Source organism: Azoarcus sp. L1K30, assembly GCF_018122735.1.
GTDB lineage: Bacteria > Pseudomonadota > Gammaproteobacteria > Burkholderiales > Rhodocyclaceae > Parazoarcus.
Window position 1 is genome coordinate 4,585,486 of the sequence record NZ_JAGRRD010000001.1, and the last position, 56,535, is coordinate 4,642,020.

The 56,535-nt window shown below is 63.1% G+C and carries 54 protein-coding genes, 2 tRNA genes and 1 other RNA gene (1 of these 57 only partly in view); 36 read left to right on the forward strand and 21 right to left on the reverse strand.

Annotated elements, in window-relative coordinates; all coding sequences use genetic code 11:
* From J5J83_RS21095 to J5J83_RS21155, 13 genes are all read left to right on the forward strand, one after another.
* Positions 1-349, forward strand: a 349-nt coding sequence (locus J5J83_RS21095) for a DUF4115 domain-containing protein (protein ID WP_212352010.1), incomplete at its 5' end; no start/stop codon positions are given.
* A gap of 1 nt (position 350) precedes the next feature.
* Positions 351-1,598 (forward strand): flavodoxin-dependent (E)-4-hydroxy-3-methylbut-2-enyl-diphosphate synthase, encoded by a 1,248-nt coding sequence (gene ispG, locus J5J83_RS21100; RefSeq protein WP_212352011.1) that lies wholly within the window; start codon positions 351-353, stop codon positions 1,596-1,598.
* Positions 1,599-1,643: 45 nt separating this feature from the next.
* On the forward strand, positions 1,644-2,954 hold the full coding sequence (hisS, locus tag J5J83_RS21105; protein WP_212352012.1) for a histidine--tRNA ligase: 1,311 nt from the start codon (positions 1,644-1,646) through the stop codon (positions 2,952-2,954).
* The gene (locus J5J83_RS21110; protein WP_212352014.1) at positions 2,941-3,585 is read left to right on the forward strand and encodes a tetratricopeptide repeat protein; all 645 of its coding nucleotides are present in this window, start codon (positions 2,941-2,943) and stop codon (positions 3,583-3,585) included. The genes hisS and J5J83_RS21110 overlap by 14 nt, the downstream gene beginning before the upstream one ends.
* Before the next feature lie 3 nt (positions 3,586-3,588).
* A complete protein-coding gene (bamB, locus tag J5J83_RS21115; RefSeq protein ID WP_212352015.1) occupies positions 3,589-4,731 on the forward strand; it encodes an outer membrane protein assembly factor BamB in 1,143 nt (380 codons plus the stop codon).
* Positions 4,732-4,746: 15 nt separating this feature from the next.
* The gene (gene der / locus J5J83_RS21120; protein ID WP_212352016.1) at positions 4,747-6,075 is read left to right on the forward strand and encodes a ribosome biogenesis GTPase Der; all 1,329 of its coding nucleotides are present in this window, start codon (positions 4,747-4,749) and stop codon (positions 6,073-6,075) included.
* A 108-nt stretch (positions 6,076-6,183) separates the two neighbouring features.
* On the forward strand, positions 6,184-6,429 hold the full coding sequence (gene hfq, locus J5J83_RS21125; protein ID WP_212352017.1) for an RNA chaperone Hfq: 246 nt from the start codon (positions 6,184-6,186) through the stop codon (positions 6,427-6,429).
* A 51-nt stretch (positions 6,430-6,480) separates the two neighbouring features.
* Complete coding sequence (gene hflX / locus J5J83_RS21130) at positions 6,481-7,656, forward strand: GTPase HflX (protein WP_212352018.1); 1,176 nt, start codon at positions 6,481-6,483, stop codon at positions 7,654-7,656.
* Positions 7,657-7,670: 14 nt separating this feature from the next.
* A complete protein-coding gene (hflK, locus tag J5J83_RS21135) occupies positions 7,671-8,924 on the forward strand; it encodes an FtsH protease activity modulator HflK (protein ID WP_212352019.1) in 1,254 nt (417 codons plus the stop codon).
* Positions 8,924-9,805, forward strand: a complete 882-nt coding sequence (gene hflC / locus J5J83_RS21140; RefSeq protein WP_212352021.1) for a protease modulator HflC — start codon at positions 8,924-8,926, stop codon at positions 9,803-9,805. The genes hflK and hflC overlap by 1 nt, the downstream gene beginning before the upstream one ends.
* Before the next feature lie 6 nt (positions 9,806-9,811).
* The gene (locus J5J83_RS21145) at positions 9,812-9,997 is read left to right on the forward strand and encodes a DUF2065 domain-containing protein (protein WP_212352023.1); all 186 of its coding nucleotides are present in this window, start codon (positions 9,812-9,814) and stop codon (positions 9,995-9,997) included.
* A 7-nt stretch (positions 9,998-10,004) separates the two neighbouring features.
* The gene (locus J5J83_RS21150; protein ID WP_212352025.1) at positions 10,005-11,159 is read left to right on the forward strand and encodes an ATP phosphoribosyltransferase regulatory subunit; all 1,155 of its coding nucleotides are present in this window, start codon (positions 10,005-10,007) and stop codon (positions 11,157-11,159) included.
* A 4-nt stretch (positions 11,160-11,163) separates the two neighbouring features.
* The gene (locus J5J83_RS21155; protein WP_212352027.1) at positions 11,164-12,474 is read left to right on the forward strand and encodes an adenylosuccinate synthase; all 1,311 of its coding nucleotides are present in this window, start codon (positions 11,164-11,166) and stop codon (positions 12,472-12,474) included.
* A gap of 148 nt (positions 12,475-12,622) precedes the next feature.
* Here the strand turns inward: J5J83_RS21155 and J5J83_RS21160 are convergent.
* Positions 12,623-12,704 (reverse strand) — tRNA-Leu (locus J5J83_RS21160).
* Positions 12,705-12,899: 195 nt separating this feature from the next.
* Positions 12,900-12,984, reverse strand: a tRNA-Leu gene (locus J5J83_RS21165).
* 38 nt (positions 12,985-13,022) lie between these two features.
* On the opposite strand from J5J83_RS21165, the gene rnr reads away from it, so the two are divergent.
* The 11 genes from rnr to J5J83_RS21220 all read left to right on the forward strand — a co-directional run bounded on the left by rnr (position 13,023) and on the right by J5J83_RS21220 (position 27,192).
* Positions 13,023-15,536 (forward strand): ribonuclease R, encoded by a 2,514-nt coding sequence (gene rnr / locus J5J83_RS21170; RefSeq protein ID WP_212352029.1) that lies wholly within the window; start codon positions 13,023-13,025, stop codon positions 15,534-15,536.
* A 121-nt stretch (positions 15,537-15,657) separates the two neighbouring features.
* Positions 15,658-16,440 (forward strand): 23S rRNA (guanosine(2251)-2'-O)-methyltransferase RlmB, encoded by a 783-nt coding sequence (gene rlmB / locus J5J83_RS21175; RefSeq protein ID WP_349251931.1) that lies wholly within the window; start codon positions 15,658-15,660, stop codon positions 16,438-16,440.
* A 101-nt stretch (positions 16,441-16,541) separates the two neighbouring features.
* On the forward strand, positions 16,542-17,834 hold the full coding sequence (locus J5J83_RS21180) for a nitrate regulatory protein (RefSeq protein WP_212352031.1): 1,293 nt from the start codon (positions 16,542-16,544) through the stop codon (positions 17,832-17,834).
* 413 nt (positions 17,835-18,247) lie between these two features.
* Positions 18,248-19,648, forward strand: a complete 1,401-nt coding sequence (locus tag J5J83_RS21185) for a CmpA/NrtA family ABC transporter substrate-binding protein (RefSeq protein WP_212352033.1) — start codon at positions 18,248-18,250, stop codon at positions 19,646-19,648.
* A gap of 26 nt (positions 19,649-19,674) precedes the next feature.
* Positions 19,675-20,598, forward strand: coding sequence for a nitrate ABC transporter permease (gene ntrB, locus J5J83_RS21190; RefSeq protein ID WP_212352035.1), 924 nt, complete (start codon positions 19,675-19,677; stop codon positions 20,596-20,598).
* A 10-nt stretch (positions 20,599-20,608) separates the two neighbouring features.
* Positions 20,609-21,403, forward strand: a complete 795-nt coding sequence (locus J5J83_RS21195; RefSeq protein WP_212352037.1) for an ABC transporter ATP-binding protein — start codon at positions 20,609-20,611, stop codon at positions 21,401-21,403.
* A gap of 13 nt (positions 21,404-21,416) precedes the next feature.
* Positions 21,417-22,181 carry a uroporphyrinogen-III C-methyltransferase gene (cobA, locus tag J5J83_RS21200; protein ID WP_212352039.1) on the forward strand — a complete coding sequence of 255 codons (765 nt, stop codon included), beginning with the start codon at positions 21,417-21,419 and terminating at the stop codon, positions 22,179-22,181.
* Between the two features lie 11 nt (positions 22,182-22,192).
* Positions 22,193-24,691: a nitrite reductase large subunit NirB gene (nirB, locus tag J5J83_RS21205; RefSeq protein ID WP_212352040.1), complete on the forward strand. Its 2,499-nt coding sequence runs from the start codon at positions 22,193-22,195 to the stop codon at positions 24,689-24,691.
* On the forward strand, positions 24,663-24,968 hold the full coding sequence (gene nirD, locus J5J83_RS21210; protein ID WP_212352041.1) for a nitrite reductase small subunit NirD: 306 nt from the start codon (positions 24,663-24,665) through the stop codon (positions 24,966-24,968). The genes nirB and nirD overlap by 29 nt, the downstream gene beginning before the upstream one ends.
* A gap of 27 nt (positions 24,969-24,995) precedes the next feature.
* Positions 24,996-26,219 carry a methyl-accepting chemotaxis protein gene (locus J5J83_RS21215; RefSeq protein ID WP_349251932.1) on the forward strand — a complete coding sequence of 408 codons (1,224 nt, stop codon included), beginning with the start codon at positions 24,996-24,998 and terminating at the stop codon, positions 26,217-26,219.
* Positions 26,220-26,253: 34 nt separating this feature from the next.
* Positions 26,254-27,192, forward strand: a complete 939-nt coding sequence (locus J5J83_RS21220; RefSeq protein WP_212352043.1) for a nitrate- and nitrite sensing domain-containing protein — start codon at positions 26,254-26,256, stop codon at positions 27,190-27,192.
* 3 nt (positions 27,193-27,195) lie between these two features.
* On the opposite strand, the gene J5J83_RS21225 is transcribed toward J5J83_RS21220, so the two are convergent.
* The 5 genes from J5J83_RS21225 to J5J83_RS21245 all read right to left on the reverse strand — a co-directional run bounded on the left by J5J83_RS21225 (position 27,196) and on the right by J5J83_RS21245 (position 34,008).
* The gene (locus J5J83_RS21225) at positions 27,196-27,936 is read right to left on the reverse strand and encodes a 3'-5' exonuclease (protein WP_212352044.1); all 741 of its coding nucleotides are present in this window, start codon (positions 27,934-27,936) and stop codon (positions 27,196-27,198) included.
* 10 nt (positions 27,937-27,946) lie between these two features.
* Positions 27,947-29,824, reverse strand: a complete 1,878-nt coding sequence (locus J5J83_RS21230) for a DUF294 nucleotidyltransferase-like domain-containing protein (protein ID WP_212352045.1) — start codon at positions 29,822-29,824, stop codon at positions 27,947-27,949.
* A gap of 92 nt (positions 29,825-29,916) precedes the next feature.
* Positions 29,917-31,548 (reverse strand): BCCT family transporter, encoded by a 1,632-nt coding sequence (locus J5J83_RS21235; RefSeq protein ID WP_212352046.1) that lies wholly within the window; start codon positions 31,546-31,548, stop codon positions 29,917-29,919.
* Between the two features lie 149 nt (positions 31,549-31,697).
* Positions 31,698-33,107 (reverse strand): TonB-dependent receptor, encoded by a 1,410-nt coding sequence (locus J5J83_RS21240; protein ID WP_212352048.1) that lies wholly within the window; start codon positions 33,105-33,107, stop codon positions 31,698-31,700.
* A gap of 79 nt (positions 33,108-33,186) precedes the next feature.
* Positions 33,187-34,008, reverse strand: a complete 822-nt coding sequence (locus J5J83_RS21245; RefSeq protein WP_212352050.1) for an NADPH-dependent oxidoreductase — start codon at positions 34,006-34,008, stop codon at positions 33,187-33,189.
* A 147-nt stretch (positions 34,009-34,155) separates the two neighbouring features.
* On the opposite strand from J5J83_RS21245, the gene ffs reads away from it, so the two are divergent.
* Positions 34,156-34,254: signal recognition particle sRNA small type (gene ffs, locus J5J83_RS21250), an RNA gene on the forward strand.
* Between the two features lie 173 nt (positions 34,255-34,427).
* Positions 34,428-34,778: an iron-sulfur cluster insertion protein ErpA gene (gene erpA / locus J5J83_RS21255; RefSeq protein ID WP_108949203.1), complete on the forward strand. Its 351-nt coding sequence runs from the start codon at positions 34,428-34,430 to the stop codon at positions 34,776-34,778.
* Positions 34,779-34,847: 69 nt separating this feature from the next.
* Here erpA and J5J83_RS21260 read toward each other — a convergent pair whose 3' ends face one another.
* Complete coding sequence (locus tag J5J83_RS21260) at positions 34,848-36,179, reverse strand: peptidoglycan DD-metalloendopeptidase family protein (protein WP_212352052.1); 1,332 nt, start codon at positions 36,177-36,179, stop codon at positions 34,848-34,850.
* 80 nt (positions 36,180-36,259) lie between these two features.
* Here J5J83_RS21260 and tyrS point away from each other — a divergent pair, with 80 nt between their 5' ends.
* The gene (gene tyrS, locus J5J83_RS21265) at positions 36,260-37,456 is read left to right on the forward strand and encodes a tyrosine--tRNA ligase (protein ID WP_212352054.1); all 1,197 of its coding nucleotides are present in this window, start codon (positions 36,260-36,262) and stop codon (positions 37,454-37,456) included.
* Positions 37,457-37,496: 40 nt separating this feature from the next.
* Positions 37,497-38,306, forward strand: coding sequence for a glutamate racemase (gene murI / locus J5J83_RS21270; RefSeq protein WP_212352055.1), 810 nt, complete (start codon positions 37,497-37,499; stop codon positions 38,304-38,306).
* A 10-nt stretch (positions 38,307-38,316) separates the two neighbouring features.
* On the opposite strand, the gene J5J83_RS21275 is transcribed toward murI, so the two are convergent.
* Genes J5J83_RS21275 through J5J83_RS21285 form a run of 3 tightly spaced genes read right to left on the reverse strand, consistent with a single transcriptional unit; the run spans position 38,317 to position 40,436 of the window.
* Complete coding sequence (locus J5J83_RS21275) at positions 38,317-39,171, reverse strand: sulfurtransferase (RefSeq protein ID WP_212352056.1); 855 nt, start codon at positions 39,169-39,171, stop codon at positions 38,317-38,319.
* Positions 39,168-39,530: an STAS/SEC14 domain-containing protein gene (locus J5J83_RS21280; protein ID WP_212352057.1), complete on the reverse strand. Its 363-nt coding sequence runs from the start codon at positions 39,528-39,530 to the stop codon at positions 39,168-39,170. The genes J5J83_RS21275 and J5J83_RS21280 overlap by 4 nt, the downstream gene beginning before the upstream one ends.
* A gap of 57 nt (positions 39,531-39,587) precedes the next feature.
* Positions 39,588-40,436: a DMT family transporter gene (locus J5J83_RS21285; protein WP_212352058.1), complete on the reverse strand. Its 849-nt coding sequence runs from the start codon at positions 40,434-40,436 to the stop codon at positions 39,588-39,590.
* A gap of 141 nt (positions 40,437-40,577) precedes the next feature.
* On the opposite strand from J5J83_RS21285, the gene glpK reads away from it, so the two are divergent.
* Together glpK and J5J83_RS21295 are read left to right on the forward strand one after the other, a co-directional pair.
* Positions 40,578-42,068: a glycerol kinase GlpK gene (gene glpK / locus J5J83_RS21290; protein ID WP_212352059.1), complete on the forward strand. Its 1,491-nt coding sequence runs from the start codon at positions 40,578-40,580 to the stop codon at positions 42,066-42,068.
* A complete protein-coding gene (locus tag J5J83_RS21295; protein ID WP_212352060.1) occupies positions 42,065-43,633 on the forward strand; it encodes a glycerol-3-phosphate dehydrogenase/oxidase in 1,569 nt (522 codons plus the stop codon). The genes glpK and J5J83_RS21295 overlap by 4 nt, the downstream gene beginning before the upstream one ends.
* Positions 43,634-43,673: 40 nt before the next feature.
* Here the strand turns inward: J5J83_RS21295 and J5J83_RS21300 are convergent, their stop codons facing one another.
* Together J5J83_RS21300 and J5J83_RS21305 are read right to left on the reverse strand one after the other, a co-directional pair.
* Entirely contained in the window at positions 43,674-44,996 is a 1,323-nt protein-coding gene (locus J5J83_RS21300) for an ATP-binding protein (protein WP_212352076.1), read from the reverse strand.
* The gene (locus tag J5J83_RS21305; protein ID WP_212352078.1) at positions 44,993-45,757 is read right to left on the reverse strand and encodes a response regulator; all 765 of its coding nucleotides are present in this window, start codon (positions 45,755-45,757) and stop codon (positions 44,993-44,995) included. Before J5J83_RS21305 ends, J5J83_RS21300 begins: the two co-directional genes overlap by 4 nt.
* Before the next feature lie 207 nt (positions 45,758-45,964).
* Here J5J83_RS21305 and J5J83_RS21310 point away from each other — a divergent pair, with 207 nt between their 5' ends.
* Positions 45,965-46,507 (forward strand): Spy/CpxP family protein refolding chaperone, encoded by a 543-nt coding sequence (locus J5J83_RS21310; RefSeq protein WP_212352080.1) that lies wholly within the window; start codon positions 45,965-45,967, stop codon positions 46,505-46,507.
* A 131-nt stretch (positions 46,508-46,638) separates the two neighbouring features.
* On the opposite strand, the gene aceA is transcribed toward J5J83_RS21310, so the two are convergent.
* The 4 genes from aceA to clpS all read right to left on the reverse strand — a co-directional run bounded on the left by aceA (position 46,639) and on the right by clpS (position 51,501).
* Complete coding sequence (gene aceA / locus J5J83_RS21315) at positions 46,639-47,952, reverse strand: isocitrate lyase (RefSeq protein ID WP_212353543.1); 1,314 nt, start codon at positions 47,950-47,952, stop codon at positions 46,639-46,641.
* A 319-nt stretch (positions 47,953-48,271) separates the two neighbouring features.
* Positions 48,272-48,751 (reverse strand): ribonuclease E activity regulator RraA, encoded by a 480-nt coding sequence (gene rraA / locus J5J83_RS21320; RefSeq protein ID WP_212352082.1) that lies wholly within the window; start codon positions 48,749-48,751, stop codon positions 48,272-48,274.
* 158 nt (positions 48,752-48,909) lie between these two features.
* Complete coding sequence (clpA, locus tag J5J83_RS21325) at positions 48,910-51,192, reverse strand: ATP-dependent Clp protease ATP-binding subunit ClpA (protein ID WP_212352084.1); 2,283 nt, start codon at positions 51,190-51,192, stop codon at positions 48,910-48,912.
* Entirely contained in the window at positions 51,193-51,501 is a 309-nt protein-coding gene (gene clpS, locus J5J83_RS21330; protein WP_212352086.1) for an ATP-dependent Clp protease adapter ClpS, read from the reverse strand. It lies immediately after the preceding gene.
* A gap of 391 nt (positions 51,502-51,892) precedes the next feature.
* Here clpS and J5J83_RS21335 point away from each other — a divergent pair, with 391 nt between their 5' ends.
* Positions 51,893-52,096, forward strand: coding sequence for a cold-shock protein (locus J5J83_RS21335; RefSeq protein ID WP_212352087.1), 204 nt, complete (start codon positions 51,893-51,895; stop codon positions 52,094-52,096).
* Positions 52,097-52,226: 130 nt separating this feature from the next.
* Here the strand turns inward: J5J83_RS21335 and rpmG are convergent, their stop codons facing one another.
* From rpmG to radC, 3 genes are all read right to left on the reverse strand, one after another.
* Positions 52,227-52,394, reverse strand: a complete 168-nt coding sequence (gene rpmG, locus J5J83_RS21340; RefSeq protein WP_108949189.1) for a 50S ribosomal protein L33 — start codon at positions 52,392-52,394, stop codon at positions 52,227-52,229.
* A 52-nt stretch (positions 52,395-52,446) separates the two neighbouring features.
* Positions 52,447-52,683: a 50S ribosomal protein L28 gene (gene rpmB / locus J5J83_RS21345; protein WP_212352089.1), complete on the reverse strand. Its 237-nt coding sequence runs from the start codon at positions 52,681-52,683 to the stop codon at positions 52,447-52,449.
* Positions 52,684-52,799: 116 nt separating this feature from the next.
* Positions 52,800-53,477, reverse strand: a complete 678-nt coding sequence (gene radC, locus J5J83_RS21350) for a DNA repair protein RadC (RefSeq protein ID WP_212352091.1) — start codon at positions 53,475-53,477, stop codon at positions 52,800-52,802.
* A 46-nt stretch (positions 53,478-53,523) separates the two neighbouring features.
* Between radC and coaBC the strand changes: the two genes are divergently transcribed.
* The 4 genes from coaBC to J5J83_RS21370 are packed head-to-tail and all read left to right on the forward strand — an operon-like array spanning position 53,524 to position 56,333.
* Complete coding sequence (gene coaBC, locus J5J83_RS21355; RefSeq protein WP_212352093.1) at positions 53,524-54,723, forward strand: bifunctional phosphopantothenoylcysteine decarboxylase/phosphopantothenate--cysteine ligase CoaBC; 1,200 nt, start codon at positions 53,524-53,526, stop codon at positions 54,721-54,723.
* A gap of 21 nt (positions 54,724-54,744) precedes the next feature.
* Positions 54,745-55,194 carry a dUTP diphosphatase gene (dut, locus tag J5J83_RS21360; protein WP_212352095.1) on the forward strand — a complete coding sequence of 150 codons (450 nt, stop codon included), beginning with the start codon at positions 54,745-54,747 and terminating at the stop codon, positions 55,192-55,194.
* Positions 55,195-55,201: 7 nt separating this feature from the next.
* Positions 55,202-55,660, forward strand: coding sequence for an NUDIX domain-containing protein (locus J5J83_RS21365; RefSeq protein WP_212352097.1), 459 nt, complete (start codon positions 55,202-55,204; stop codon positions 55,658-55,660).
* Positions 55,661-55,712: 52 nt separating this feature from the next.
* Positions 55,713-56,333 carry a c-type cytochrome gene (locus J5J83_RS21370; RefSeq protein WP_349251933.1) on the forward strand — a complete coding sequence of 207 codons (621 nt, stop codon included), beginning with the start codon at positions 55,713-55,715 and terminating at the stop codon, positions 56,331-56,333.
* Positions 56,334-56,425: 92 nt separating this feature from the next.
* Here J5J83_RS21370 and J5J83_RS21375 read toward each other — a convergent pair whose 3' ends face one another.
* Positions 56,426-56,535 carry the 3' end of an NAD(P)/FAD-dependent oxidoreductase gene (locus J5J83_RS21375; RefSeq protein ID WP_212352099.1) on the reverse strand. The gene runs 1,165 nt beyond the window's last position, so the window shows 110 of its 1,275 coding nt (coding positions 1,166-1,275); its start codon lies off the right edge, out of view; it ends in the stop codon at positions 56,426-56,428.

Here is a 56,535-nt window from a genome sequence, read left to right on the forward strand (position 1 = left end):
GGTTGCGACCGTCCCGACGCTGGCGCCTGCGGTGCCGGCCAATGTGCCTGCCGGTGTCTCGGCGCCAGCGACCGAGGCGACGCCGGCAGGGGCCGAGGCTGCTGCCGAACCGCCTCCGCCACTGCGGTTCACCTTTTCGGGCGAATCCTGGGTCGAAGTGCGGGATGGGGCGGGCACGATCGTATTTTCGGGGCTTGGCGTTGCCGGCAGCTCCCGCACCGTGCAGGGCAAGCCGCCCTTTGCACTGGTGATTGGCAATGCACGCAGTGTGCAGCTCGAATTCAACGGCAATCCGGTCGATCTTGCACCGCACACCAAGGTCTCGGTTGCCCGACTGACGGTCAAGTGACATGACGCAATCCACTCCAGTATTCGCCCCGCTGCCTCGTCGTGCAACGCGCCTTGTCCGCATCGGAAAGGTCGCCGTCGGCGGCGCTGCACCCGTAGTCATACAGTCCATGACCAATACCGATACCGCGGATGTGCTCGGTACGGCGATGCAGGTCGCCGAGCTCGCCCGTGCGGGATCGGAAATGGTGCGCATCACCGTCAACAATGAAGACGCAGCGCGGGCCGTACCGCATATTCGCGACCGCCTGCTGGCATTGAACATGGACGTGCCGCTGGTGGGCGATTTCCACTATAACGGTCATACCCTGCTCAGCAAGCATCCCGCCTGTGCCGAGGCGCTGGCCAAACTTCGTATCAATCCGGGCAATGTGGGCGCAGGCAGCAAGCGCGACCCTCAATTCGCGGCGATCGTCGAGATTGCCTGCAAGTACGACAAACCGGTTCGAATCGGCGTGAACTGGGGTAGTCTGGATCAGTCGGTGCTGGCTCGCATCATGGACGAGAATGCCGTTCGGGCGGTGCCGCGCGACGCCGGCGCGGTGATGCGAGAGGCACTGGTCGTTTCGGCGCTGGAGTCCGCGGCCAAGGCCGAGGAGTACGGACTGGGTGCCGACCGCATCATCCTGTCGGCCAAAGTGTCCAGCGTGCAGGATCTGATTGCCGTCTATCGTGATCTGGCGCAACGCAGCGATTATCCGCTGCATCTCGGTCTGACCGAGGCCGGCATGGGCAGCAAGGGGATCGTCGCATCCACGGCCGCCCTTGCCGTACTGTTGCAGGAAGGCATCGGTGACACGATTCGCATCTCGCTCACCCCTGAGCCCGGCGGCAGCCGAACCCAGGAGGTGGTGGTTGCGCAGGAGATTCTGCAGACGATGGGCTTGCGGGCGTTTACGCCCATGGTGACGGCATGTCCCGGCTGCGGCCGAACGACCAGCACTTTCTTCCAGGAGCTGGCCTCCGGCATCCAGAATTACGTGCGCGAGCAGATGCCGGTCTGGCGCGAGCAGTACGACGGCGTCGAGAACATGACGCTGGCTGTCATGGGATGCGTGGTGAACGGGCCGGGCGAGAGCAAGCACGCCAATATCGGTATTTCCCTGCCAGGCACGGGGGAGTCGCCGGCGGCGCCGGTATTCGTCGATGGCGAAAAGACGGTTACCCTGCGCGGCGATAATATCGCCGCGGAGTTCAAGGCCATCGTCGATGATTACGTGGCCACTCGGTACATCAGAAAGGCGGGCTGAGCACCTGGCCCGACAACAACAAGACAACGACAAGCAGATCCATCCATGAGTCAGACCTTGCAAGCCGTCCGCGGGATGAACGACATCCTGCCCGACGACGCCGAAATCTGGGAGCACTTCGAAGACATCGTGCGCGATTGGCTGCGCAGCTACGGCTACCGCCCGATCCGCATGCCCATCGTCGAGCCCACGCCGCTGTTCAAGCGTGCGATCGGCGAAGTGACCGATATCGTCGAGAAGGAAATGTATTCGTTCGAGGACGCGCTCAATGGCGAGCACCTGACGCTGCGTCCGGAAGGCACGGCGTCGTGCGTGCGCGCAGCGATACAGCACAACCTGGTGGCGGCAGGGGGGCCGCAGCGCCTCTACTACCAGGGGCCGATGTTCCGTCACGAGCGCCCGCAAAAGGGACGCTATCGCCAGTTTCACCAGATCGGTGTCGAGGCGCTCGGCTTTGCCGGGCCGGACATCGACGCCGAACACATCATCATGTGTGCCCGGCTGTGGGATGACCTCGGTCTGGAGGATGTGAGGCTCGAACTCAATTCGCTCGGTTCCGCCGAGGAGCGGGCGTTGCATCGCGCGGCGCTGATCGCCTATCTCGAGCAGCACCAAGCCCGCCTGGACGAGGACGGGAAACGCCGCCTCTATACCAATCCGCTGCGGATACTGGATACCAAGAACCCGGATCTGCAGGATGTGGTCGAGGCGGCGCCCAAGCTGGCGGACTATCTCGGCGATGAATCGCAGGCGCATTTCAATGCGGTTCAGACGCTGCTCAAGGACGCCGGCATTCCGTTCCGTATCAATCATCGACTCGTGCGCGGTCTGGATTACTACAACCGCACGGTGTTCGAGTGGGTGACGACACGCCTCGGCGCGCAGGGCACGGTGTGCGCCGGCGGACGTTACGACGGTCTGGTCAGCCAGCTTGGCGGCAAACCGCAGCCGGCGGCGGGTTTTGCCATGGGCGTGGAGCGCTTGCTGGCACTGTGGCGCGAAAGCGGCGGCGAGGCAGAGCGCCCGGTGCCCGATGTGTACGTGGTGCATATGGGCGACACTGCTCGCCGGCTGGCTTTCCGCGCGGCCGAGGCCTTGCGCGGACATGGCTTCATGGCCGTCCTGCACTGTGGTGGCGGCAGTTTCAAGTCGCAGATGAAGAAGGCCGACGGCAGTGGCGCGGCGGTGGCGGTGGTGATCGGCGAGGACGAGGCGCTTGCCGGTGAAGTCGGCGTGAAGCCCCTGCGTGGGCCGGGATTGCAACAGCGCGTGGCGGTGGATCTGGTATCCGAGACCGTGGCGCAGCTCGTGTTCAACGAGAATGGCGAAGAAGGGGCTGACAATGGCAGTGTATGACCTGGAAGAGCAGGAACAGATTTCCGAACTCAAGGCATGGTGGTCGCAGTATGGCAAGCTGGTGACAGCGATTGCCGTCGCTGCGGCGGTCACCTCGGTGGGTTGGCAGGGCTGGCAGTGGTACAGGAACAAGGTCGCTGCCGAAGCCGGCGCGGTGTATTACAGCCTGCAGCAGGCGGCAGCGGGGCAGGACGCACAAAGGGCGCGCGATGCCGCCGGGCGCCTGATCGGGGATTACGGCAGCACCGCCTATGCACAGCTGGGTGCCCTGCTGTCTGCCTCGGTGCAGTTTGCCAAGGGCGATCTCGACAACGCCCGGGCGCAGCTCGAATGGGCCGCGGACAAGGGCGCAGACCCGGCCTTGCGCGAGCTTGCGCGATTGCGCCTTGCCGCCGTGTTGTTGCAGCAGGGCGCCAAGGATCAGGCACTCGAGCGTCTGCAACCGGTGCCGGCCGGTGCCTATCGCGCGCGTTTCGAGGATCTGCGCGGGGATGTGCTCGCGGCGCAGGGCAAGACGTCCGAGGCCCGTGCCGCCTATCAGGCCGCGATCGAGGCCCTGGCCATTGCGGGTGACGAGGCGGTGACGCTGCGCGAGGTTGTGCGCGTCAAACTTGAATCGCTTGAAGGCTGAATCATGAAATCATCCAATCTGCGCATGTTGCCGATGCTGTGCGCCTTCGCCCTGCTTGCCGGTTGCTCCTCGCTGAACCCCTTCGCCAGCAGCGCGCCGAAGCCCGCCGAGCTGGCCGATTTCAAGCCCACTGTCGACCTGCACGAACTGTGGAAGACCAACATCGGCAAAGCCGGTACCTACGTCTTTCGGCCGGCGGTGGTCGGTGACAGCGTCTATGCGGCTGCGACGGGGGGCAGCGTCGCCCGCTTCGACGGCGCGCGCGCGGTGTGGCGCAGTGACGCAAAGACCGAGTTGTCGGCCGGCGTTGGCAGTGACGGCCGGCTTGCCGTGGTGGTGAGCGTTGGTGGCGAAGCCATTGCCTACGATGCGCAGAGTGGCGCCGAGCGCTGGCGTGTGCCGGTCGGGGCCGAGGTGCTCGCGCCGCCCGCGGTCAATGCCGATGTGGTGGTCATGCGTGCGTCAGATCACCGATTGATCGCACTCAATGCGCGGGACGGAAGCCGGCGCTGGGTGTATCAGCGCAACAACCCCGCGCTAGCCCTGCGCAGCCATGCAGGCGTGGTGCTCGAAGGCAATGTCTTGCTGGCGGGCTTCCCCGGCGGCAAGCTGGTGGCCGTCAACCTGGCCAACGGTGGCGCCTTGTGGGAGTTGAACGTGGCCACGCCGCGCGGCGCGACCGAGCTCGAGCGTGTGGCAGACGTTGCCGGCACGCCGGTGGTGAGCCGGCGCGAGGTTTGTGCCGTGACCTATCAGGGACGCGCAGCCTGCTTTGACGGCAGCAACGGCAACGCGCTGTGGGCGCGCGACTTCTCGAGTGCGGTGGGCATGGATCGCGACACCCGCTTCGCCGTCATTACCGACGACCACGATGCCGTGCAGGCACTTGACGTGTATAGCGGGGCGAGCATGTGGAAGCAGGATGCGCTGGTGCGGCGCAAAGTGTCGCGTCCTCTCATTGTCGGCGATTACGTCGCCGTCGGCGATGTCGAGGGATATGTTCATCTGTTGCGTCGCGAGGATGGTGCTTTCGCCGCCCGCCGGCGTGTCGATAGCAGTGCGGTCGTGGCCGACCTGCAGCGCCTGGGCGGCGGCTTCGTCGTTCAGACGCGCGATGGCGACATCGTCGCCTATGACGTGCGTTAAGTCGGAATACTCTTTGTGAAACCTACCATCGTCCTCGTCGGTCGTCCCAATGTGGGCAAATCGACGCTTTTCAACCGCTTGACGCGCACCCGTGATGCGCTGGTTGCCGACCAGCCCGGTTTGACCCGCGACCGCCACTACGGTATCGGTCGCGTGGGAGACCGGGACTACCTCGTGGTCGATACCGCCGGCTTCGATCCCGTGGCCAAGGACGGAATCATGCACGAGATGGCGCGCCAGGCGGAGCAGGCCATCGCCGAAGCCGACGTGCTGCTCTTCCTCGTCGATGGCCGCGCCGGGCGCACGCCACATGACGAACAGATTGCCGCACGGCTGCGTCGAGCGGGGCGACCCGTTCACCTCGTCGTGAACAAAGCCGAGGGGCTGGAGCGCGCGCTGGCCTCGGCCGACTTCCATGCTCTCGGGTTCGGCGCGCCGTTGCCGGTGTCGGCAGCCCATGGCGACGGTGTCAAGCAGCTGGTCGAACTCGTTCTCGCACCGTTCGCGCCTGATGACGAGCCTGCATCCAGCGAGGACAGCGGTCCTTCGGTGGCGATCGTGGGACGACCCAACGTCGGCAAGTCGACGCTGGTGAATACGCTGATCGGCGAAGAGCGCGTGATTGCATTCGACCTGCCCGGTACCACGCGCGACGCGATTTCTATTCCATTCGAACGTGGCGGCAAGCATTACACACTGATCGATACGGCCGGGCTGCGGCGACGTGGCCGGGTTTTCGAGGCGGTGGAAAAGTTCTCCGTGATCAAGACCCTTCAGGCGATTCAGGAAGCGAACGTGGCCGTGTTGGTGCTTGACGCCTCGCAGGAGATCTCCGATCAGGATGCGCATATTGCCGGCTTCGTGCTCGATGCCGGCCGTGCGCTGGTGGTGGCGATCAACAAGTGGGACGCCGTCGACGATTACCAGCGTGACCAGCTCAAGCAGGAGATTTCGCGCAAGCTCGGCTTTCTGTCATTTGCCCGCTTTCACCAGATTTCGGCACTGAAGGCCGACGGCGTGGGCGCGCTGCTGAAGTCGGTCGATGCGGCGTATGCAGCGGCGATGTCGAACCTGTCAACGCCACAACTGACACGCACGATGCAGGCCGCCATTGCAAAGCAGGCACCGCCACGCCACGGCACTTCCCGACCCAAGCTGCGCTATGCGCACCAGGGCGGCATGAACCCGCCGATCATCGTGATCCATGGTAATTCTCTGGAAAACCTCCCGACTTCCTATGTGCGTTACCTCGAACGTGCCTTCATGGAGGCATTCAAACTTCAGGGTACCCCCTTGCGCATCCAGTTCCGTACTGCGCACAATCCGTACGCGAGCAAACCCTGATTGCGCGAAATCCTTGTCTCCACACCAGGATTTGCGCCGTGTTGTCATGTTGCGACGCAGCAATAATTACTATACATTCTTATAAACACAAGATAACGAGGTTCCACAATGAGCAATAAAGGGCAACTTTTACAAGACCCGTTTTTGAACACCCTGCGCAGGGAGCATGTGCCTGTCTCGATCTACCTGGTCAATGGCATCAAGCTGCAGGGGCAGATCGAATCGTTCGACCAGTATGTTGTGCTGCTCAAGAATACCGTCACCCAGATGGTCTACAAGCACGCCATCTCGACCGTGGTGCCCGCCCGCCCGGTGACCATACAGCAGCAGGAAGCGGCCGAGGGCGCCAACTGATTTCCCCTTTCGGTCTAACCGCTCGGCGGCTACCTGCCGCGCTCAGTGCCCATGTTTGAACGTCCCGAGAGCGGCGAGCGGGCGGTACTCGTCCAGCTCGATCTGCGGCAGGGGGCGTTCGAGGAGCGTCTTTCCGAACTCAAGCTGCTGGCTCAGAGTGCGGGCGCCAGCGTCGAAGCGGTGGTGTCCGGCCGTCGTGCTGCGCCTGATCCGGCGCTTTTCGCCGGGCGGGGAAAAGTCGCGGAAATCGCCGAGGCGCTGCGTGCCAACGAGGCCGATCTGGTCATCTTCAATCATGCGCTGTCGCCCGGCCAGCAGCGCAACCTCGAGCGCGAGCTCGGCCATCGGGTCATCGACCGTACAGCGCTGATTCTCGACATCTTTGCGCAACGCGCGCGAAGTCACGAGGGCAAGTTGCAGGTCGAGCTGGCACAGCTCAGTCATCTGGCGACCCGCCTTGTGCGTGGCTGGACTCACCTCGAACGCCAGAAGGGCGGCATCGGTTTGCGTGGGCCGGGCGAAACCCAGCTCGAGACCGACCGTCGCCTGCTGGGGATCCGGGTGAAGATGCTGAAGCTGCGGCTCAAGCAGATCGAGAAACAGCGTCGCACCCGTCGCCGCGGCCGTGACCGCCAGGATGTGCTGTCGGTGTCGCTGGTCGGCTACACCAATGCGGGCAAGTCCACACTGTTCAACGCGCTGACCAAGGCAGGCGGCTACGCCGCCGACCAGCTTTTCGCCACGCTGGACACGACCTCGAGAAGACTTTTTGTCGGTTCCGGGAACGTCGTGCTGTCCGACACGGTCGGATTCATCCGTGATCTGCCGCATGCGTTGGTAGAGGCGTTCAAGGCGACGCTGGAGGAGACGGCCCAGGCTGACCTTCTGCTTCACGTCGTGGATTCGGCCAGCGAAGACCGCGATGCGCAGATTGCGGCAGTAAATGACGTGTTGGCCGAGATCGGCGCTGCCGATGTGCCGCAAATTCTGGTGTGGAACAAGATTGACCTGACCCACGCCGAGGCGGCAGTCGAGAGGGGTGACTGTGATAGAATCAGGCGCGTTTTTTTGAGCGCGAGAAGCGGCGATGGGGTGGACCTGATGCGTACTGCATTGGCCGAGATTGCACAGGCCTCGACCCAGCGCGTAATCGACGCTCGAGAAGCAGCTGCTTCCGATCCTGAGCACGACGTCGACTCCGTCAATAACTTTCCATTGCAACAGTGATAACAGGCATTCTCATGTCACTCAACGATCCACGCTGGGGTAACCGCGGAAACGACGGTGATCGCGGCGAAGGCAATCGCGGCGGTAACCAGGGGCCTCCTGATCTCGAGGAAGTCTGGCGCGATTTCAATCAACGACTTTCCGGTATGTTCGGCGGCAAGCGCGGCGGACGCGGCAGCGGTTCGGGCGGTGGCGACGGCGGCGATGGTCCACAGTTGCCGAACTTCTCGTTCAAACAGTTTGGCGGCGGCATCGGTGCACTGCTGGCGCTGGTTGTCGTCGTGTGGCTGGCGAGCGGTTTCTACACCGTTGACGCGAACCAGCGTGGCGTCGTGCTGCGGCTGGGCAAGTTCGTCGAGACGACCGAGCCCGGTCTGCGCTGGCGCCTCCCCGCACCGATCGAGTCGCACGAGATCGTCGACCTCACCGGTGTGCGCACGGTCGAAGTCGGCTATCGCGGCTCCGAACGCAACAAGGTGCTGCGCGAGGCGCTGATGCTGACTGATGACGAGAACATCATCAGCATTCAGTTCGCGGTTCAGTACGTGCTCAAGAGTCCCGAGAGCTACGTCTTCAACAACCGTTTTCCGGACGAGTCGGTCGCCCAAGTGGCCGAAACTGGCATGCGCGAGATCGTCGGCAAGAGTCGCATGGACTTCGTGCTGTACGAAGGGCGCGAAGAGATTGCCGCCACTGCGCAGGAGTTGATGCAGCGCATTCTCGATCGCTACGAGACGGGTATCCAGATCAGCCGTGTGACCATGCAGAACGCGCAGCCGCCGGAGCAGGTGCAGGCTTCCTTCGACGATGCGGTGAAAGCGGGCCAGGATCGCGAGCGGCAAAAGAACGAAGGCGAGGCTTATGCGAACGACGTCATTCCGCGTGCGCGGGGTACGGCTTCGCGCTTGCTTGAGGAGTCCAGTGCGTATCGCGAGCGGGTGATCGCCAACGCCGAGGGTGAGGCGAGCCGTTTCAACCAGATCTACACCGAATTCAAGCGGGCGCCCGAAGTGACCCGGGAGCGCATGTACCTGGAGACCATGCAGCAGATACTGGCCAGCACCAGCAAGGTCATGATCGATGCCAAGGGCAATGGCAATTTGCTGCTCCTGCCGCTCGACAAGATCATTCAGCAGGCGGGCAGCGCACCTGCGCCAACCGTATCTGATCCGCAGGTGACCCTGCCTGCAGCAACCAATGCACCGGCCGGCAGCCTGGATCCGCGCAGTCGCGATCTGCTGCGCAGCCGTGAGCGGGGAGAGCGTTGATGCGTGACAAGATTTCCCTGATCGGTGGTGCGCTGCTGTTCGTCGCAGCGGTGGCCTCCATGTCTCTATTTACGGTCGATCAGCGCCAGTTTGCGATCGTGTTCCAGCTCGGCGAAGTCAAGGATGTCATCAGTACGCCGGGTTTGAACGTGAAGCTGCCCCTGATTCAGAACGTGCGTTACTTCGACAAGCGCATCCTTACCATGGATACGCCGGAGCCTGAGCGCTTCATCACCTCGGAGAAGAAGAACGTGCTGGTGGACCACTTCGTCAAGTGGCGCATCATCGACCCGCGTTTGTATTACGAGTCGGTGGCGGGCGACGAATCGCGCGCCCGGATTCGTCTGGCGCAGACGGTCAATGCCGGGCTGCGCGAGGAGTTCGGCAAGCGCACGGTGCATGACGTCGTGTCGGGTGAGCGTGACCAGATCATGGAGGACATGCGTGCCAAGGCCGACCAGGACGCGCGCAAGATCGGCGCCCAGATCATCGATGTGCGCCTGAAGCGGGTCGATCTTCCCACCGAAGTGTCCGCTTCCGTGTATAGCCGGATGGAAGCCGAGCGCAAGCGCGTGGCCAACGAATTGCGCTCGCAGGGTGCGGCCGAGGCCGAAAAGATCCGTGCGGATGCGGATCGTCAGCGTGAGGTCATCATCGCTGAGGCCTACCGCGACGCCCAGCGTGAAAAGGGTGCCGGTGACGCCAAGGCAACCTCGATCTACGCCGACGCCTTCGGGCAAAGCCCGGAGTTCTATTCCTTCTATCGCAGCCTCGAGGCTTACCGGGCGAGCTTCTCCGGCAAGGACGACGTGATGGTGGTCGACCCGAGTTCGGACTTCTTCAAGTTCATGAAGAACTCCAAGGGGTCGGGACGGAACTGATCCCTGATGGGCAACTCCCTGCTGACGGCCTTCGCGCTGATGTTGATCATCGAAGGCATCGTCCCCTTTGTCGCGCCAGCTACCTGGCGCGAAACCTTTTTGCGTCTCGCCCGCATGGCTGACGGCCAGATACGTTTCTTTGGCTTGTCATCGATGCTGGCGGGACTGGTCCTGTTGATTGTCTTTGGTTGATTCTTTCATGCGCTGGGTATTGCCCGATCACATACAGGACGCCTTGCCGTCCGAAGCCGACAAGCTGGAGGGGCTGCGCCGCAGGCTGCTCGACGCTTTCCGCGTGCGTGGCTACCAGCAGGTCATGCCGCCGCTGCTCGAGTATCTCGATTCACTCACGACTGGCGCCGGGCAGGATCTGCGCTTGCGGACCTACCAGTTGGTGGATCAGTTGTCGGGGCGGACGATGGGGGTGCGCGCGGACATGACGCCGCAGGTCACTCGCATCGACTCCCATCTACTGAACCGCAAAGGGGTGTCGCGCCTGTGTTATTGCGGCAGTGTGCTGCATACGCTGCCGTCAACATTGACCGCGACCCGCGAACCCTTGCAGCTCGGGGCTGAGCTCTATGGTCACGCCGGGATCGAGGCGGATATCGAGATCCTTCGCCTGCTGAATGATGTGATGCGGCTTGCCGATGTGCCGGCGACCCGCATCGACATTGGCCATGTCGGCCTCTTCCATGCGCTTGCCGGGCGTGCGGGTCTGGTGCCAGGGCGTGAGGAGGCGCTGTTCGACCTGCTTCAGAGCAAGGATGTCCCGGGCTTGCGCGACATGCTGGCGGACGTGCCGGAGCCTGTGCGCAGCGCGCTGCTGCTGCTGCCCGAGTTGTATGGCGGCCCCGATGTGATCGATGCCGCGGCGGCGCGTTTGCCGCGGGACGCCGAGATCGATGCCGCGCTGGGCGATCTGCGCCTGCTTGCTGCGGCATTGTCGGACTTGCCGGTGAGTTTCGATCTGGCGGATCTGCGCGGATACCACTATCACAGTGGTGTGGTGTTTGCCGCCTATGGTGGCGGCTCGCCCTCGGCGCTGGCGCTGGGCGGACGATACGACCGCGTGGCTCAGGCCTTTGGACGTGCACGGCCGGCGACCGGCTTCAGCCTCGACTTGCGCGAACTGGCTTTGCGCCTGCCGGATCCTGCGCCCGCCGGCGCGATCCTTGCGCCGCATGCGCAGGGTGCCGATTTGCAGGATGCAGTCATGGCCTTGCGAGAGCAGGGCGAAATCGTCGTGATCGGCCTGCCCGGGCACGATGGAACGTGGAATGAAGCCGGATGTGACCGGCAGCTTGTGATGCGGGAAGGCCAGTGGATGGTCGAGCCGCTTCAGGGAGAGTAAACAGATGTCAAAGAACGTAGTGGTTGTCGGTACGCAGTGGGGCGACGAGGGCAAGGGCAAGATCGTCGACTGGTTGACCGATCATGCGCAAGGCGTGGTTCGTTTCCAGGGCGGCCACAATGCCGGCCATACGCTGGTGATCGGGCAGAAGGAATACAAGCTAAATCTGGTGCCGTCGGGCATCGTACGTGAGGGCGTGGCCTGTTACATCGGCAATGGTGTCGTGCTCGACATTCATCACCTGCTGTCCGAAATCGCCACGCTGGAAGCGGGCGGCATCAAGGTCAGCGAGCGCCTGCGTATCAGTCCGGGGTGTCCGCTGATTCTGGGTTACCACTCGGCACTCGACCGCGCGCGCGAGGCGAAGAAGTCCGCTGGCGACAAGATCGGCACGACCGGCAAGGGTATCGGTCCTACCTATGAAGACAAGGTGGCGCGCCGCGCGCTGAGGGTCTACGACCTCTTCGATCGCGAGCGTTTTGCCGAGAAGCTGCGGAGTAACCTCGAATATCACAACTTCGTGCTGACCCAGCACCTGGGTGCGGACGCGGTCGACTTCCAGACTGTCTTCGACGAGGCGATGCGTGACGCCGAGAAGATCCTGCCGATGGTGGCAGATGTCTCGGCCGAACTCTACGCGGTGAACAAGAACGGCGGCAGTCTGCTGTTCGAAGGCGCACAGGGTACCTTGCTGGACATCGATCATGGCACCTATCCCTTCGTTACCTCGAGCAACTGCGTGGCGGGTCAGGCTGCAGCCGGTTCGGGCGTCGGGCCTGGGCGCCTGCACTATGTACTCGGGATCACCAAGGCATACTGCACCCGCGTGGGTGGCGGCCCGTTCCCGACCGAGCTCGACATCGAGACCAAGGGCGTGCCCGGCGAGCAGATGTCGACCAAGGGTCGTGAGTTCGGTACCGTCACGGGGCGCAAGCGTCGCTGCGGCTGGCTCGATCTTGCCGCGCTGAAGCGTTCGATCATCATCAATGGTGTGACCGGGCTGTGTATCACCAAGCTCGATGTGCTCGACGGTCTGACCGAGCTCAAGCTGTGCACCGGCTACATGCTCGACGGCAAGCGCATCGATCTGCTGCCGATGGGGTCCGAAGAGGTCACCCGCTGCGAACCCATCTACGAAACGATGGCCGGCTGGAGCGGCACGACCTTCGGCGCGCAGAGCTGGGACGCGCTGCCCCAGGAGGCACGCGCCTACCTGCACCGCATCGAAGAGATCTGCGAGATTCCCATCGATGTGATTTCCACCGGTCCGGAGCGTGACGAGACCATTCTGCGTCGCCATCCTTTTGGGGCCTGATGAACGTGCGCCGTGCGCCGGTTGTGAGACCGGCGCCGTCGCTGGCGTGCGCCGCAGGGCGGAAAAAGCAAAAAGCCGACACAAGGTCGGCTTTGCTTTGAAACTGGTGCCCAGAAGAGGACTCGAACCTCCACGCCTCGCAGCGCTAGGCCCAGAAGAGGACTCGAACCTCCACGCCTCGCAGCGCTAGTACCTGAAACTAGTGCGTCTACCAATTCCGCCATCTGGGCAGGGAGGCGCATTGTATCCGGATCATCTTGCCGATGGAAGGCAAAATCGGCAAAAATTTCTGTCCGGTACGAGAACGGCTGTCGTGAGCGCGTTTCGTGTGCGTTGGCACTTGCCCTCAAGGCCGCCGTTGCAGATCGATCAATCAAAACTACAAAACAAAAAAGCCGCTCCGAAGAGCGGCTTTCCTGCGAAACTGGTGCCCAGAAGAGGACTCGAACCTCCACGCCTCGCAGCGCTAGTACCTGAAACTAGTGCGTCTACCAATTCCGCCATCTGGGCAAGAGCCGCGCATTATAAGCACCTAGAGAAGAATGTCAATGACCAGAAATACAAAAAATACAAATCCCGTGCAGACTGCAAGCGCCGAGACGCCAACGAAGGCGACAGGCCGGCGTAATCGTGCCAAGGGGCCCAGTGCCATCCGTCGTGCCGACCCGTTTTTCGAGCGCGAGTCGCTCAAGTACGATCAGCCGCTTCCGAGCCGTGAATACATCGAACAGGTCCTTGTCGAGCAAGGCGTGCCGATGTCCTTCGAGGAGCTCGCGCGTGCGCTCGACATCACCAGCGCCGAGCTCGAGCATTTCGATCGGCGTCTGCGTGCCATGCAGCGCGACGGTCAGTTGGTCCGCAACCGCCGTGATGCCTATCTGATTCCAGACAAGGCGGCGCTGATTCGCGGCAAGATCGAGGGCCATCCCGACGGTTTCGGTTTCCTGCGCAGGGATGATGGCGGCGCCGACATCTTCATCGGCCCCAAGGACATGCGCGAAGTGCTGCACGGCGATCGTGTCATCGTGCGCATTTCCGGACAGGATCGGCGCGGACGGCCCGAAGGCAAGATCGTCGAGATCCTGGAGCGCGCCAACACACGCGTGGTCGGGCGCGTGCTGAACGAACACGGCGTCTTGCTGGTGGTGCCAGAGAACAAGCGCCTGGCGCAGGACATCCTGGTGGCCCCCGGGGGCAAGAAGCCGACGCCTGGGCAGGTGGTTACCGTAGAGCTGATCGAGCAGCCAACCAAATACGCGCAGCCGATAGGGCGTGTGGTCGAGGTGCTCGGCAACTATGCCGACCCCGGCATGGAAATCGAGATCGCGCTGCGCAAGCACGAACTGCCCTACGAGTTCTCGTCCGAGACCAAGGCCGAAACGCGCAAGCTGCCACTCAAGGTGCGCAAGAAGGACTGGGTGGGGAGGGAGGACATCACCGGACTGCCGCTGGTCACCATTGACGGCGAGACGGCGCGCGACTTTGACGATGCCGTCTATTGCGAGCGTGAGGGCCGAGGCTACCGCCTCATCGTGGCCATTGCCGATGTGTCGGCCTATGTCGAGTCGGGCAGCGCGCTGGACAAGGATGCCTACGATCGTGGCAACTCGGTGTATTTCCCGCGACGGGTGATTCCGATGCTGCCGGAGAAGTTGTCCAATGGCCTGTGCTCGCTCAACCCGCAGGTCGAACGCCTGTGCATGGTCGCGGACATGAGCATCTCGATGACGGGCGCGATCAAGGCCTATCGCTTCTACCCGGCAGTGATGTTCTCGCATGCCCGCCTGACCTATACCAAGGTCGCCGCGGCCCTGTATGACAAGGATGCCGCTGCGCTGGAAGAAGTCGGCGAGCTTCTGCCCCACCTGCAGACTCTCGACAAGCTGTTCCGGACCCTGCTCAAGGCGCGCGCGAAGCGCGGTGCGATCGACTTCGAGACCACCGAGACGCGGATGATCTTCGACGAGGGCGGCAAGATCGAGCGCATCGTGCCTGAAGTGCGCAACGATGCCCATCGCCTGATCGAAGAGTGCATGCTGGCAGCCAACGTCTGTGCATCGGACTTCCTGCAAGCGCGCAACCAGGCCGCGCTGTATCGTGTGCACGAAGGACCGACGCCCGAAAAACTCGACAAACTGCGTGGCTTCCTGGGCGAGTTCGGTCTCGCGATCGGCGGCGGTGACGAGCCGCGTGCAAAGGACTACGCCGGGCTGCTGGAGAAGGTCAAGGACAGGCCCGATGCGCAGCTGCTGCAGACGGTCATGCTGCGATCTCTGCGGCAGGCAGTGTACAGTCCCGACAACCTCGGGCACTTCGGTCTGGCCTACGAGGCGTACACCCATTTCACTTCGCCGATCCGGCGCTATCCGGACCTGCTCGTACATCGCGCGATCAAGGCCGCGCTCAGGAACGAGGCGTACCAGCCCGGCGACTGGGATGAAATCGGTGCGCATTGTTCGAGCACTGAACGACGCGCCGACGAGGCCACCCGCGATGTCGTGTCGTGGCTCAAGTGCTATTACATGCAGGATCGTGTCGGCGAGGAATTTTCCGGCAGCGTGTCGGCAGTGGTACCCTTCGGCCTCTTTGTCGCGCTGGATGATATTTTCATCGAGGGCCTGGTACATATTTCGGACCTCGGTAGTGACTATTTCCACTTCGACGAGACCCGGCACGAGCTGGCGGGCGAGCGTACCAACGCGCGCTTCAGGCTGTCGGACAGGGTGCGCGTGCAATTGGTACGGGTCGATCTGGAAACCAACAAGATCGATTTCCGCCTGATCGAGGGCACGAGCCGTCCGACCGAGCGCAGCGGCAAGACTGCACGCGATCACGCATCCGCATCCGATGGCCCTGTGGCGGCACCGACCCGGCGCAAGGCCCGTCCCGCGCCCGAGGAAAGCGTACGGCGTGTCGCTGACAGTCCGAAGCCGGCATCGCGCGGTAGTCGCAGCAGTAAACCGAAGACTGGCGCCCGGCCTCAGGCGGGTGCTGCCGGCAAGAGCAAACCCAAGGCTGCGGTAGCGGCCGCAACGAAGAAGAAAGGCAAGCGCCGTGGTTAAACACACATCCCGCAGCGGTCCCGGAAAACGTTCTGTCGCAGACGAGCCGCGTTCGGCACGTCCGGCAGTTCACGGTGATCGCGCATCGCGTCGGAAGCGCCCGGTGGCGGGCGAGCCGGGCGTGGACGCCGTGGCAGGCATCGCAGGCGAAAATGCAGACGCAGGACGGCCTGCGTCCCGCCTGATCTACGGCTTTCATGCGGTGCTGGGCAAACTGCGCCGCGATCCCGAATCGGTGTTCGAGATTCATCTGTCGAGCCAGCGCCAGGATGTCCGCGCCCGCGAGGTGACGGCGCTCGCTGAGGCGCAAGGGGTACGGTTGATTCCGAGTGAATCGGACCGGCTCGATGGCATGGTCGGCACCCGCCGCCACCAGGGGGTGATTGCCCGTGTCGATGCGCGCCATCGCGAGCTCAAGCTTGCAGACGTGCTCGATGCGCTGGAAGAGCCTGCGTTGCTGCTGGTGCTTGACGGCGTACAGGACCCGCACAATCTCGGTGCCTGCCTGCGCGTGGCCGATGCGGTGGGGGCGCATGCGGTGATTGCACCCAAGGATCGTGCGGTGGGCCTCAACGCCACCGCGGTCAAGGTGGCCAGCGGGGCAGCCGATAGCGTCCCTTACGTGACCGTGACCAACCTGGCTCGTGCCCTGCGCGAGATGCAGGAGGCCGGCATCTGGGTCATCGGGGCCGCTGGTGAGGCCGAAAAGTCGGTGTTCGAGGTCGAGCAGAAAGGGCCGGTGGCCTGGGTGCTCGGCGCCGAAGGCGACGGCCTGCGCCGGCTGACGCGCGACACCTGCGATGAGCTGGCAAGGATTCCCATGCTCGGCACCGTGGAGAGCCTCAACGTCTCGGTGGCGAGCGGCATTTGCCTGTTCGAGGCGCGACGCCAGCGCGGGGTCTGACGGTTTGCCAGTGGCGGGGCATCGCACACATATTGCTTGATTTGCAGCGTAAAGGACGCTTGCGAGCATGTGCGGATGGTGAATCGGGGGAGCGTGGGAAGATGAAATCGGCACTGGGTTTTCTGATCGCTGCGCGACGCTGTGAGATCCACGGACTCGAGCAGCTCGAGGTCACCAGCGAACTGGTGAAAGGCGTGAGCGAACTTGTGCACATGCTGCAGCGTGAGCGCGGTACCTCGAACATCTATCTCGCCTCGGGCGGCAAACGATTTGCCGGGCAGCGTGCAGAACGTGTCGCGGCGAGTCTGGCGGTCGAGTCGGCGGTGCGCGAGCAGTTTTCCGGGCTCGACACCGACAGCGGGCGCATGGCCGGCGGTGTGCGCCTGTTCAGCCGGATTGCCCATGTCCTGCACGGGCTGGACTCGCTCCCGGCGCTGCGGGAGCGAATTGCCGCGAATGACATTACGTCCGACGAAGCCATGCGCTGCTATACCGAGCTGGTCGCCGGCTTGCTCGCGGTGGTGTTCGAAGCGGCCGACACGGCGGCCAATCCGGTGATTTCGCGTGCCCTGGTCGCCCTGTTCAATTTCATGCAGGGTAAGGAACTCGCGGGTCAGGAACGTGCGGTGGGGGCGGCAGGTTTCGCGGCGGGACGCTTCGATGCTGCGGGTCAGCAACGCTTGGCGCACCTGATCGACGCCCAGGAGCGGTGCTTTCAGATTTTCACGGAGTTTGCCGACGCAACCCTGCGCACGATCTGGCGCAATGCCCAGAATTCGGAGGCCGTCGCCGCGCTCGAGCGCATGCGTCGTATTGCCTGCGCCGCGTCGCCGGCAGCGTTCGACGGCGATGCCGGCGAGCGTTGGTATGAGTGTGCCACCGCACGGATCGATGTGATGCGCCAGGTCGAAGACTGTGCGACCAATGCGTTGCTGCACGTGTGCGAAACGCAATTGACCGAGGCCCGGGCAGATCTGCAGGATCACAAACGGTTTCTCGACAGTCTTTCGGCGCTTGGCGGACAGGCGGCTGCGCCGGTCGCCATCTTTCTCGACAAGCCGGCACGGTCCGACGACGTCGGTGCGGCGGGCGACAATGAGGGGCTGTTGAGTGCGGGCGGGCTCGGTCCCCACCTGGGGCGGTCGGTGCTCGATCTGATGCAGGCGCAGTCGCAGCGCCTGCAGACCATGAGCGACGAGCTCAATACGGCGCGCGCGGCGCTCAATGAGCGCAAGTTGGTCGAGCGTGCCAAAGGGCTGCTGATGTCGCGGCTGGGGCTGAATGAGGCCGAAGCGTACAAGATGCTGCAGCAGACCGCGATGAACCAGCATCGCCGCCTCGCCGATGTGGCGGAAGCGACCCTGTCACTGGCCGATTTCCTCAAGCGCGGCTGACGCTCGCCGCACGGCGGCAAATGGATGGCTCCATCCTGCTTGCGGCCGAGTCCTGTCACGCTTTCCCGCGCCTGCGGGCGCCGCAGGAACAAGGCTTCAAACCCGGGTTCAGGTCCCCATTCCTTGCACTAAGCCTGTGCGGGCGGTGCTGCTATTGCACTGCAGCAGTGCGTGGCTTTCGCCTTGCTTCCGCGCGGGTTTTCCGGTCAATCCCACTGTTTTCGGGTGTTTCCCGCGAAATCGACGACCTGGCACGCTTACTGCGTTAGTCACTGCAAAGCTGGACCAATGATGGTTCGGCGTTCGACACAATCCCGAACACTGGACAAAGGCGTCCATTCCCTCAGCGTCAGATGCGCCGAGAAGGAATGAGGCGCCTTTTTGCATTCCCGAATTCAATCAAGGAGTTCAACATGACCAAGCAGACAATCAAGACCCCCGAGCTGACCCGCCGTGGCTTCATCAAGGCCAGTGCCGCCGCCGGGACGGCTGCGATGTTGTCCGGCCTCTTCCCCGCAGGCGTGTGGGCCGCCGGATCGGAAGGGCTGGAGAAGACAGCGCTCAAGTTCGGCATCATTCCACTGACCGACTGTGCCCCGATCGTGATTGCCAAGGAGAAGGGTTTCTTCAAGAAGCATGGCCTCGATGTGGAGATCTCCAAGGAGGCTTCCTGGGCCAACATCCGCGACAAGGTCTCGCTGGGCGAATTGGACGGTGCGCACATGCTTGCCGGCATGCCGTTGGCCGCCACGCTGGGTGTCGGTGCCACCCAGCAGGAGACCGTCACTGCCTTCTCCATGGACCTCAACGGTAACGGCATCACGGTGTCTAACGAACTTTACGATCGCATGCTCGCTGCCGACCCGGCGGCGATGAAGGGGCGCCCGACGTCCGCCTTGGCGCTGAAGAAGGTGATCGACGAGGACAAGAAGGCCGGCAAGGAGCCGATGACCTTCGCCATGGTGTTTCCGGTGTCCACCCACAACTACGAAATCCGTTACTGGATGGCGTCTGCCGGCATCGATCCGGATCAGGACGTGCGCCTGATCGTGATTCCGCCGCCGCAGATGGTTGCCAACCTGCAGTCGAAGAACATCGTCGGTTACTGCGTGGGCGAGCCGTGGAACCAGCGTGCGGTGGAAATGGGCATCGGGCGCTCGATCATCACCAATTACGAGATCTGGAACAACAACCCGGAGAAGGTGTTCGGCGTCACCCGCGAGTGGGCGGACAAGAACCCCAATTCGCACAAGGCGGCGGTGCGCGCGCTGATCGAGGCGGCGCAGTGGATGGACAAGCCCGAGAACCGTGGCGAGGTGGTGAAGATCATTTCGGCCAAGTCCTTCGTCAATGCCCCGGAATCGGTGGTCGAGAACTCGATGACCGGCACCTGGCTGTACACCAAGGCCGAAGGCCCGCAGAAAATGCCGGACTTCAATGTCTTCTATCGTTATGCGGCCACCTTTCCGTGGCGTTCGCATGCGGTGTGGTTCCTGACCCAGATGGTGCGCTGGGGGCAGATCGATCAGGCCATCAACTTCAGGAAGGTCGCCGAGCAGGTCTATCGCGCAGATATCTACCGTGATGCGGCCAAGGACCTTGGTATCGCCATTCCGACCATCGATTACAAGAGCGAAGGCACGCATACCGGGGGCTGGACGCTGGACAAGGCGTCCGCACCGATCGCCATGGGGCCGGATCACTTCTTTGACGGCATGACCTTCGACCCGTCCAAGCCGGTGGACTACCTCAAAGGCTTCAAGGTGAATTCGATGAAGGTCAGTCTCGACGCATTGGCCAAGGCAAACGGTTGAATCCTGTCATGGACGAGGAGAAGGACATGAGTGCAATTTCGATCACGACGTCGCCGCCAGTTGCGGAGCCGGTCGCAACGCAGCCACTCCCTGCGCAAACTGCTGCACGGCCTGCCCTGCAGGCGGCAGACTCGGTGGAGGCGCGGTCCCCGACGCTGGGTGAGCGCATCGCACCGGCCGCGGGAAAGGTGGTGCGCGCACTGGTGGCGATGATTTCGGGCATGGGCTTGCTGCTTGCGATCTGGTGGGCGGTGTCAAGCCGCATCGACATGTTCCCCGGCCCGGTGGTGACCTGGCACGCGGCGGTCGAGTTGCTGTCCGATCCGTTCTACAGCAATGGTCCGAACGACATGGGCATCGGCTGGAACGTGCTTTATTCGCTGGGTCGTGTCGGGGTCGGCTTTGGCTTGGCGGCCCTGGTCGGCATCCCGCTGGGTTTCGTCGTCGGACGCTTCAAGTTCATGAACATGGCCACGGAGCCGGTGATCGGTCTGTTGCGTCCGGTATCGCCTCTGGCCTGGTTGCCGATCGGCCTGCTGGTGTTCCAGGAGGCCAATCTCGCCGCCATCTGGGTGATCTTCATCTGCTCGATCTGGCCGATGATCATGAACACCGCGGCTGGCGTGCGCTCGGTGCCGCAGGATTACCTGAACGTGGCCCGCGTGCTGAACCTGTCCGAGTGGAAGATCGTTACCAGGATCCTGTTTCCTGCGGTGCTGCCCAACATCCTGACCGGCGTGCGCCTGGCCATCGGCACCGCCTGGCTGGTGATCGTTGCCGCGGAGATGCTGACCGGTGGTGTCGGTATCGGCTTCTGGGTGTGGGACGAGTGGAACAACCTCAAGGTCGAGCACATCATCATCGCCATCTTCATCATCGGCATCGTCGGCCTGATTCTCGAACAGGCGCTGATGCTGGTGGCCCGACGTTTCAGCTACGAAAGCCGCTAAGGGGATCGTCATGACGAAGAAAATCGTACAGATCGAAAATGTCGGTCAGTCCTTCGACACCAAGAAGGGGCCCTACGTTGCGCTGCGCGAGATCAATCTCGACATCCGCGAGGGCGAGAGCATCGCGTTGATTGGCCACTCGGGCTGTGGCAAATCGACCCTGCTCAACCTGATTGCCGGACTCACGCTGCCCAGCAGCGGCGTGATGCTGTGCGACGGCCGCGAAATTGCCGGCCCCGGCCCCGAGCGCGCGGTGGTGTTCCAGAACCACTCGCTGCTGCCATGGCTGACCTGCTTCGACAATGTCTATCTGGCGGTGGAGCGCGTGTTCGGCGCCAGGGAAGGCAAGGCCAGGCTCAGGGAACGGACGCACGCTGCGCTCGATCTGGTGGGCCTGAGCCATGCCGAGAACAAGCATCCGCACGAAATCTCGGGCGGCATGAAGCAGCGTGTGGGCATTGCCCGGGCGCTGTCGATGCAGCCGCGCATTCTGCTGATGGACGAGCCCTTTGGTGCGCTCGACGCGCTGACCCGCGCCAACCTGCAGGACGAGTTGATGAAGATCCTTGCCGCCACCAAGGCCACCATGGTGATGGTGACCCACGATGTCGACGAGGCGGTGTTGCTGTCAGACCGCGTGATCATGCTCACCAACGGGCCGGCAGCCACCATCGGCGAGATTCTCGAGGTCGATATCGAGCGCCCGCGTGACCGCCTTGCGCTGGCCCATGATGCGCACTTCGGCGAATGCCGGGCGGCGATCATGGAGTTCCTCTACAACAAGCAACTCAAGCGCGCCGCCTAGCCGGGAGCCCGACATGTCAAAAGTGTATCTGATCGGTGCCGGACCGGGCGCCGCGGACCTGCTCACCCTGCGCGCGGCCAGGCTGCTTGCGGAGAAGGCCGAAATCGTGCTCGCCGACGACCTCGTGTCGGACGAAATCCTCGCCATGGTGCGCCCCGAAGCGCGGGTGCTCAAGGTCGGCAAGCGTGGTGGCAGGGCGTCCACGCCGCAGGGCTTCATTCATCGGCTGATGGTGCGTTACGCACGACGCAGCGGGTGCGTGGTCAGGCTCAAGGGAGGCGATCCGTATGTGTTCGGACGCGGCGGAGAAGAGGTTGAAGCACTTGCGCTGGCCGGGGTGGAGACCGAAGTGGTGCCCGGGCTGACCGCCGGCATTTCGGTGCCGGCTGCGGTCGGCATTCCGGTCACCCATCGCGCCTACACCCAGGGCGTGACCCTGGTGACCGGCACCTCCGGCGACGGCTGCACCGAGCCCAACTGGCCGGCGCTGGCGCGCAGCGGCACGACGCTGGTGATCTACATGGGCCTGTCGCGGCTGCTCAACATCGTTGCGCGCTTGATCGCCGGCGGCCTGCCGCCGGATACCCCGGCTGCCGCCATCGCATCGGGCACGCTGCCGGCGCAGCGCCATGTGAAAGGTACGCTCGCCGACCTGCCGGCACGGGTCTGTGCCGAAGGACTTACCTCGCCGGCCATCATCGTGGTTGGCGAAGTTGCCGCACTGGCGGTGGAGGCTGCGGGTTCGCAGGACCCGTCCATTCGCACCCTCGCGGCCTGAAGGAGAACATCATGCAGAAACAAAAGCTTGTAATGGTCGGAAACGGCATGGCAGGGGTCAAGACGCTTGAAGAGTTGATCAAGCATGCCCCCGACCTTTTCGACATCACCGTGTTTGGTGCGGAGCCGCACGGCAACTACAACCGCATCCTGCTGTCGCCGGTACTCGCTGGGGAAATGACCCTGCCCGACATCATGCTCAATGATCTCGACTGGTATCGCGACAATGGCATCACCCTGCATGCCGGGCGCAAGGTCGTGGAGATCAATCGCGCGCGGCGCACGGTGCGGGCCGATGACGGCACCGAGGTAGCGTACGACCGCCTGTTGCTGGCCACCGGCTCGGTGCCCTTCATCCTGCCGGTGCCGGGCAAGGACTTGCCGGGCGTGATCGCCTATCGCGACATTGCCGATACCGAAGCGATGATCGAGGCGGCGCAGCACCATCGCCATGCGGTGGTGATCGGTGCCGGCCTGCTCGGACTCGAGGCCGCCAACGGGCTGATCCTGCGCGGCATGGAAGTGACCGTTGTCCACCTCGGTGGCTGGATCATGGAGCGTCAGCTCGACAAGGCCGCGGCAGACATGCTGCAGGCGTCGCTCGAGGCCAAGGGCATGAAGTTCTGCCTGCAAGCACAGACCGCAGAACTGCTGGCCGCCGACAGTGGGCGCGTCGGTGCGGTCCGTCTCAAGGATGGCACCGAACTGGCTGCCGATCTCGTGGTGATGGCTGCGGGCATCCGCCCCAGCACCAGCCTGGCCGAATCGGCCCGCCTGCACTGCGAACGCGGCATCGTCGTCACCGATACGCTGCAGACCGTCACCGATCCACGCATCTATGCGGTGGGCGAGTGCGCCAACCATCGTGGCACGGCATACGGCCTGGTGGCGCCGCTGTTCGATCAGGCCAAGGTGTGCGCAAACCATCTTGCCGGCTTCGGCATCGGCCGTTACCTCGGCTCGGTGACGTCGACCAAACTCAAGGTCACCGGTGTGGACGTGTTTTCCGCCGGCGACTTCCAGGGCGGCGCGGATTGCGACGAGATCGTGCTCCACGACCGCGCCGGCGGCGTGTACAAGAAGCTGGTGCTCAAGGACGACAAGCTCGCAGGTGCCGTGATGGTGGGCGATACGGCCGATGGAGCCTGGTACTTTCAACTCGTGCGCGAGGGCAAGGACGTCGCCGAGATGCGCGACCACCTCATGTTTGGCCAGAGTTTCACCCAGTCGCAACTGGGCGATGCCGGCCACCAGGGGCAGAGCCAGGCTGCGCTGTTACCGGATACGGCCGAGATCTGCGGTTGCAATGGCGTGTGCAAGGGCACCATCGTCAAGGCCATCCGCGAAAAGGGCTTGTTTACGCTCGACGAGGTGAAGAAACACACCAAGGCATCGTCGTCCTGCGGGTCATGCACCGGTCTCGTCGAACAGATTCTTGCCTCGACCGTGGGCGGTGCATATCAATCGACCGACAAGTTCGCCAAGCCCGTCTGCGGGTGTACCGAGCACACACATGGCGAGGTGCGCGAAGCGATCCGTCAGCAGAAGCTGCTGACCATTCCCGACACCATGCGGGCACTTGAATGGAGTACGCCGAATGGCTGCGCAACCTGCCGCCCGGCGCTCAACTACTACCTGATCTCCACCTGGCCGTTCGAGGCCGAGGATGATCCGCAAAGCCGCTTCATCAACGAACGTGCTCACGCCAACATCCAGAAGGATGGCACCTACTCGGTGGTGCCGCGCATGTGGGGCGGGCTGACGACGCCGGACGAACTGCGTGCGATCGCCGATGCGGCGGAGAAATACAAGGTGCCGACGGTCAAGGTCACCGGCGGTCAGCGCATCGATCTGCTGGGCGTGAAGAAGTCCGATCTGCCGCTGATCTGGTCCGATCTCAACGCCGCTGGCATGGTGTCCGGCCATGCCTACGGCAAGAGCCTGCGCACGGTGAAGACCTGCGTCGGCAAGGAGCACTGCCGCTTCGGCACTCAGCTGGCGATGGATCTCGGGGTGAAGCTGGAGAAGATGCTGTTCGGCATGTGGAGCCCGCACAAGGTGAAGCTGGCCGTGTCCGGCTGCCCGCGCAATTGCGCCGAATCCGGCATCAAGGACGTGGGCGTGATCGGCGTCGATTCCGGCTACGAGCTCTACGTGGCAGGAAACGGCGGGATCAAGACCGAAGTCGCGCAGTTCTTCTGCAAGGTCGGCAGCGACGAAGAGGTGATGGAGTACGGCGGCGCCTTCCTGCAGTTGTACCGCGAGGAGGCGTATTACCTCGAGCGTACCTGCCACTACATCGAACGGGTCGGGCTCGAGCATGCAAAGAAGCTGGTCGTTGAGGATGCGGCCAACCGAAAGGCGCTGTACGAACGCCTGCTGTTCGCGCTCAAGGATGCGCCCGACCCGTGGGCCGAACAGCGTACCGCGCCGCTGGTACGCAACTACCAACCCATTGACCTGACAAACAACGGAGATCGCCATGGCCTGGCAGAAACTGTGTCCTCTTGAAGAGATTCCGGCACTGGGTGCCCGTGTGGTCGAACATGCCGACGGTGATATCGCCGTGTTCCGTGCCGCGGGCGACAGCGTGTTCGCCGTCGCCGATGCCTGCCCGCACAAGGGCGGCCCGCTGTCGCAGGGCATCGTCCACGGGCACAAGGTGACCTGCCCGCTGCATGGCTGGAACATCGAGCTGGCGTCCGGTCACGCCTGTGCGCCGGACGAAGGATGCGTGCGCAACTATCCGGTGCGTATCGAGGCCGGCACGGTGTGGCTGGAACTCTGAGGGCTTGATCGAACGAGGATGCATGTCGTGAGCAGTCAGCTGCGGGTTCTGGACAGGCAGGTGGAGGAGAGCAATTCCGGAACCACCGCGCGACGCTTGCCGCGCGGTGGTGCACGGATCGTGGGGATGCTGGTGCTTGCTCTGGCCGGCGGGCTGTGCCTCGGGCACGGTATCAACGCCGATGCCGATCCGGTGCTCATTCCGCTGGGCGCGGTCACCTCCGCGGCCAGCATCCTGCTCATGCGGTCGATATTGAGCACGGAGCGTCGCTGGCGGTGGGCCTTGTCCGCGTTTGCCGAGGCGCTCGAGGCAGGCAACCTCACCGCGCGGGTTGCCCGGGAGGACGCCGTGCTGCAGCCGGACCTTGCCGAGCGGCTCAACGCGATGACGCATGCCCTGGCGCAAGTGTTTGTCGATTTCTCGCGTTCGACCCACGAGATGTCGAGCGTTGCCCGTGAAGCGGCCGCCAATGCGGCCGATGGTGCCGTAGGGGTCAGTGCGCAGCGCGATGTCACCGTGTCGTCTGCAGCGAGTCTCGAGCAGCTGTCGGCCAGTCAGCAAGCCTCCAGCGAACAGGCTCGAACCGTGGCCGGCGTCGCTGCCCAAACGCAGGCGGTGGCGGCGAACTGCGCCGGCCGCATCGTTGATCTGTCGCATTCGCTGGAAGATCTCGCCGACAGGGTCGCTGCCGCGGTGGACCAGGCTTCTGGCCTGGACAAGCGGTCGCAGGAGATCGGCAGCATCGTCCGCGTTATCGCCGAGATCGCGGATCAGACCAATCTGCTCGCCCTCAATGCCGCGATCGAAGCCGCACGCGCGGGTGAGCAGGGGCGTGGTTTCGCGGTCGTGGCCGACGAGGTGCGCAAGCTCGCAGAGCGCACGTCCGTGGCGACGCGCGAGATCGGGCAGCGTATTGGCGGCGTGCAATCCGGTATCGCCGGCATGGCCGAGGGCATGAACAGCGTGGACGTCGTCGCGCGTCGTAGCGCCAGCGACGCGCGCGAAGCCGTCGCCGATCTCAAGGGCATGGAGGGCAGCGCTGCGCAGGCTGGCCAGCTCGTTCGGGAAATGGCCGATGCCAGTCGTGAGCAGAGTGTTGCGAGCGAGGCGGTTGCAGCCAATATCGACGAGGTGGCTCAACTCGCCGACACCAATGAACGCAGGGTGCGGGAGAACACCGAGCTTGCGCGACACCTCGACCAGCTTGCCAGGCAATTGACGGAGCGTATCGGCCGCTACCGGTTCGAATGAGCGGGCCGGGTCAGGCGGCCGTGGGAGGAATACGATGAGTTCGGGTCTGATGCTTGTGCTTTCCTTGCTGGCGCTGATGCTTGGCGTGTGGGCGCTGCGTGTCCGACGCACGCGCTATCGCAGGCGCATTTCGCGCGAGGAGGTGAAGCGTGCGCTTGGCGCGTGTACCAGTCTGATCGACATGCTGGCGGCCCTGCAACAACATCGCGGCCTCAGTACCGGATGGCTTGCCGGAGACAGGGGCTTCGAGCGCCGCATGCTTGCGCGCAGGCGCGACATCGAGCGGCTCATGCCCGCGTTGATGCGGGCTGCGGAGCTCGAGACTGGGGCGATTCGACCCCGTTTCACGGTCAATGATGCAAGCGTGTTCCGCCACCGCTGGAAGGTGCTGGTGGATGATCTGGGTGCGTCGACGCCGGAGCAGAACATCGGGGCCCACACAAGACAGATCGAGCGCCTGACCGCGATGATCGCAGCCCTGGGTGAGGCCCGGATCGAGCTGCCTGCAGCGTCGGAGTTGCCCGTCGGCATGGCGAGGAATTTTGCCTGTCGCCTGCCGGCACTCAGCGAATGTCTCGGGCAGACAAGGGCAATCGGCAGTGCTGCGGCCGCTGCCGGATACTGTGCGCCGGTGGCGAGGGTCAGGCTCATGTTCCTGGTGTCGCGTGCCGAGTCCTTGCTTCGTCAGGCAGCAGAGCTCGATGCCGGGCAGCATGCGATGCTGGCACGGCAGCATGTAGAACGGCTTGCACGTCAGGTGCGCACGGGACTGCTCGACGCAGCGGGGACGAACGTTAGCGCAGACGCATTCTTTGCGACGGCGACAACCGCCATCGACTGCATCTTCGACTGGATCCGGGCGAACGCGGAAGCGATCGAGAAGTGCATGCACTCGCCTGGCGCTGCCCGGGCGGCATCAAATACCATTCCTGTTGCTGCGGCAGGCACAAGACTCGCCACGGCGGCACGATAGCCGTCATGACCAGAGCACTTTGACTGGTGTGTCCGGCGAGAAACGGTAGGCGATCTGGGCCTGTAGCAATTCCGCGCACGCGAGCGCATCGGTCAGCGCATGATGAGGGCGGTAGCGCGGCAGGCCATAGCGGTTGCGGCATGCGGCCAGACGGATGGACGGTTGTTTGTGGCCGAGCAGCCGCGTAATCAGTCCGGGGCGTTTCTTGCGATGAAAGCGGGCTTCGAGCTCCATGGTATCGATCGTCGGGAACTCGATCCCCTCCCCAAGGCGCGGCCGCAGCGCACCGTTGAGAAAGCCGCGCTCGATCGCGCTGCAATGCACGACCACGACATGGCCGGCCATGTACTGGAGTACCTCGTCCAGGACCTCCGTCAAATCAGGTGCGTTGTCGAGCTGGGCGTCGGTAATGCCGTGGATCGTCACCGATTCTTCGGCCAGCGCGACGCGCGGTTTGAGAAGCCAGTGCCGCGCGCGGCTGGCGAAGATGCGGTCCACCTGCATCGGCACGAGTCCGATGCTGACGATGCCGTCGCGCACCGGGTCGAGTCCGGTCGTTTCGAGGTCCAACGCCATCAGTGGCGTCGCTGACAGCAAGGTGTCGCCGGTGACCATCCCGCGTGCGTAGTAGCGTCGCAGCCGGTCGTCACGCGTACTGTCGGCAAGCTGGCGAAAGCACGCGGGCCAATCCGTTTCCCCGGCGGCGGGCTGCGTTTGCTGCTGGAGGTGGCCAAGATGGAGCACGGTGTCGGCGTCAGCCCGCGCGACCGGGCTGGTAGCGGAACTTGAGGTATTTCTGCGCGTTGCCGAGAATCATGAATGCGTCGCGCAGGCTCTTGCGCTCGAACTCCGACAGGCTTTCGGGCTCGATGCTGTTGTCGGGCGTGTTTCCCGCCGCAAGGTCCTCGGCCTGATTGCGGATGCGGACCATGGATACGAACTCGAGTGCGTCATGCAGATCCTGGCCGCGTCCGCGCGGCAGGATGTCCGCGTCGATGATGTCGCGCAGGCGCTCGAACGAATTCAGCGCAACCGAACCTACCGCGAGGGCGTGGACCCGGATGAGGTCCGCCAGTGGAGCCGTACCCCGGCGCTTGAGATTGATGGCACGGGTATGGCGGCCGTCCGACTCGACGACGAAGTCTTTGAAGAAGCCCAGCGGCGGTGTGCGTAGCAGCGCGTTGCGCGCCATGCACGCGAGAAAGCGGGAACTCCCCTTGGCCCTGCGCGTGATCAGGCTGCGCAATCCATCGATCCATTCGGTCTTGCCCCATACGCCGTCGAGATCGAAGAAGATCGCGCTGTCGAGCAGCGATTGCGGTGTGGGCCGCTCGATCCATTCGGTGAAACACGCTTCCCATTTGCGCAGAGGCTGACGCCACCTGGTGTTGGTGGCCATCACGTCGCCGCTGCAGTAGCTGTAGCCGCAGCGGGCCAGACCATCGCAGACGAAGGCGGCCAGATTCCTGAAATAGTCATCGTGGCGGGCGGGGTCGAAGCTGTTGTCCAGCACCAGCGCGTTGTCCTGATCGGTGACGATGAGTTGCTCCTGCCGCGCCATCGAGCCGAGCGCCAGAAAACAATAGGGAACCGGTGGCGGGCCGAGTCGCTCCTCGGCGAGCTCGAGCAGCCGCTGTTTGAAGCTACGACCGATGACTGCCATCGCGCTGCCGATCATGCGCGAACTGGCATCCTCGGTCACCATGCGCGAAAAGCAAGCGCGCACATCGGTCGTCAGCGCGGCCAGTTCATCGACCCCCTGCTGGCGGAAAATGCTGCTGACCACGAACAGGCTGTTGCGCGACTCGTAGCGGATGATGTCCGATAGCGCGATCACGCCGATCGGGCGATGATTCCTCAGCACCGGAAGATGATGCACATTGTGGCGCAGCATCTGCAGCATGGCTTCGAACACGAGCTGATTGTGTTCCACCCAGACCAGTCCGGAGGACATGATCTCGCTGACCGGCGTGTCGTGACCAAGGCGCTGCGACAGCAGGCGCACGCGCAGGTCGCGGTCGGTGAGAATGCCGGCCATGCGGGGGGGCTCATCCGCGCTGCCGGCAGCGTCCATGATGAGCAGGGAAGAGACGCCGTCGTCGGTCATGCGCCGCGCGGCGTCCACAGCCGTTGCCTCGCATCCCAGCGTGACTGGCGCCCGATTGATCAGGACCTCGACGGTGGCTGACATCAGCTGGTTGGCATCTGCGCGTCGCGACACGACATGGCGCAGGCGGGTGCGGTCTTCGATCTCGACCAGATCGGCGAACTGTTCGTTGTTCTCGAACAGATCGGTGAATACCGGCTCGGGGATCAGGTAGAGCAGGGTGTCTTCCAGCGCGGCCGCCGGAAACCTCACCCTTTTACGGTGCAGCAGGCCGAATTCGCCGAAGTAGCCGCCTGCAGTCAGCCGGTTGTAGAGCATGCCATTGCGGCGGAAGATCTCAACTGCGCCGCTACGGACCACATGCCACGCCAGGGCCGGCTCGCCAAACTCGACGATGCGGCTGCCAGCGCGAAAATAGCGCACATCGACCGAACTCGCCACCCGGCGCAAGGTTTCCTCGGGCAACTCGCTGAACGGTGGGTAGCGGCGCAAGAAATCGAGAATCTCGAGCTGTTCGTCCTGCATCGGGGTCACCACTGGCTACGGGAGGGATACCGGGCGCGGCCTTTGGTCGCATGCACCCGCCCGGTTCGGCGACCGGGCGGAATGCCCCGGGATCAGGATGGTCGCGGCTCGGATGCCAGACCCTTGACGACTGAAATCGTGGACACCAGCAGCACGATCGCGAACGGAAAACCGGTAGACACGGCCATGGCCTGTAGCGCGACCAGGCCGCCACCGAGGATCAGTGCGATCGCGACCAGCCCCTCGAAGGTGCACCAGAACACCCGTTGCGGCGTGGGCGCATCGACCTTGCCGCCAGCCGCGATGACGTCGATCACCAGCGACCCCGAGTCGGACGAGGTGACGAAGAACACCACGACCAGAATGATGGCGAGGAAGGAGGTAATCTGCGCCAGCGGCAGCACATCGAGCATGTAGAAGAGCTGCAGCGGCAGCTCGGCCTTGGCAGCGGCCTCGTAGCCGTCCTGCACCAGCTGCGTGATCGCGGTGCCGCCGAATACCGTCATCCACAGCACGCAGGCCAGCGAAGGGACGAGCAGTACCGATACGATGAATTCGCGCACGGTACGTCCGCGCGAGACGCGGGCGATGAACATGCCGACGAAGGGTGACCACGAAATCCACCATGCCCAGTAGAAGGCGGTCCAGCCCTGCGAAAAGTTCACGTCTTCGCGGTTGATGGGATTGGCCAGCGCGGGCAGGTACTCGAGGTAGGCACCGAGGTTGGAGAAGAAGCCGGTCACGATGGCCAGCGTCGGGCCGACCAGAATGACGAAGGCCAGCAGCAGCACCGCAAGTACCATGTTGATCTCGGACAGGCGCTTGACGCCGGCATCGAGTCCTGCAAGCACCGATGTCGTCGCGATGGCGGTAATGCCGATGACAAGCACAATCTGCGTGGTGCTACCGAGCGGAATGTCGAACAGGTAGTTCAGACCTGCCGCCGCCTGCGAGGCACCAAAGCCGAGCGAAGTGGCCAGTCCGAACAGGGTAGCCAATACGGCGAGGATGTCGATCACATGACCGGGCCAACCCCACACGCGCTCGCCGAGCAGGGGGTAGAACACCGAGCGGATCGTCAGTGGCAGCCCCTTGTTGAAGGAAAACAGCGCCAGGCCGAGCGCGAGGATGGCGTAGATTGCCCACGGATGCAGACCCCAGTGGTAGATCGTCGCCGCCATCGCCAGTCGCGATGCGCCGGCGGGATCGCCGGCTGCTGCACCGAGGGGTGCCCAGTCGGTGCGCACGCCGTTCTCCATCGCCGTGCCGCCGAGCGAACTTGCGAAATGCGAGAGAGGCTCGGATACGCCGAAGAACATCAGGCCGATGCCCATGCCGGCGGCGAACAGCATGGAGAACCAGCCGGTGTAGGTATAGTCGGGCTTGGCTTCGGTGCCGCCGAGTCGGACCTTTCCCAGCGGAGAGAGGGCCAGGCCGATGCAGACGAGCACGAAGATATTGCCGACGCTGATGAAGAACCAGTCCAGGTTCGATGTCAGCCAGGCGCGAACGCTGCTGAACAAGGGCTCGACCTGGGTCTGGAACATCAGGGTCAGCGCGACGAACAGGATGATCGCCAAGGCCGAAACCGCGAAAACCCGGTTGTGAATGTCGAGGCCGAAAGGGCCGACGTTAACGAGGATGTTGTCCTGGCCGATCTTGTAATCGGTGTCGATGGGGGTGACGTCCCCGTCGGGGATCATGGGGTCCCGTTTCTCTGTCATGGCATGTTTCCTTGTCGGGGACGAATGAGGGGGTATCGTCAGACACAAGGCGCAAACTTCTGCTGTGACCTTGGCGTGAGTTTAGCACGCCGGAAAAAAGGGCCATTTACGCGGGCCGCATGCGCTTGCCAGCGGCATGCGGCTTCAGTTCATTCGGAATCGAATCCCAGTAGCCTGTCTTCGATGATGCGCCTTGCCACCCCCTCGGGAACGTCCTTCTCCCAGTCGCCAGGGCCGCGACGCAGCCCGGCAAGGGTTTCTGCCGAGTCGATCTCGAGGTGGCTGACATCCTGCGGCTCGATGGCCACCAGCTTGCCGTTCTCGCGCAGGTGCGCCAGCAGGTGGCGCAGGTGACCGGGAACCGGCACGTTGTCGAGCGTGGTCATATCGGCCTCGCCATGGCGGCGCGACGGGTAGACATAGACGTGCGTGTTGTCGGGGAAGAGCTTGCCGAAGGCTTCGAGGATGCCGCCTTCGAGGCCTTCATAGTATTTCTCGTCGAACAGCGCCTCAAGGTCGCGCACGCTCATGACGATGCCGATGGGCTTTTGTGTGTAGCGGCGCAGGTAGGCACGCAGGCGGAAAAAGCGCACATAGTCCGAGATCATCACCGTGTAGCCCTGCGAGGCGAGCAGGTCGATGCGGGCCAGGAAGTCGGCGCCGTCGATATTGTCGCCGCTGACGAGGGAGTTCATGGTGATCTCGGCCAGCGAGAGGACCTCCCTCTCGTCGACTGCCGAGACCTGGCTGAACTGCTTCTGGCCGCCGAGCATCATGTCGAGATTGACGCAGGTGACCGGTTTGAAGCTGCCGCGGATCACCAGCATCGGCTTGCGGTAGAGCAATTCGCCGGGCACCACGACATTGCCGTCGGGATTGAAGATGACCGCGCGGGTCAGCCAGCTTCGAATCAGGTGGAGGTTCATCAAGCGGTTCTCGACCTCCTCGAAGTAGGGACCGGAAAAGTGAATCAGGTCCACTTCGATGCGTTCGGGCGACAATCCGTCGCCAAGGCCTTCGACGACCCATTCGGGCTGGTCATGATGAAAGAATGCGCCGTAGATCAGGTTGACGCCCAGGATGCCCAGCGCCTCGGACTGCAGGGCATTGTCGTTGTCGAGCATGCGCACGTGCAGGATGACATCGCTCGGTGCCGCGCCCGGATGCAATTGCAGGCGGATGCCGATCCAGCCATGGCATTCGTTTTTCTGCTTGAAACTGCGCGCAGTGACAGTCGCGGCGTAGGCGAAGAAGGTGGTGTTCTTCGGACGCACATGGGCGAGGCGGTCGACGACCTGCGAGAATTCCTTGTCCAGCATCTGCATCAGGCGGGCACGGCTGACATACCGGTCCACATGACCGTAGATGTCGTCGCTGACCGCCATGTCATAGGCCGACATGGTTTTGGCGACGGTACCGGCGGCCGCGCCCACATGGAAGAAGCGGCGCGCGACCTCCTGACCGGCGCCAATTTCAACGATCGATCCGTACTTGAACTTGTCGAGATTGAGGGCGAGCGCCTTCTGATCGGTGCTCAGGCTGTTGTCACGTTTGCGCATCGGGTCTGTTCCGTCGTGTAGAGAGCTCGTCGGCGACCGTGCCGTCGCCGGGAGGGAAGGCGGTGAAGTTCGGTGCCGGCTACTTGAGCGCGAAGCCCCGCTTGTGCAGCGCGTCGACCAGGGTATCGCGTCCCGACAGGGTTTCCGGTCCGGCGATTCGCTTGGCGGAGTGGACGGCCCAGGTGCCGTGCACGTTCATCTTCTGCTCGTCATAGAACGCAGCCATGGCACTGTTGTAGGCCTCGATGCCGGCATCCTGTGCGGCGAGCGAGTAGCGGTCGTGATGCACGACGACGGATTGTGGCGGGCGCGGCTTGATAGACGCCGGTTTGGCAGGGTCGGGCGTGCCGACACACATGCCGAACACGGCGACGACCTTCTGTGGCAGTTCGAGCAGTGTGGCAACGGATTCGGGCTTGTTGCGCATGCCACCGATATACACCGTGCCCAGCCCGATGGATTCTGCCGCGGTCACGGCATTCTGGGCCGCGAGGGCGGCGTCGATGACGCCCACCAGGAACATTTCGAAGTAGTCGAGGGCCGCGCTCGGGCGTTCATTCTCGGCCGCGAGTTTTTCCAGGCGGGCGAGATCGGCGAGCCAGACCAGTTGCAGGGGCGCATCGCGCACATGCGCCTGGCCGCCCGCGTATTCCGCCAGGGCTGCGCGCTTTACCGGGTCACGCACGGCGACGACGGACCACGCCTGGAGATTGGACGAACTCGCGGCGGACTGGGCCGCGGCGATGATGGCGGTGAGCTGGTCGTCGCTGACCGGATCGGGCAGAAAGCTGCGCACCGAACAATGATCGAGCAGGCTGTCGATGACCGGACTCCAGCTGTGCGGCGCAGGCATGGCATTGATGCCGTATCGGATGTTGAGGCGGGTCTGGGCGTCTGACATGGGGGAAATGCTCCTTGCCAATGGTGAATTGGGTGCAGGCGGGCAGCGGCGCGCCACCGCGCGTTCGACCCGAGTATACGTGCCAATGCGTGGCTTCGTGCATTGCGACTGTCGGCGCGACGCATTCGCTGGTATAGTGCCGGCCGTGGCGGGTCTCCCCGCATTGCAGCGCGGTGAACCTGGTCAGGGCCGGAAGGCAGCAGCCACAGCCGTTCCCTGCAAGTGCCGGGGGTCAGGCTCGCCACCCTCATTCCGTAAGGGAGCATCTTCGCAGAAGGTGTCTTTTCTCCTTGCCTGCCAGGCAACTCGCCTTCAGACGCGCGTTCGCGCGGGAACTTGTACACTTGGAAATGATCCGACTTTGACGCGGGAGATCGGATGGCGCATCATCGCTCCCTGCCCTTGACAGAGGAGAAAACATGAACGCTGAAGTTGAAACCCCCGACATCCTGGTATTTACCGACAATGCGGCCGGAAAGGTGCGCGAACTGATTGAAGAAGAGGGCAATCCCTCGCTCAAGCTGCGTGTCTTCGTCAGCGGTGGCGGTTGCTCCGGCTTCCAGTACGGCTTCACTTTCGACGAGGAAGTGAATGAAGACGACACCACCTTCGAGAAGAACGGCGTCATGCTGCTCGTCGATCCGATGAGCTATCAGTATCTGGTGGGCGCCGAGATCGACTATACCGAAGGGCTCGAGGGCTCGCAGTTCGTCATTCGCAATCCGAATGCGACCAGTACCTGCGGTTGCGGATCGTCCTTTTCGGCCTGATCGACGAAACGCACATTCAATGCAAACGGGGCGCCTAGGCGCCCCGTTTGCATTGGTCGAACCGCAGAATCAGCGAGTGGCGACCTCGGTCTTGCTCTTGTAGTTGAGCAGAGCGATACGCTGCAGCAGGGGTTCCGCCTTGCGCTTGAACAGCGCGAGTTCCTTGCCTTCGAGCGCATCGGCCGCGGGCAGCGCGACCTTCATCGGGTCACGAGGGGTGTTGTCGATGCGGACTTCGTAGTGCAGGTGCGGTCCGGTTGCCCAGCCGGTGGAGCCGACATAGCCGATCAGGTCGCCCTGATCGACGGACATGCCCTTGCGCAGACCGCTCGCAAAGCCGTTAAGGTGTGCGTATGCGGTGGAAAACTTGCCGCGGTGACGGAGTACGACAATGTTCCCGTAGCCGTTCTGCTGGCCGGCAAAGTCGACCACACCATCTGAGGTGGCCTTGACCGGCGTGCCTCTGGGGGCGCCGAAGTCGACGCCGTTATGACTGCGCCAGTTCTTGTGGATCGGGTGCAGGCGACGCCCGAAGCTGGAGGTGACACGCGAGAATGCGAGTGGCGAACGTAGAAAGCCCTGACGCAGGCTACGCCCCTCGCCGGAAAAGTACTGTTCCTTGCCGTTGGCGCCTTCGTGCAGGATGACGACGTGGCGCTTGCCCTGGTTGATGAATTCGGCTGCAAGCACGCGACCGGTTTGTGCAACCGAGCCCTGATCGTAGGCTGTCTCGTACACGACGCTGAAGCTGTCACCCTTGCGCAGGTCGGTATGGAAGTCGATCTCGGTGCCAAACAGGTCTGCAAGCTTCGTTGCGACACTGTCGGGCAGGCCTACCTCGTCCGTTGCCCCGAAGAGCGAATGACGGATGGTGCCGCTGCGCATTTCGACAATGGTCTCGAGCGTGGCGTCTTCCTGGGTGCGGACGCTGAAGTCTGATTCGATCTTGTCGCGTTCGATGGTGAAACGCTCGCTGCCATAGGGCAGGCTCAGGGACAGGAGCTGTCCGCCTGGCGTGACAGTCGCCGTGATCGAACGCCCAGCGCGCAGTTGGCGTAATACCTGCAGTCCGGTCTTGTCGTTCTGGATGAAGCTCAATGCGTCTGCATCGTCGATGCCGAGGCGGTTGAATACGGCGGGGAGCGTGTCACCGGGCTGTATCCGGTCTTCGTGGATGTAAGGCAGTGTGCTCGGGGCGATGCTGACCGGGATGGTCGCAATGTCTTCGATGACCGGGTGCGCGTCGAGGACGGTGGCGGGCGAGGTCTGAGGGACCACCGCCGTTGCGGCTACGACGCCCAGCAATGAGATTCCCGCCACACCCGCAATCAACCAGGGGCGTCCATGACTGACAAGCTTGGACGGCAGTTCGGCTAGAATCGTGGTTTTTCTGACCTGCATGGCTTGAGTCCGGGCAAAAACTTTTTGGATTCTAGCAAACATTCCGTGCAGGCCGGTGAATGATTGACTGGAGAAAGACAATGACTGATGTGCAGGCCGCGATCGAACTGATCCGGCGGGGAGCGGACGAGTTGCTGATCGAGAGCGAACTCGTCGACAAGCTCAAGAGCGGGCGATCGCTGAAGATCAAGGCCGGATTCGACCCGACCGCACCGGATCTGCACCTCGGGCACACGGTGTTGATCAACAAGCTGCGCCATTTTCAGGAGCTTGGTCATCAGGTCATGTTCCTTATCGGCGACTTTACCGGCATGATCGGGGACCCCAGCGGAAAGAACAGTACTCGGCCGCCGCTGTCGCGCGAGCAGATCCTGGAAAACGCCAGGACCTATCAGGAGCAGGTGTTCAAGATCCTGGATCCGGCAAAGACCGAGATCTGCTTCAATTCCGCCTGGATGGAAGGCCTCGGTGCTGCCGGCATGATTCGTCTTGCCGCACAGCAGACGGTGGCGCGCATGCTCGAGCGCGAGGATTTTTCCAAGCGCTATACGAACAATCAGTCGATCGCCATCCACGAGTTCCTCTACCCGCTGTGTCAGGGCTACGATTCGGTGGCGATGAAAGCCGACGTGGAGTTGGGCGGGACCGACCAGCGTTTCAATCTGCTGATGGGGCGCGAGTTGCAGAAGCATTACGGGCAGACGCCGCAGTGTGTGCTGATGATGCCGTTGCTCGAAGGTCTTGACGGTGTGAACAAGATGTCCAAGTCACTTGGTAATTACATTGGTATTGCCGAGGCCCCAAAGGAGATCTTCGGCAAGACGATGTCGGTATCCGACACCTTAATGTGGCGCTATTTCGACCTCCTGTCCTTCCGTTCGTCGGCCGAAATTGCGGCGCTTCGGGCCGGGATCGAAGGCGGGCGAAATCCGCGTGACGTCAAGGTAATGCTGGCGCAGGAACTGGTCGCCCGATTCCATGGGCAGCAGGCTGCCGTGGACGCGCTCAGTGATTTCGAGGCACGTTTTCAGCGTAACGCCATCCCCGACGACCTGCCCGAAGTCCGGGTTGCGGTCGGCGAAGGGCTGCCGGTGTTTCAGGTGGTGAAGCAGGCCGGACTGACGGGGACGACCTCCGAGGCCATGCGCATGATCGAGCAGGGCGCGGTGCGTCTGAACGGCGACCGCGTCGACGACAAGGGCGTGATGCTCACGGCCGGTGAAACTGTGGTCCTGCAGGTGGGCAAGCGCAAGTTCGCGGCGGTCGTGCTCGAATGAGGGACATGCTCGCCGGGTGCTTGTGCGGCAAGGCGACGCCATGAGTACCGATACGTCGAGACCGATTGGCGTCTTCGACTCGGGCGTCGGCGGGCTGACGGTGGTGCGGGCGCTGATGGAGCGCCTGCCGCTGGAGCGCATCGTCTATTTCGGCGATACCGCGCGTGTGCCCTATGGCGTCAAGTCGGTGTCGACGATCGAGCACTATACGGCGCAGATCACCGACTTCCTGCTGCAGCAGGACGTGAAAATGCTGATCGTCGCCTGCAATACGATGGCGGCGGTGGCTGCTCACATCGTCGCCGGGCGGGCGGGTGCGGTGCCGGTGATCAATGTCATCGAAGCGGGCGCACAGGCTGCGGTGGCGCAGTCGGCCGGTGGGCGCATCGGTGTGATCGGCACACCGACGACGATCAACAGCAATGCCTATGCGCGGCGCATGCATGCGCTCGATGCAGGTGTGCGGGTGTATTCGCAGGCATGCCCGCTATTCGTCCCGCTGGTCGAAGAAGGCTGGCTCGATCATGCGGTCACGCGCATGACGGCGCAGGAGTACCTGCGCCCGGTACTGGCCGAGGAAGTCGATAGCCTGGTGCTCGGCTGCACCCATTACCCCTTGCTCAAGCCCTTGCTACGTGACGTGGCGGGACCGGCGGTGCGATTGATCGATTCGGCCGTCACCACCGCGGAACTGGCGGCAGGCTGTCTGCAGGCGGAAGGGCTGGCCAATGATGGGACGCGGCCGGCGACCTATCGCTTTGTCGTGACGGATGTGCCGCTGCGCTTCCAGACCATCGGCGAGCGCTTTCTCGGGCGTTCGCTGGGCGTGATCGAGCGTATCGACTGGTAGTGTGCGGGTTTCAGGCGGGGCCGGTGGCCACCGGCCGCGTCGGGTCTGCACACCATTCGCTCCAGGAGCCGGGATAAAGGCGGGAGGAGGCGAGCCCGGCCGATTCCATCGCAAGCAGGTTGTGGCAGGCGGTGACGCCCGAGCCGCACTGGTGCACAACTTCGCTCACGGCACGCCCCTGAAGCAGGGCCTCGAATTCTCGCCGCAAGGTCATGGGCGACTTGAAGCGCCCGTCGGCATCGAGATTGTCGCGGAAAAAGCGGTTGATGGCCCCCGGAATGTGCCCGCCGACCGGATCCAGCGTTTCGTTCTCGCCGCGGAAGCGATCAGGGCTGCGCGCATCGATGAGCAGCATGCCCGGCTTGCCAAGGTTTGCCCGGACCGTGGCGGCGTCTACACGGCAGGCCTGCAGGCACAGGCTGAAAGTGTCCGACTTCGGTTCGGGCTCATCGGTACTCAGGGGTTGTCCGTCACCGACCCAGGCTTGCAGGCCACCGTCGAGGACTGCGACCCGATGGTGCCCTAGCCAGCGCATCATCCACCACAGTCGGGCGGCGAACATTCCGCCGGCATCATCGTAGGCGACGATCTGGGAGTGGTTGTTGACACCACAGGCCTCGAGTCGGGCCGCGAGCGCGGCCGGATCGGGCAGTGGGTGACGACCATTTCGTCCGTTCCGTGGCCCGCTGAGATCGCTGTCGAGATCCATGAAGAAAGCCCCCGGAATATGGCCGCGCGCATAGGCGTCACGCCCGAAGTCCGGGTTGGCGAGATCGAATCTGCAGTCGAACACGACCCAGCCCGAATCATGAAGGCACGCGGCCAGATCACGGGCGCCGACGAGCGCCGAGTACGATGCATTCACGAGGCTGTCTCTTCCGCGATGCCGAGCCAGGCACGGGCGTCTTCCTGGGTACTGAAGACCTGGACTTCCGCGTCCACGAACAATTGCGAGATCCACGCACTCCATGTGACCCACTGGTCTTCGGTCAGGATCGCGATGCGACGGAAATCATGGGCATGTTCTCGCGAGAAGCGAATTTCCTCCCATGCCAGATCGAGAGTGAAGCCCGCCATCTCACGCAGGTCGAAGAACAGATCCACCGGTCCGCCGAACTTGATCTTGTAATTGACCAGCTCTTCGAACTCGCGATAGTCAGCCAGCGTAAATTCGCCGAATACAGTCAGTGAAACCAGATTGTCCTTGTGGTCGGTGCTGATCATGACGGCCTCCGTGATGTTGTGCTTGTGTGCTCACTATAGTCCTCGACGCCACCGTGCTCAATCGCCGGGCTTGTGCCGCGAGGCCAGCGATACCGCGAGGCCGCTGGCGATGATCATGGCAACCGCCAGCCACGCCGCCGCAGGAAGGTGCTCGTCCCAGATCAGGATGCCGAACAGGCTGGCGAAAATCACCGTGCTGTAGCTCAGTGCGGCCGACACAATGGTCTTGCCGAAGCGGTAGGAACGGGTCATCGCCAGCTGCGCAAGACCGCCGAACAGGCCAACACCTACAAGGGCTGCGGCACCAGCGGCATCAGGGGTGTGAAAGTCGTCGGACAGGGCCCAGAGTGCGCCGAGGAGGCTGGTAACGCAGGAAAACCAGAACACGGTCCGGACCTCCGGCTCTCCAGCCTTGCCCAGCTCGCGCACGCTGATGTAGGCAAGGCTTGCGATCATGCCCGCGCCGAGACCGGTCACTGCGCCGAGCCACTGCGACGGTTGCAGCGTGGGGCGCAGCAGCAGCACGACGCCGGCAAATCCCGTCAATAGTGCAAGGGCGATCGGAGGCCGGAGCTTCTCGCCGAACAGCACGATGAGTATGAGGGCGACGAACATCGGCGAGGTATAGCTGAGCGTGGCAGCGGTCGCCAGGGGCAGGACGCCAATGGTGAAAAAGTAGCACATCAAAGCCAGCGAACCCGATACGCTGCGCGACAACTGCATGCGCCAGTGTGGCGTTGCCAGCGAGGTGCCGGTCAGCCTGGCGGTGATCGCCATCATGACGACGCCGAACAGGCCACGGTAAAAGACCAGCTCCCCGGTGGAGAACTGTGCCGAGCCAAGCTTTACGCAAACGCCCATGCAGGCGAACAGGAAGCTGGCAATGATCATCCAGATGGCGGGCATGGCCTCGATGTTGCATTGCAATGTGGTAGCCGCGCATTGAACCATATCCGGTGCCGGCGGTGCATGCCGGATGTGCGCAAGGCTGGTCAGTTCGATGCTGAGAGGCTACGCTTGGGCTGAATCCTTTCCGGGGAGGCGCTCATGGCCCATGTTCTTGCCCTTGATCAGGGAACGACCAGTTCGCGTGCGATGGTTTTCGACGCGGATGGGAAGATCTGCGGACAGGCCCAGCTCGAGTTCGCGCAACATTTCCCCCGGCCGGGCTGGGTCGAGCATGATGCGCACGAGATCTTGCAGACGCAGTTCGATTGTGCGCGTGCCGCGCTTGCGGCAGCGGGGGTCGCTGCGGCCGATGTCGCCTCGATCGGTATCGCCAACCAGCGTGAGACGACCGTGCTGTGGTCGCGCAAGACGGGGCGCGCGCTGGCTCCCGCAATCGTGTGGCAGGACCGCCGGACCACCGACCACTGCGCCGCCTTGCGCGCCGAAGGCTGGAGCGACGACGTCCGCGCGCGCACCGGACTGGAGCTCGACCCCTATTTCTCGGCAACGAAACTGGCCTGGTTGCTCGAGCATCTGCCAGGCGCCCGCGAACGGGCCGAGCGTGGCGAGCTCGCGTTCGGCACGATCGACAGCTGGCTGATCTGGCACCTTACCGGTGGGCGACTGCATATCACCGATCCCGGCAATGCCGCACGAACATTGCTGTTCAACATCCATCGACATGAATGGGATGCGGATCTGGTGGCGCGGTTCGCCATTCCGGAGAAGGTACTGCCGACGGTCGTCGACAGTGTCGGCGTGTGTGGTGAAACCGATCCTGACATCCTTGGCGCTGCGATCCCGATTGCCGGCATTGGCGGCGACCAGCAGGCGGCAAGCTTCGGGCAGTGCTGTTTCGCGACGGGGATGGCCAAGAACACCTACGGCACGGGGTGTTTCCTGTTGATGAACACCGGTGTCGAACCGATCGAGTCGGCCCACCGGATGCTCACCACCATTGGCTGGTCCGGGGTGGGGCAGACGGTGTATGCGCTCGAGGGAAGCGTGTTCATGGGCGGCGCGATCGTGCAGTGGCTGCGCGATTCGCTCGGTCTGATCGGTAGTGCAGGTGAGATCGAGGCGTTGGCGCGGCGTGCGGGCGATAGTGGGGGCGTTGTCATGGTGCCCGCGTTCACCGGCCTTGGCGCGCCGTACTGGGACCCCAATGCGCGCGGCACCCTCTTCGGGCTGACGCGCGGTACGGGCGCTGCGCAGATTGCGCATGCCGCGCTCGAGGCGATCGCCATGCAGACGCTCGATCTCGTCGAAGCGATGCAGCTCGATGGTGCGGGGCCGCTGTCCGAGCTTCGGGTGGATGGCGGCGCGGCGGCCAACGACCTGCTGATGCAGATGCAGGCCGATATGCTGGGGGCCCCGGTGGTGCGTCCGAAGATGCTGGAGACGACCACGCTGGGCGCGGCCTATCTCGCCGGACTGGGGGCGGGTGTGTGGCCAGATACCCGGGCGCTCGAGCGTCAGTGGCAAGTCGACCGTGTGTTCGAACCCGCCCTTCCAGAAGACCGCCGCCTTGCGCGCCGGGCAGCGTGGGTGCGGGCCGTCGCCTGCGCGCGAAGCTGGGGGCATACGTGACCAGTGCGCCGGCCTCCTGTCTTGCCGAACGCAGCCGTCAGGCCCTGTTGGCGCGGCTGTCCGAACCCCGGGTTTGGGATGTGGTGGTCATTGGCGGCGGCGCAACCGGACTCGGCTGTGCGGTGGACGCGGCATCGCGTGGTTATTCGGTTCTGGTGGTCGATCGTGAGGATTTTGCCAAGGGCACGAGTTCGCGGGCGACCAAGCTGATTCATGGTGGCGTGCGTTATCTCGCGCAAGGTAATTTCCCGTTGGTGCGCGAAGCGCTTGCCGAGCGTGCGCGTCTCCTCGTCAATGCCCCTCATCTGGTCCGTCCGTTGCGCTTTGTGGTCCCTGCCTACCATCTGCACGACAAGCCGATGCTGTTTGCCGGGCTCGGACTGTACGACTTGCTCGCCGGCGGTCGCGGCATCGCACGCAGTCGTGTGCTGGATGTGGCGCACACCATCGAAGCCTTGCCGGGTGTCCGGGAGTCGGGCTTGCGCGGCGGGGTTGCCTACTGGGACGCGCAGTTCGACGATGCGCGGCTGGCACTGGCACTGGCGCGCACCGTGGCGGATCTGGGCGGCGTTGCGCTCAACTACTGCGCCGTGACCAGCCTGGTGGAGAAGGCTGGCAGAATCTGCGGTGTCGACCTGAATGAGCGTGAATCGGGCACGACGTATCGCGTCGACGCCAAGGTGGTGATCAACGCCGCCGGCGTATGGGCTGACAGCGTGCGCCGACTGGCGAGCCCGGCCGCGGAGGCGAGGCTCAGCCCCAGTCAGGGCGCGCATCTGGTGGTGGACCGCGCGTTCCTGCCGGGTGATTCGGCCCTGCTGGTGCCGCATACCGACGACGGTCGCGTGTTGTTCATGATTCCCTGGCAGGGCAGTGTATTGCTGGGCACGACCGACTCCCCCCGGCCCGACCTGCCGGTCGAGCCCCGGGCGCTGCCGGGCGAGGTCGATTTTATTCTGGAAACGGCCGCCCGATACCTCTCGCGACCGCCGACGCGTGTGGATGTCCGTAGCGTGTTTGCGGGGCTGCGGCCACTGATCGGCGGCGGGGACGGCTCACCTACGCGCAGATTGTCGCGTGAGCACCTTGTCGACGTGTCGGCGCAGGGCCTCGTCAGCATTACCGGGGGCAAATGGACGACTTATCGTGTGATGGCCGAGGATGCGGTGGATGCGGCACAAGCGGCAGGGGGCCTTCGATCGCGATCATCGGGTACCGCGCATCTGCGCCTGCACGGTGCACCGGCGCAGCACGCGGATGACGTGTATGGGCTTGACCGCACCCAGGTGCAGGCGCTGCCCGGCTCGGGACGATGCGTGGTCGAGGGGCTGAGCTTGACCGAAGCGGAAGTGCGTTACGCAGCACGTGCCGAGTATGCGCGTACGGTCGAGGATGTACTTGCCCGGCGCCACCGCGTGCTGTTCTTTGATGCTGCGCGGGCGATCGACGCGGCACCGGAGGTCGCGCGCATCCTTGCCGAGGAACTTGGCAGCAGCCAGGATTGGATGGCGGCCGAGGTGGCGCGTTTCAACGCCGTAGCCGCGCAGTATCGGGTCGAGATCTGAGCCCCAGTCGTGGTCGTTTGGGTGGCCGTGCGGCTCGCCTTCAGGCGGTCGGTCGCCGCAGGCTGACGCGGGCCTCGAGTCCGCCGTCCGGGTGATTCGACAGACTGATTTCCCCTTGCTGCGTGCGCAATAGATTGCGGGCAATCGCCAGGCCCAGTCCCGTTCCCCCGGTTTCACGATTGCGCGAGGACTCCGTGCGGTAGAAGGGGGCGAAGACCTTCTCCAGCTCGGACGGATCCAGTCCGGGGCCGTGGTCGCGAATGCGGATCGAGACCTCGCCGGGCGCCTCCTCGATCGTGATGTCCACCTGTCCGCCGAATTTCGCCCCGTTCTCGATCAGATTCCACAGCGCGCGCCGCAGGGCGGAGAGCTGCCCCTGAAAGGGTGAGTTTGCCCGGCCTGCCAGCGTTATCGTCCACCCCATGTCGAGCGCGTCGTTGCTCAGGGCCTCGAGCAGCTGGTTCAGATCCACCGCCTGTTTCTCGTTGCTGCTTTCCATGCTGCGGGCGTAGGCGAGGCCTTCCTTGATCAGGCTCTGCATGGCGTCGAGATCGGCCTGAATCCGGGTCTTGAGGTTGTCGTCATCCACTTGTTCTGCGCGTAGGCGCAGGCGCGTGATGGGTGTCTGGAGATCGTGCGAAATGGCCGCGAGGATGCGGGTACGCTCGCGCATGTGTTCGCCGATGCGTTGCTGCATCTGGTTGAAGGCCGCCACCGCGTTGGCAACTTCGGTTGGTCCGCGGATGTCGAGTGGCGCGCGTTCGGGGTCTTCACCAAGGGCCGTCGCCGCGGCCGAAAGACGCGATAGCGGGCGTGTGGCGACGCGCACGCTGAACCAGATCAACGCGCTGACGCCGATGACCAGCGCCAGCAGGGCCGAGAGCAGCTGCCCGGGCGGTGGAACATGGAATTCGGGCGAGAACGGTACGCCGGGAAGGCGGATGATGAGCGGCGCGCCATCGGCCAGCTGCGTTGAAATCAGCAACACCGGGTGGCCTTCCTCTCCGCGCCGGTTCCCGTACAGGTTGACAGCCCGTTCCGGCATGGCCTCCCTCAGCGCCGGCAGCAGTGGATGCTCTATGGGCAGCGGACGCGCATGCTCGGGGAGCGGGTGCAGGCTCAGACGCAGGCGTCGGCGACCGAGTTCGTCCACCCAGCGCTCGCGCTCGTCCGGGGTCATCCGGTCGAGCACGTCGGCTGTGGCCGCGACCTCCTGCGCCAGACCCTGAAACAGCGCGTGTCGTCCCACCCGGTCGCGTTCGCCGACAAAGAGCATGAAGCTGACCGCAAGAACCAGGGCGATGCCGGCAAGCCAGATCAGCATGAGGCGCGAAAACAGGCTCCGGGGCCAGGGTATGCTCATGGTGCGGACTGCCCGCGGGATTCTGCCGTAACCTCGCACGCGAGAACGTACCCTTCATTGCGGACGGTCTTGATGATCGCCGGTTCACGTGCGTTGTCGGAAAGACGTTGGCGGAGACGGCTGACCAGCAGGTCGATGGAACGGTCGAACACGTCAGCCTCTCGTCCCTGAGTGAGCTCCATCAACTGGTCGCGTGAGAGTACGCGCTGTGGATGGGCCAGAAAAACCCCAAGCATGCGATATTCGGCGCCGGACAGGGCGACGACGGTGCCGTCCGCGGCGACCAAGTGCCGATTGACGGTGTCGAGTGTCCACTGGGCAAAGTGCATGGCCCGGGAGCCAGCCATCGGGGCCGTCTCCAGATTGGGCGGAAGTGCGCGTGCGCGACGCAGGATGGCACGGACGCGGGCATAAAGTTCGCGCGGCACGAATGGTTTGGGCAGATAGTCGTCGGCACCCATCTCGAGGCCGAGGATGCGGTCCATGTCCTCCCCGCGTGCGGTGAGCATCAGGATGGGCGTTCCGGCATGGGCGTCGTTTCCGCCTCGAAGGTTCCGGCACAGCGTCAGTCCGTCATCGCCGGGCATCATGATGTCGAGCACGATGAGGTCGATCCGGTGATGTTCGAGTACGGACTTCATCTCGCGCCCGTTCGCGGCTGTGGAGCAGCGCAATCCCTGCTTCTCGAGGTAGTCGGCAAGCAGGTTGCGGATGTCGCGATCGTCATCGACGATCAGGATATGGTCTGGTTGAGTGGACATGCGAGATCTCCTTGATCCGAATCTTAAGCTGGCGCAGGAGCATTCTTGTATCCCAACGTATCGGACTCCGTTGTCGAGACATCAACATGCAATCCGGCGCGATCCCGACACTTGCGGCTTACATCGAGGTGATCAAATGGGCTCGTCGTCTCAGTCAAGCAGGAAATCGGGACGAATGATCAATCGAACAATGCAAGGAGAGGCATCATGAAGACCTGGATCAAGACCACTATCGCGGTAGCGCTGATTGCAACATCCGCAGTAGGCGCGACGGCCATGGCACGCGGCGGGGAGTGTGACGGCATGCGGGGCGGGCAGTCTGCCTGGCAGGAAATGTCGCCGGAGAAGATGAAGGCGCGGATGACCGAGCGGGTCGAACTGCAGGCAGCCCGACTGGAACTGGCGCTGGCGCTGACACCCGAGCAGAAACCGGCCTGGCAGGCGTTCAAGACGGCGCTCAAGGACAGGAGCGAGCACATGGCGTCACAGATGGAAGCTCGTGCCAATGCGGCTCGGCCGAAAACCGTACTCGAGCGCATGGATCGAATGGCGGAAATGAGCGCGTTGCGGCAGACTGAAATGGCCGACATGCGAAAGGCCGTCGAGTCCTTCTATGGCACCCTGTCTGCCGCCCAGAAGACGGTGTTCGATGCCGAGTTCGACCGCATGGGGCGACGTCATGGTGCGGACGGGTACGGTATGGGGGGGCACATGCGTGATGGTGGCCCGTCGGGCGCGCGCCGTGGCTGAGGCGGGTGGGACGAGGCCGCAACCCTGACGGGGGACGCCACGAAAAGAAAATGCCGCCTGGCAGCATGCTGCCAGGCGGCATTTCTGTGAGCAATATGTAGCGGCTGGGCCGCCACGCATGCGGGTTCGACTTAGTGGAACTGTTCTTCTTCGGTCGAACCGGTCAGTGCCTTCACCGACGAGGAGCCACCCTGGATCACGGTGGTGACGTCGTCGAAGTAGCCCGCGCCGACTTCCTGCTGGTGAGACACGAAGGTGTAGCCCTTTTCGCGTGCAGCGAATTCCGGCTCTTGCACCATTTCGGTGTAGTGCTTCATGCCTTCGCCACGAGCATAGTTGTAGGCGAACTGGAAGGTGTTGTACCACATGAGGTGGATACCGGCCAGGGTGATGAACTGGTACTTGTAGCCCATTGCCGCCAGCTCGTCCTGGAACTTGGCAATGGTGGCCTCGTCGAGGTTCTTCTTCCAGTTGAAGGACGGCGAACAGTTGTAGGACAGCAGCTTGCCCGGGCAGGCGGCATGCACGGCCTGCGCGAATTCACGGGCGAAGCCGAGGTCCGGCGTGCCGGTTTCGCACCACACCAGATCGGCGTAGGGGGCGTAGGCGACGCCACGGGAGATGGCCTGCTCAAGACCGTTCTTGACGCGGTAGAAGCCTTCCTGGGTCCGCTCACCGGTCAGGAAGGGCTTGTCGTTTGCATCGTAGTCGGAGGTCAGCAGATTGGCGGCCTCGGCGTCGGTACGGGCCAGGATCAGCGTCGGCACGCCCATCACGTCGGCAGCGAAGCGAGCCGCGGTCAGCTTCTCGACGGCTTCACGCGTCGGCACCAGCACCTTGCCACCCATGTGACCACACTTCTTCACTGCGGCCAGCTGGTCTTCGAAGTGAACACCTGCAGCGCCCGCGGTGATCATGTTCTTCATCAGTTCGAAGGCGTTGAGCACGCCACCGAAGCCGGCTTCGGCATCGGCCACGATCGGCAGGAAGTAGTCGATGAACTCGGCGTCGCCCGGGTTGATGCCACGGCCCCACTGGATCTCGTCGGCACGCTTGAAGGTGTTGTTGATGCGACGAACCATGGTCGGAACGGAGTCGTAGGCGTACAGCGACTGGTCCGGGTACATGGTTTCGGAGGTGTTGCCGTCGGCAGCGACCTGCCAGCCGGACAGATACACGGCTTCCAGGCCAGCCTTGGCCTGCTGCATGGCCTGACCGGCCGTGATGGCGCCAAAGGCATTCACGTAGCCCTTCTTCGCGCCGCCGTTCACCTTTTCCCACAGCTTTTCTGCACCACGCTTGGCAAACGTGTGTTCCGGCTGCAGGCTACCACGCAGACGGACGACATCAGCGGCGGTGTATCCGCGCTTGACGCTGTTCCAGCGGGGATTCTCGGCCCAGTCTTTTTCGAGGGCGGCAATTTGCTGTTCGCGGGTCAGGTTCATCATGCTTCCTTGTCTGTTTGATAAGGGGGTCAATCCGGGTCGGCCGGGATCGGGAGCCGGTACAACCGGTTGTTTTCGACCGGCGCGAATTCGAGGGAGAAAGTTGCGTCGGTTGATGAACAGTATAGGGCGCATTCCGCGCAGCAGCAATATGTCTTATATAAGACATAAGAAAAAACTTTATTTAATAAAAACAAAAACTTGCAAATTGTGTTTTACATTGCGAAACGCGGATCAGGCTGGTGAAATGAAAAGACGGGGTTGGGGTGCTGCGATGCACATCCGGAGGCCCCGTCGATCATATTGACAGCCCTGTCGCTCAACTCAATGCGGTGGCGGAAATGATCACGCCGTCTTCGTCCGCGTAGACGTAGTGGCCGGGCTGGAAGGTGACGCCACCGAAGGTGACTGCAATGTCCGTTTCGCCGCTGTTGCGCTTTACCGTCTTGCGCGGATGCGTGCCGAGCGCGAAGACCCCCAGATTCATTGCGCCGATGGCTTTTGCGTCGCGAATGCAGCCGTAGACGATGATGCCGGCCCAGTTGTTCTTCACTCCGAGTTCGGCGAGTTGGTCGCCGACCAGCGCGCAGCGCATCGAGGCGCCACCATCAATGACCAGGACCCTGTTCCGGCCGGGCGATTCAAGTGCCTTGCGCACAAGTGAATTGTCCTCGAACAGCTTGAGAGTGGCGATTTCGCCGCCAAAGGCGGTTTGGCCGCCAAAGCTGCGAAACATCGGGGCGACGACACTGACCTTGTCTTCGTGGGCGTCGCAAAGATCGGCTGTCTGAATCTGCATGGGAGCTCCGTGAGGCGTTGAATGGATGAAGTGATCGTTCCGAGGCCGTGATCATAATGGAGCGTGCAGTGGTACGAACAGCCGCGGACGGACGAAAAAAAGCGCGACCCTGAGGTCGCGCCTTGTCGAGATGGCCTGGTGCGAAGCGGTTGCCGGCGTCAGGCCGTGGCCACCTCGGGCTGGTCAAACACGAGCTTGACCTTGTCGTCCTTTGCATCCTCGTCGAGGTCGATGGTGACCTTGCCGCCACTTGCGAGACGTCCGAACAGGAGTTCGTCAGCGAGCGCTGAGCGGATGGTGTCCTGGATCAGGCGCGCCATCGGGCGGGCGCCCATCAGCGGGTCGAAGCCCTTCTCGGCCAGCCAGGACTTGAGCCGGTCGGTGAAGTGCGCCTCCACTTTCTTGTCGTGGAGTTGCGCTTCAAGCTGCATCAGGAACTTGTCCACCACGCGCAGGATGATGTCGCTGTCGAGGGCCTTGAACGAAATCGTCGCATCGAGCCGGTTGCGGAATTCAGGCGAGAACATGCGCTTGATGTCGCTCATTTCGTCGCCGGCTTCACGTTTGGCCGAGAAGCCGATGACGGACTTCTGCATAGTCTCGGCGCCCGCATTGGTGGTCATGATGATGATCACGTTGCGGAAATCCGCCTGGCGGCCATTGTTGTCGGTCAGGGCACCATGATCCATCACCTGCAACAGGATGTTGTAGATGTCGGGGTGTGCCTTCTCGATTTCGTCGAGCAGCAACACGCAGTGCGGCTTCTTGGAGATCTGCTCGGTCAGCAGGCCGCCCTGGTCGAAGCCGACATAGCCCGGCGGTGCGCCGATCAGGCGGCTGACGGCATGGCGCTCCATGTACTCCGACATGTCGAACCGCACCAGATCGATACCCAGCGTATAGGCGAGCTGGCGGGCGACTTCGGTCTTGCCCACCCCGGTCGGTCCGGAGAACAGGAAGGAGCCGATCGGCTTGGCCGGATTGCCCAGACCCGAGCGCGACATCTTGATGGCCTTGGCGAGCGCATCGATGGCCGCGTTCTGACCGAAGACGACGTTCTTGAGATCTCGCTCGAGCGTCTTGAGTGCCGTCTTGTCGTCGTTGGAGACCGTGCGCGGAGGAATGCGCGCGATCTTGGCGACGATTTCCTCGATTTCGTTCTTGCCGACTGTCTTCTTCTGCTTCGACTTGGGCAGGATCCGCTGCGCCGCACCGGCCTCGTCGATGACGTCGATTGCCTTGTCCGGCAGGTGGCGGTCATTGATGTACTTGGCCGACAGTTCGGCTGCGCTGGCCAGTGCGGAGGCTGAGTACTTGATGCCGTGGTGCTCTTCGAAGCGCGATTTCAGGCCTTTCAGGATCTCGACCGTCTCGGCGACCGAAGGCTCGACTACATCCACTTTCTGGAAGCGGCGTGAGAGCGCATGATCTTTCTCGAAGATCTGGCGGAACTCGTTGTACGTGGTCGCGCCGATACACTTCAACTGGCCCGAAGACAAGGCCGGCTTGAGCAGGTTGGATGCGTCGAGTGTGCCGCCCGATGCAGCACCTGCACCAATGAGCGTGTGGATCTCGTCGATGAAGAGGACAGCATCCTTGTTTTCGAGGAGTTGCTTGAGCACAGCCTTGAGGCGTTGCTCGAAATCGCCTCGATACTTGGTGCCGGCAAGCAGCGCGCCCATGTCCAGCGCGTAAACCTGCGCGTTCTCGAGGATCTCGGGAACACGGCCTTCCACGATGCGATGGGCCAGACCTTCCGCGATTGCGGTTTTGCCCACGCCGGCCTCGCCGACCAGCAGCGGATTGTTCTTGCGCCGGCGGCACAGCGTCTGGATGACGCGCTCCACTTCCTTGTCGCGCCCGATGAGGGGGTCGATCTTACCCACCAGCACCTGCTGGTTGAGATTCTGCGTGTAGTTCTCGAGTGCGCCACCGGAAGACTTTTCTTCCTGCTCCTGCTCACCCTGATCCGGCTCGCTGCGATTTTGCGGTGCTGCACCACCTTGGGGCGTTTTGGCGATGCCGTGGGAGATGAAATTCACCACATCAAGGCGCGAGATGTTCTGGCGCTGCAGGAAATAGACCGCGTGCGAGTCCTTCTCGCCGAAGATCGCCACGAGCACGTTTGCGCCGGTGACCTCCTTCTTGCCGGAAGACTGCACGTGCAGAATCGCACGCTGGATCACGCGCTGAAAACCCAGTGTCGGCTGGGTGTCGATCTCGTCGCCACCTTCAACCTTGGGGGTATGCTCGTTGATGAAATTGGTCAATTCCCGACGTAATTCGTCGGTATTGGCGGCGCAGGCGCGAAGCACCTCTGCTGCAGAAGGGTTATCGAGCAGTGCGAGCAGCAAGTGCTCCACCGTGATGAACTCATGGCGCTTCTGCCGTGCTTCGACAAAGGCCATGTGCAGGCTGACTTCAAGTTCTTGCGCGATCATTCAATTTTCCTCCATCACGCATACCAAAGGGTGCTGGTGCTGCCGAGCATGGGAAACCACCTGTTCCACCTTGGTTGATGCGATGTCCCGTGGAAAGACACCGCACACGCCCATACCTTCTCTGTGGACTTGGAGCATGACCCGCGTGGCGCGTTCGCGGTCCATGCTAAAAAATTTCTGCAGGACGTCGATCACGAAATCCATCGGTGTGAAATCGTCGTTCAGCAGAAGCACCTTGAACAGCGGGGGCGGACGGGTTGCCGTCCGCTTTGCTTCCAGTACGAATCCGTCTTGTTTCTGTGTGCCCATGCGACCCATTCTAATCAACTCGAAGCAGAGTGCAACAACGTGCTCATGTGTGAAATCGGGATGGAAATAAGTAATTCAAGTGCCGCCTGCCTTGCGTCACCTGCCGGGTCGCATCTTTCGTGAAGCCAGAATCGTGCCATCCAGGGGTGTTGCGGTGGAAACGTGCTGCGTTGCAGCAGCGATAGCCGTATCGCAAATAGCCGTTGACGCTGTGCGGACAAGTGCGTAAAAAACGAAACGTGTGTTTCTCGTGTGCCGTGCGCATGTGCGCTTGTTCACCATGGTGTCGGGTCACCGACATCGATGACGGGCGATGCAATCGCTACATGTCTAACGCGCCGTTCGGGAAGGTCCCGGACTGTACCAAGTCACTTTGAAGGATTATGGCAATATGGCAACTGGCACCGTTAAGTGGTTCAACGACTCCAAGGGTTTTGGATTTATTACGCCTGATGACGGCAGCGACGACCTGTTCGCGCATTTCTCCGCCATCTCCATGAGCGGTTTCAAGACCCTGAAGGAAGGCGACAAGGTCACTTTCGAAGTGACCCAGGGCCCGAAGGGCAAGCAGGCCTCGAATATTCAGCGCGCCTGATGCATTCCGGTTGCGCCCTTGCGGCGTGACCGGTAATAAGTAAGGGCCACCGGTGGTGGCCCTTACTTTTTGGCGGATCCAGGTTCGGTCTCCTGCATCGCGCCTGGCGCACTCCCCGGAGGGAGTGGAATTACTTCAGCTTGATTTCCTTGTACGGGACGTGCTTGCGCGCGACCGGATCGTACTTGTTGAACTCGAGCTTCTGCGGGGTGGTGCGCTTGTTCTTCGACGTGGTGTAGAAATGACCCGTGCCGGCGGTTGATTCCAGCTTGATCTTTTCGCGGATGCCTTTTGCCATGGCAGTCTCCGTACAGTTCTTGCGGCTGCTGCCGCAGGGTTAACGCCAGGGCTTAGAGCTTTTCGCCGCGGGCACGCAGTTCGGCAACGACGATGTCGATGCCCTTCTTGTCGATCGTCCGGAGACCGGCATTGGACACGCGCAGGCGGATCCAGCGGTTTTCGGTCTCGCTCCAGAACCGGCGGTTTTGCAGGTTGGGGAGAAAACGACGCTTGGTTTTGTTGTTTGCGTGGGAAACGTTGTTTCCCACCATCGGTGCTTTACCGGTCACTTGGCAGACGCGAGCCATACGATGCTCCAGGGAATTCGGATTGCGAAAACGATGGAGGATAGCGTAAGTGGCGACCGTAAGGCAAGTATGTTCTCGGTTTTCATTGTGATGGGCTCTCCAGCATACCGGACGCGCTAGAGCAGACCGCGCTCGGCAAACGACAGCGGGCGGCCATGCGCCGGCACGATGAAATGGTCGAGGACGCGTATGTCAACGAGGCCGAGCGCGTCGCGCAGCGTGCGCGTCAGCATTTCGTCCGCGTTACTTGGTTCGGCTGCGCCGGAAGGGTGGTTGTGCGCGAGAATGACGGCTGCGGCATTGACGCCGAGCGCGAGCTTGACCACTTCGCGGGGATATACGCTGGTCTGGGTCAGCGTACCGCGAAACAGGTCGACTGCCCGGATCAGGCGATTGCGAGCGTCGAGCAACAGAATGCAGAACGTTTCATGTGCGAGGTGTCCGAGATGAAGTTGCAGCCAGTCGCGAACAGTGGAGGGCGAATCGAAGAGGCTGCGTTCACTCATCTGCTCGCTCAATGCGCGTCGGGCCAGTTCCATCACTGCCTGCAGTTGGGCATACTTCGCGAGTCCCATGCCGGGAACGGCGGCGAAATCCTGGGCGCTGGCGTTGCACAGGCGGGTGAGCGAACCGAAGCGGTGCAGCAGGCTGCGCGCAAGATCGACCGCGGTCTGGCCGCGAATGCCGACTCGCAGAAAGAGGGCGAGAAGCTCCGCGTCGGACAGGGCGTGTGCGCCGCTGTCGAGCAGTTTTTCTCGCGGGCGCTCGTTTTCGGGCCAGTCGGTAATTGCCATGGCGATCCCGTTTATTCCAATGTAATTTTATTTTAACCTGAATGGCATGAATCGACTGCAGGGTAGAAAACTCGTTCTCGGCGTGACTGGCGGCGTTGCTGCGTACAAGGCCGCCGAACTCGTGCGCCTGCTTGGAAAGGCGGGCGCAGATGTTCACGTGGTGCTGACCGAGGGCGGGGCGCGCTTCGTGACGGCAGTCACCTTCCAGGCCTTGTCGGGCAATCCGGTGTGGACCGATCTGTGGGATCCGCGCATGGACAACAACATGGCTCATATCGATCTTGTCCGTGGCGCCGATGCGGTGCTGATCGCGCCGGCCACGGCCGACTGCCTGGCCCGCCTGGCGCAGGGGCGGGCGGATGACTTGTTGTCCACGCTGTGTCTGGCACGCGACGTTCCACTGCTGGTGGCGCCCGCCATGAACCGCCAGATGTGGGAGCATCCGGCCACCCAGCGCAACGTCGCGTGCCTGGCCGGCGACGGCGTGACCATCGTCGGTCCGGCGGCCGGGGAGCAGGCCTGCGGCGAGACCGGAATGGGACGGATGCTCGAGCCCGAGGAGCTATTCGAAGCGGTCATTGCGTTCTTTGTGCCGAAACGCCTCGCCGGGCGCAAGGTGGTCATGACTGCCGGGCCTACCTACGAGGCGATCGATCCCGTGCGCGCCATCACCAATACCAGTTCGGGCAAGATGGGCTATGCCATCGCTGCGGCCTGTGCGCGTGCCGGCGCCGAAGTCGTGCTGGTGAGCGGACCGGTTGCGCTGCCGGTGCCGGCGGGCGTGAAGCGGGTCGATGTGCGCAGTGCGCTCGATATGCGGGCGGCGGTGTTCGATGCGCTGCCCGGTGCGGATGTCTTCGTCGGGGTCGCGGCTGTGGCGGATTATCGGCCCATGCTCGCAGCCGAGCACAAAATCAAGAAATCCGGCGAACAGATGAGCATCACGCTGACACCCAACCCGGATATTCTGGCCGAGGTGGCAGCCCTGTCGGACGCGCCTTTCTGTGTCGGGTTTGCAGCCGAGAGCCGGGATCTGGACGCCTATGCGGAGGGCAAGCGGGCAAACAAGAAACTGCCCATGCTCGTCGGCAATCTGGTCGCGGACGGTCTGGGGGGGGATGACAACACGGTCGTCCTTTACGACGATGCGGGTCGTCATCCCTTGCCCCGTGCAGCCAAGGCAGATCTGGCCGCGCAGATCGTTGACCACATGGCAGGCCTGCTTCCGCCCGTTGGCGGGCGATAGAACCTTCTTCAAGGAGAAGTCATGCACCGTATCGATGTCAAACTGATCGATTCCCGCCTCAAAGGGCACCCACCGGCATACGCCACCACCGGCGCAGCGGGGTTGGACCTGAGGGCGTGTCTCGATGCGCCCGTTCTGCTTCATCCAGGCGAGACCACACTTGTTCCGAGCGGACTTGCGATCCATCTCGACGACCCCGGCCTCGCGGCCATGGTGTTGCCGCGATCGGGGCTGGGGCACAAGCACGGCATCGTGCTCGGCAATCTGGTGGGCCTCATCGATTCGGACTACCAGGGGCAAATCTTCGTCTCGGTATGGAACCGGGGGCGGGACGTCTTTACCATCCAGCCAATGGAGCGCATTGCGCAACTTGTGGTGGTACCGGTCGTGCAGGTCGGTTTCAATGTCGTGGACGACTTTGTCGCCAGCGAACGGGGCAGCGGCGGGTTCGGCAGTACCGGAAAGCACTGAAGCTGCGATGCACCAGGGAATCCCGACGGGTGTGCACATCCTGTGCGAAGTGGGCGACCGTGTCCTGCTGATGCGGCGAAGCGGCACGGGCTTCTTCGATGGGCTCTACAGCCTACCGGGAGGGCATGTCGAAGCGGGTGAGGCGATCGTTGAGGCCGCTGCGCGCGAATTGATGGAGGAGACCGGCCTGCGCGTCGCCATGTGCGATCTCGAGTTGATTGGCGTGGTGCACCGCAAGTCGGACACTAACCGCATTGATTTTTTCGTCCGCGCACGCACGTGGCTGGGCGAGCCGGCGATCCGCGAACCCGACAAGTGCGATGGACTCGAATGGTTCGGGCGCAGCGCCTTGCCCGATGCGCTGGTGCCCTATGTCCGTGCAGCGCTGGACCAGCCCCGGATTCCCTGGATCATGGAAAATGGGTGGGCCATTGCCGTCTCGGAGGGTGATCTCTCAGTAAATTAGCGGATTCTGATAATCTCTCGCGTTCGGGCGGCAGTGGCAGGGAGGGGGCGGAATGAAGCGCTACATGATGAGGATGTTTGCGGCACTGATGGCTGTAGGCATTCATGGCACGGCCATCGCGGCCGACTACCCGCAGGTCGATCTGGCGCGCGCCGAGGAGATCAGCACCGGGCGGTGCTTTCTGTGCCACGGCGTCGACGGCGAGAGTACGACTGCGCTCTATCCACGGCTTGCGGGCCAGCATTATCAGTACATCGCCAAGCAGCTGGGCGATTTCAAGTCCGGCCGCAGGCAGAGCGACACCATGGTCAATATGGCAGCGGATCTGAGCGCGGAAGACATGCTTGCGCTCGGTGTGTATTTCGAACAGAAACCCGCGCGCGCGCAGCCCGTCGAAGATGCCGGACTCGCGGCAATCGGCGCGTTCATCTTCAGTCGCGGCAACGAGTATTCGGGCGTCGCCGCCTGCGCGTCCTGTCATGGTGACAAGGGGCTGGGCACGTCGGCACTGCCGCGTCTGGCGGGGCAGGTGCCACAATACATCGAGCGCCAGCTGCGCTCTTTCAACACGCGCGCGCGAACCAACGACAATGCGATCATGCATTCGATCGCGTCGAAACTGACGGAGCTCGAAATCAAGGGCGTTGCGCTCTACATCAGCTCGCTGAACTGAATTCGGTCGCGCAGGCGTGCTGACTTCAAGCACAAACGGCGCCCACCAGGGCGCCGTTTGCAATGGTGCGTCGCACGGACGGTGATGCTGCCTCAGGCCAGCATGTCGGCCCAGATGTTCTGCGCCCAGGCGTGCGCGAACTTGCCCTCGATCTCGTTTGCCGCGGGCGAAACGCCGCCTGCGGCCGCGACCGGCATCGGCT

Coding starts and splice junctions, on each gene's coding strand:
- ispG (WP_212352011.1), top strand. CDS start 351: ATGACGCAATCCACTCCAGTATTCGCCCCGCTGCCTCGTCGTGCAACG.
- hisS (WP_212352012.1), top strand. CDS start 1,644: ATGAGTCAGACCTTGCAAGCCGTCCGCGGGATGAACGACATCCTGCCC.
- J5J83_RS21110 (WP_212352014.1), top strand. CDS start 2,941: ATGGCAGTGTATGACCTGGAAGAGCAGGAACAGATTTCCGAACTCAAG.
- bamB (WP_212352015.1), top strand. CDS start 3,589: ATGAAATCATCCAATCTGCGCATGTTGCCGATGCTGTGCGCCTTCGCC.
- hfq (WP_212352017.1), top strand. CDS start 6,184: ATGAGCAATAAAGGGCAACTTTTACAAGACCCGTTTTTGAACACCCTG.
- hflX (WP_212352018.1), top strand. CDS start 6,481: ATGTTTGAACGTCCCGAGAGCGGCGAGCGGGCGGTACTCGTCCAGCTC.
- hflK (WP_212352019.1), top strand. CDS start 7,671: ATGTCACTCAACGATCCACGCTGGGGTAACCGCGGAAACGACGGTGAT.
- hflC (WP_212352021.1), top strand. CDS start 8,924: ATGCGTGACAAGATTTCCCTGATCGGTGGTGCGCTGCTGTTCGTCGCA.
- J5J83_RS21145 (WP_212352023.1), top strand. CDS start 9,812: ATGGGCAACTCCCTGCTGACGGCCTTCGCGCTGATGTTGATCATCGAA.
- J5J83_RS21150 (WP_212352025.1), top strand. CDS start 10,005: ATGCGCTGGGTATTGCCCGATCACATACAGGACGCCTTGCCGTCCGAA.
- J5J83_RS21155 (WP_212352027.1), top strand. CDS start 11,164: ATGTCAAAGAACGTAGTGGTTGTCGGTACGCAGTGGGGCGACGAGGGC.
- rnr (WP_212352029.1), top strand. CDS start 13,023: ATGACCAGAAATACAAAAAATACAAATCCCGTGCAGACTGCAAGCGCC.
- J5J83_RS21180 (WP_212352031.1), top strand. CDS start 16,542: ATGAAATCGGCACTGGGTTTTCTGATCGCTGCGCGACGCTGTGAGATC.
- J5J83_RS21185 (WP_212352033.1), top strand. CDS start 18,248: ATGACCAAGCAGACAATCAAGACCCCCGAGCTGACCCGCCGTGGCTTC.
- ntrB (WP_212352035.1), top strand. CDS start 19,675: ATGAGTGCAATTTCGATCACGACGTCGCCGCCAGTTGCGGAGCCGGTC.
- J5J83_RS21195 (WP_212352037.1), top strand. CDS start 20,609: ATGACGAAGAAAATCGTACAGATCGAAAATGTCGGTCAGTCCTTCGAC.
- cobA (WP_212352039.1), top strand. CDS start 21,417: ATGTCAAAAGTGTATCTGATCGGTGCCGGACCGGGCGCCGCGGACCTG.
- nirB (WP_212352040.1), top strand. CDS start 22,193: ATGCAGAAACAAAAGCTTGTAATGGTCGGAAACGGCATGGCAGGGGTC.
- nirD (WP_212352041.1), top strand. CDS start 24,663: ATGGCCTGGCAGAAACTGTGTCCTCTTGAAGAGATTCCGGCACTGGGT.
- J5J83_RS21220 (WP_212352043.1), top strand. CDS start 26,254: ATGAGTTCGGGTCTGATGCTTGTGCTTTCCTTGCTGGCGCTGATGCTT.
- J5J83_RS21230 (WP_212352045.1), bottom strand. CDS start 29,824: ATGCAGGACGAACAGCTCGAGATTCTCGATTTCTTGCGCCGCTACCCA.
- J5J83_RS21235 (WP_212352046.1), bottom strand. CDS start 31,548: ATGACAGAGAAACGGGACCCCATGATCCCCGACGGGGACGTCACCCCC.
- J5J83_RS21240 (WP_212352048.1), bottom strand. CDS start 33,107: ATGCGCAAACGTGACAACAGCCTGAGCACCGATCAGAAGGCGCTCGCC.
- J5J83_RS21245 (WP_212352050.1), bottom strand. CDS start 34,008: ATGTCAGACGCCCAGACCCGCCTCAACATCCGATACGGCATCAATGCC.
- erpA (WP_108949203.1), top strand. CDS start 34,428: ATGAACGCTGAAGTTGAAACCCCCGACATCCTGGTATTTACCGACAAT.
- J5J83_RS21260 (WP_212352052.1), bottom strand. CDS start 36,179: ATGCAGGTCAGAAAAACCACGATTCTAGCCGAACTGCCGTCCAAGCTT.
- tyrS (WP_212352054.1), top strand. CDS start 36,260: ATGACTGATGTGCAGGCCGCGATCGAACTGATCCGGCGGGGAGCGGAC.
- murI (WP_212352055.1), top strand. CDS start 37,497: ATGAGTACCGATACGTCGAGACCGATTGGCGTCTTCGACTCGGGCGTC.
- J5J83_RS21280 (WP_212352057.1), bottom strand. CDS start 39,530: ATGATCAGCACCGACCACAAGGACAATCTGGTTTCACTGACTGTATTC.
- J5J83_RS21285 (WP_212352058.1), bottom strand. CDS start 40,436: ATGCCCGCCATCTGGATGATCATTGCCAGCTTCCTGTTCGCCTGCATG.
- glpK (WP_212352059.1), top strand. CDS start 40,578: ATGGCCCATGTTCTTGCCCTTGATCAGGGAACGACCAGTTCGCGTGCG.
- J5J83_RS21300 (WP_212352076.1), bottom strand. CDS start 44,996: ATGAGCATACCCTGGCCCCGGAGCCTGTTTTCGCGCCTCATGCTGATC.
- J5J83_RS21305 (WP_212352078.1), bottom strand. CDS start 45,757: ATGTCCACTCAACCAGACCATATCCTGATCGTCGATGACGATCGCGAC.
- J5J83_RS21310 (WP_212352080.1), top strand. CDS start 45,965: ATGAAGACCTGGATCAAGACCACTATCGCGGTAGCGCTGATTGCAACA.
- aceA (WP_212353543.1), bottom strand. CDS start 47,952: ATGAACCTGACCCGCGAACAGCAAATTGCCGCCCTCGAAAAAGACTGG.
- rraA (WP_212352082.1), bottom strand. CDS start 48,751: ATGCAGATTCAGACAGCCGATCTTTGCGACGCCCACGAAGACAAGGTC.
- clpA (WP_212352084.1), bottom strand. CDS start 51,192: ATGATCGCGCAAGAACTTGAAGTCAGCCTGCACATGGCCTTTGTCGAA.
- clpS (WP_212352086.1), bottom strand. CDS start 51,501: ATGGGCACACAGAAACAAGACGGATTCGTACTGGAAGCAAAGCGGACG.
- J5J83_RS21335 (WP_212352087.1), top strand. CDS start 51,893: ATGGCAACTGGCACCGTTAAGTGGTTCAACGACTCCAAGGGTTTTGGA.
- rpmG (WP_108949189.1), bottom strand. CDS start 52,394: ATGGCAAAAGGCATCCGCGAAAAGATCAAGCTGGAATCAACCGCCGGC.
- rpmB (WP_212352089.1), bottom strand. CDS start 52,683: ATGGCTCGCGTCTGCCAAGTGACCGGTAAAGCACCGATGGTGGGAAAC.
- radC (WP_212352091.1), bottom strand. CDS start 53,477: ATGGCAATTACCGACTGGCCCGAAAACGAGCGCCCGCGAGAAAAACTG.
- coaBC (WP_212352093.1), top strand. CDS start 53,524: ATGAATCGACTGCAGGGTAGAAAACTCGTTCTCGGCGTGACTGGCGGC.
- dut (WP_212352095.1), top strand. CDS start 54,745: ATGCACCGTATCGATGTCAAACTGATCGATTCCCGCCTCAAAGGGCAC.
- J5J83_RS21365 (WP_212352097.1), top strand. CDS start 55,202: ATGCACCAGGGAATCCCGACGGGTGTGCACATCCTGTGCGAAGTGGGC.
- J5J83_RS21370 (WP_349251933.1), top strand. CDS start 55,713: ATGAAGCGCTACATGATGAGGATGTTTGCGGCACTGATGGCTGTAGGC.